This window comes from Methyloversatilis sp., assembly GCF_030698125.1.
Taxonomy (GTDB): Bacteria; Pseudomonadota; Gammaproteobacteria; order Burkholderiales; family Rhodocyclaceae; genus Methyloversatilis.
The window spans coordinates 1-56,540 of the sequence record NZ_JAUYNV010000029.1; the positions used below are offsets into that span (position 1 = coordinate 1).

Here is a 56,540-nt window from a genome sequence, read left to right on the forward strand (position 1 = left end):
GTCGATGAAGGCATCTTCGATCACGCGCAACAAGGTCGGCTGGTTGCCCTTGACCGCCAGCAGATAGTCGCCACCCTGCGCGACGATGCGCTCGGCGATTGCCTTCTGGCAGCCCATCGCGTCGATGCTGACCAGATACCCCCCAAGGTCCAGTGCCGCCAGCAATTCGGGGATCGCGGTGATTTCGTTGCTCTTGCCGGAAACCTTCTCCTGACCGAGCACCAGCGACAGATCGGTATGAAAGGCACTGACCATGTGCACCGGCCCGTGTTCCGAGTCGGCCGAGCCGCGCAGGGTCTTGCCATCGACGGCGATCTGACCACCCAGCGCGGTAACGATGCCGCCGACCCAGCGGCGAAAGGCCGCCTCGAACTGCCTCGGGTCGATCAACCGGAAGAGGCGCAGAAAGGTGTCCTGCGAGGGCACGCCGTTTTGCAGCACGAGAAAGCGGCGCAGCCACGATTCCTTGACCGCGGCCCACTCTGCGATGTCCTCGACCGTGTCGCAGTCGGACAGCACCGCACACACGGCGATCACCAGAATCTCCTGGAAGTCGTGCCGCGTACCGTTGCTGGGTCGGCGCGGGTCGGCCACCTGCTGCAACGCGCTCATCAGATCGAGTCCATTCGCTGTGCCCATTTCGTACGCCCAAAGGGCGAGAGTGGACGCGATTTTGGAAGGGTGCACAAGAGGTACGTGCAAGTTCATGAATGTGAACGACAATTCAGGGCGGCGGTGTCAATTGGCATATCTCGGTCAGACGATGACATCCGAGTGCGACGGCCCTGGCTGGCTTCCCTACCCAAGGAGTGGCTGTTCTGCGCCGCTCCATGCTTATGACTCGCCCCAATGAGCGCTGACTTATCCGCCGATATGGTTGTAGGCCTTCTGCATCGCACCTTACCTGCCCATCGATTGAGTTCACCGTACGTGGAAGGAAGGCAACTCAATCAGATAAGGAGAAAGAGAGAAAACGATGGCGCGTAGAAGAAAGACCAGTTCGGCCGAGGATCTGATAGATCTCGTAGCCATGTTGCCTTGGTGGGCCGGCGTCGCGCTGGCTGCGGTTCTCTGGCTTATCTTGCATGGAATGGCGAGCCAGGAAGTGGTCGCAGTCATCAAGCCAGGTGAGATGGGAGCCATGGTCACGCAGACGATCTGGAAGACGTTGGCGACATTCGGACAATACGTCCTGCCTTTGATCTGCCTTGCGGGTGCCGGTATCTCGGCGTGGCGCCGGCAAGCGCGCCGCAGGCTCATCGCGGATGTCAGCCAGAGCAACGCAGCCGACGCACTCGACGGCATGAGCTGGCGCGAGTTCGAGATGCGGGTGGGCGAGGCCTTCCGGTTACAAGGCTACGGCGTACTTGAAACGGGCGGCGGCGCCGATGGCGGTGTCGATCGGGTGCTCTCCAATTGCACCGAGAAGTACCTTGTTCACTGCAAGCAGTGGAAGGCTTTTAAGGTCGGCGTGGATGTGGTGCGAGAACTCCATGGCGTCATGGCCGCCAAGGGCGCGGCCGGTGGCTTCGTAGTAACCTCCGGGCAGTTCACCGAAGATGCAGTTGGCTTCGCGAGCGGGCGCAATCTGAAACTCATTGACAGGCCGTTGCTGCATGGGTTGATTCGTCAGGCTCGGAATTCGATAGGGCCGGCGCCTGCACAACAGAGCGGACCATCGTTAGTGTCGGCGGCTCCGGCGGATACGCCATCAGTACCAGGCTGCCCGAGCTGTACCAAGCCCATGGTGAAGCGAACGGCGAAGCGCGGAGCCAACGCGGGCGAGGAGTTTTGGGGCTGTTCGGCTTATCCGGTTTGTCGTGACACTATGCAAACAGTATGAAAGTTTCCCAACGACCGCGCGATGGGTTGGCTATGCCCGCTATCTGCGTCTTGCTGCCGGAGTAACACATGGCGCTCCCCATCAACATAAACGACCTCCTCGGCGGCAAGCCCGTCGAATGGGAACGCCTCGAATTCAAGGCTGGATGGAACCCCGAGGCCGTTCTGCACAGCCTCTGCGCCTTCGCCAATGACATTCACAACCTGGGCGGCGGCTACATCCTGATCGGCTTTGCGGAAAGCAATGGGCGTCCAGTTCTGCCGCCAGTGGGTATCGATCCCGAGCAAATCGACGCCATCCAGAAGGAACTGTTGAACCTCGGCTTCAGTGCCATCGCGCCGTACTACCATCCCATCGCCGTTCCGGTCGAAATCGAGGGACGGCATGTTCTCGTGCTCTGGGCTTTGGGTGGGCCGACGCGCCCCTACAAGGCAAAAACCAGTCTGAGCAAGGGTAGCAGGGACTATGCCTATTACATCCGCAAGGGTTCCAGCACCATCCGCGCCAAGGGGGCGGATGAAACGGAACTCATGTCGCTGGCGGCTACCATTCCCCATGACGACCGCGTCAACCAGCAGGCCAAGGTGGACAGTCTCTCCCGCGACCTGATGCAGGACTATCTGCAACAGGTGGACAGCGATCTGGCCAGGCAGGCGCCCAATCTTTCATTGATCGAACTCGGCCGTCAGATGGGAGTCATCGGCGGGCCGGACGAAGCGCCCTTCCCGCTCAATGTTGGCCTGATGATGTTCAATCCGGAGCCCTGGTGCTTCTTTCCGGCCATGCAGATTGACGTCGTCTGGTTTCCCAAGGAAGGGCCGGGCGGCAACAAATTTTCGGAAAAGATATTCAAAGGCCCGATACCCCGCATGACCCGCGACGCGCTCGATTACATCAAGCGCAACCTGATTACCGAAACCGTCATCAAGCATCACGGGCGAGCTGAGGCCACCCGGGTCGAAAACTTCCCTTACGACGCTATCGAAGAAGCCGTCGTCAATGCGGTCTATCACAGGGGCTACGACACGCGCGAGCCGATCGAGGTCCGGATCGAGCGCAACGAACTATTTGTCATCAGCTATCCGGGGCCGGATCGTTCAGTGCGGCTGGAGCAATTGCGCGCCGGTCGCGCCCGGCCACGACGTTATCGCAATCGCCGCATCGGCGAATTCCTGAAAGAACTGGAATTCACCGAAGGCCGCGCCACCGGCATCCCCAAGATCATGGAAGCCATGGAGAAGAATGGCTCGCCGCCGGCCGAGTTCGAGTTCGACGAAGATCACAGCTACTTCATGGTGCGGCTGCCGATCCACCCGGCGGCGCTGGAAGTGGCGGCCTCGGCCGCAGGGGAGGCCACGGCGCTGGCCGGGCCAGAGTCGAGGCCAGAGTCGAGGCCAGAGTCGGAGGGCGAATGGCGCTCCCAGCCACAGTGGCGGGCAGAGTGGGGGCCAGAGTCGATCCATCACAGAATCATGGCGGCTATCGCTCGCGCCCCCTTGAGCCGTTCGGAAGTTGCGCAGGCCCTGGGCCACAAATCTGTTTCAGGCGCAGCCAAGCAAGCCATCGCTGACCTCATGGAAGCGGGCCTGGTCGAATTTACCCTCCCGGAAAAACCCAATAGTCGCCTGCAAAAATATCGCAGCCGGAGACGCTGAGGAAATTGCTTGCCATGACTACAAACCCCGCCCTCGCCTGGCTTCGTATCGCCCTCGACAATCCCACCGTCAACTTCCGCGATGGCCAGCGGGAAGCCATCGATCAGTTGGTGAATCAGCGCGGGCGGGTACTGTGCGTGCAGCGCACCGGCTGGGGCAAGAGCATGGTCTATTTCGTGTCGGCCAAGCTGATGCGGGAGCAAGGCGCCGGGCCAACACTGATCATCTCGCCTCTGCTGGCACTGATGCGCAACCAGATTGAAGCGGCAAATCGGTTGAAGCTGCGCGCCGAGACCATCAACTCGACCAACTCAGACGACTGGCACGCTGTGCGTCAACGCTTGTTGAACGATGAGATCGACTTGCTGCTGATTTCCCCGGAGCGTTTGGCCAACGATGATTTCGTGGCCCACACTCTGTTGCCCATCGCAGCACGCATCGGATTGCTGGTGATCGACGAGGCACACTGCATTTCGGATTGGGGGCACGACTTCCGCCCCGACTATAGGCGTATTGGCCAGATCCTTCGTCTGCTGCCGCAGAACATCGCGGTGCTGGCAACCACAGCCACGGCGAATCGTCGTGTCGAGGCAGACGTAGGTGAGCAACTCGGCGGTGGGGTGCTGTTGCAGCGAGGGCCATTGATTCGCGAGAGCCTGGCATTGCAGGTGATGCGTTTGCGCAATCCCGCTGAGCGGCTGGCCTGGATGGCCGATTGGATTCCGGCGCTTCCCGGCAGTGGCATCGTTTACACACTGACCACGCGGGACGCCGACCGGGTTGCCCAGTCGCTGCGGGAGAACGATATCGAGGCGCATGCCTACCATGCAGGCAAGACGGACGACGAGCGTCAGGCCCTGGAAGCTGCACTGTTGGGGAACAAGATCAAGTGCCTGGTAGCGACCACAGCGCTGGGCATGGGTTACGACAAGCCTGATCTGGGTTTTGTCATCCACTATCAGACGCCGGGCTCGGTGGTGTTCTATTACCAGCAGGTCGGCCGGGCAGGGCGTGCCATCGATGAAGCCTTCGGGGTGTTGCTGTCCGGCGACGAGGAAGATGACATCAATGCTTACTTCCGCGATACGGCTTTCCCGCCGGAGTGGCAGATCGAGCGGATACTCACGGCCTTGGAGAACTGCGAAACCGATGGCATGACTGTGCGGGAGCTGGAGCGTGTCGCCAATCTGCGTCAGTCGCAGATCGAAAAGGTATTGAAGCTGCTGGTGGTGGAGAATGCCGCCCCGGTAGTGAAGATCGAGTCCAAATGGAGTCGAACTGCCCAGCCCTTTCGGCTGAACCGGGAGCGTATCGAGCATTTGATCCGGCAGCGCGAGCAGGAGTGGGCCGAGATGCAGGCCTACATCGAGGGGCGGCAGTGCTTGATGCAGTTCCTCGCGGCAGCGCTGGATGACCCGCTGGCGCAACCCTGCGGCAAGTGCGCGGTCTGTCGAGGCGCTCCAGTGATTTCTCCTGTCATTTCCGATGTGCGGCTGATCAAGGCGCAGCGCTTCGTCCGGCAGAGCGAGGTGATGCTGGAACTGAAGAAGCAATGGGATATTTCCGCGCTGCCCGCTTATGCCGCACAGTTTGCCTGGACCAAGTCGACAATCCCGCTGAACCTCCGTGGTGAGCTGGGCCGTATTCTTTCCCGATGGGGCGAGCCGGTATGGGGCGAACTGGTTGCCAGGGGCAAGGCCGAGGGACACTTTGCGGATGATCTGGTCGCCGCCTCAGCAGAATTGATTCAAACACGCTGGCCCATGGAGTCGCCCCCTTCATGGGTGACCTGTATTCCATCGACCCGCCACCCGGAGCTGGTGCCGAACTTTGCCATGCGCTTGGCAATTTCACTGGGCATTCCATTTCGCCCGGTGCTGATAAAGACCCGCCATACCGAGGAGCAGAAGGGCATGGAGAATCGCTACCACCAGTGTCACAACCTGGACGGGGCATTCACAGTTCAGGCTCCGGGGCCGGAATTTGCGGGACCTGCGTTGCTGGTGGACGATGTATTCGATTCCGGATGGACGCTGACCCTTGCGGTCGCTTTGCTCCGGCAGGCTGGAAGCGGACCGGTGTATCCCTACACGCTCGCGACAACGACTGCGAAATAGAGATGGTGTGTCGAAATATGAGTGAAAGATCGACAGCCAGTCTGTCACCGGATACCGAGGCGATTTTGTTGCTGTGCGGTCGCTTTGGCAGTGAGCGTGGCGAGCCGAGCTTGGCGAACCCGGCCCCCCTGACGCAAAAAGAGTACGAGCGGCTGACGAAATGGTTGCTCGAGTGCAAGTTACGCCCCAGCGATTTGCTCGGCGGCGAATTGGCTGGCCGTCTGGGGGAACTGGTTCATGCCGGCCTGGAACCGACGCGCGTAGAGTCGCTGATTGCGCGTGGAACCGCCTTGGCGCTAGCTTTGGAAAAATGGCAGCGCAGCGGCCTATGGGTGCTATCACGCAGCGATGCGGCATATCCTAAACGCTTGAAGAAGAAGCTTGGGCAGTCGGCGCCGCCGTTACTATATGGCGCCGGCGAGACATCATTGCTGGACGTGGGCGGCTTAGCGGTGGTCGGTTCCCGGAATGCCTCGGAAGCAGCGCTCGACTTCACACGCAATGTGGCCCGTGCTTGTGTGCGAGATGGCCTGGGCGTGATATCCGGCGGCGCCAAGGGTGTGGACGCTGCCGCACTGCAGGGCGCCGGGGAAGCCGGTGGGGTGGTGATCGGCGTATTGGCCGCCGATTTGCTGCGTGCCAGCGTGAATAGGCAGAACCGGATGGGCATTCAGTCCGGACAGCTTGTGTTGACCTCACCCTTTAATCCCGAGTCCGGCTTCAATGCTGGAAACGCGATGGCGCGCAATCGATATATTTATGCCCTGGCCGACTACGCTCTGGTGGTTGACTCCGCAGAGGGGGAGGGTGGAACTTGGGCCGGTGCCACTGAAGACTTGCGCCATGGCTGGACTCCGCTTTATGTGCGTACCCCCAGCGAGAGCCCGGGCAATGCGGCACTGATTGCAAGGGGAGCCGAAGGATTCACCTACGGGGTTTCCGAACGCGCATCGATACGCGAGTTTCTCGAGAAAACTTGTCAGTCCGACCCATCGCCATTGTTTCAACAGGTCGTTCTAGACAAGGGCGCCACGATGATTGAGCAACCAGCGCCCGCCCCAGTTGCAGTTGATGTGCTCGTCACGCCCGAGCCGGGGGCGGCGGCAGATGCAACGCCGTTCCCGGGATTCGATATGTTTCAGGATTTTCTTGCCAGACTGCCCTTGCTACTCGGCGAAGCGGCAAAAAGTGATGAAGAAATCCGGCTTGCACTGGGTTTGGAGAAAGGGCAGCTCAAGGTCTGGTTGGCCGCAGCCGTCGAGCAAGGATTCCTCGAAAAGCGGAAGAAACCGGTGAGCTATGCGTTACCTCGCCAAAAGGCGCTTTGCTAAGCCTACGTTGAGTCTTAGGCCATGAGCGAGTACCAGTACTACGAATTCGCCGCCATCGACCGGCCGCTCACCCGAGCCGAGATGGCCGAACTTCGCGCCGTTTCCACGCGCGCTGAGATTACTCCGGCGGGATTCGTCAACCACTACGAGTGGGGCAGCCTGAAAGCCGAACCGGCCGACTGGATGCGGCGTTACTTCGATGCCTTCATCTATTCGGCCAACTGGTGCAATTGCCGGCTGGCCTTGCGGGTGCCGCTGGCCACATTCCGCAAAGCCGAACTGAAGCCTTTCGAGACCAGATATGCGCTGACCATCGAGGCCAGCGATGAGTACTGGATTTTCGACTGGGCGCTTGATGAAAGCGAAGACTACGATCGCTTCGTCGAGGACGACGGCAGCGGCTGGATGCGACGCCTGGCGCCGCTGCGCGATGAATTGCTGCGCGGCGATTTACGGCCGCTCTACCTGGGCTGGCTGGCCGGGGCCAGCGGCGGCGAGCTGCGCGAGGATGCGCAGGAACCCGAGGTGCCGCCCGGATTGTCGGAGTTGTCCCCGCAGCAGCAGGCGCTGGTCGAATTCCTGGAAATCGATCCCGACATGCTGGCGGCCGCCATGGCCGGAAGTCCTCCAGTTTCGCCGGCGGGCGTCGCCGAGGCAGATCGCATCGATGCCTGGCTGGAGGAATGGCGGCGCGACGAGATGGTGGCCGTACTCAAGCTAATCGCACAGGGCAGAGCGCAGGAAGCGGAACGCCGCGTCAGGTCCAGCCATGCCGCCTGGCTGAAATCGCAACGCCCGGCCCTCGCCCCCGCCACGGTGAGACGCAGCGTAGCCGAACTGCGCGAGCTCGCAAAATCCGCTGCCACAGTGCGGCTGGAGCGTGAAGCGAAGGAGCGCGCAAAGCAGGAAGCCGAACGCCGCCAGCAGCGTGAAACCTACCTGCGACAGCTGATGGCCGAAGTGGACAAACACTGGGACGCCATCGACGTGCAGGCGAAGCGCGGTTCCGCATCGGGCTACGAGCAAGCGGTGCGGGCCCTCGTCGATCTGGCCGAAGGTTACGCGCTCACCTCCAGCCGCAACGAGTTCGAGCGGGCATTGCGGCGCTTCGTCGTGCGCCATGCGACACGCGGCGCTTTGTTGCGGCGGTTGACCGAGGCGGGTCTATGGTCGGGATGACAATGAGCATGGACGACGAACTCGCCCGGCTACGTGCCGAGAACACCCGGCTGATCGCTTTGCTGGACGCCCACAGTATCGCCTGGCGTCTGCCTGAACCCGAAAGCGTGCCGGCTGCGTCGGCATTGCTGACCACCGACGAAAAGGTCGCTCTCTTTCGCCGGCTGTTTCGGGGCCGTACCGATGTCTATCCGGCCCGCTGGGAAAGCAAAGCCGGCAAGGGCGGGTATTCGCCAGTCTGTGCCAACGAGTGGCGCACCGGTGTTTGCGAGAAACCCCGCATCAAGTGCGCAGACTGCGGCAACCGGCTGCTGGTGCCCCTGAGCGATCAGACGATCTACGATCACCTCGCCGGCCGCCACACTGTCGGCGTATATCCGCTGCTGGCGGATGACAGCTGCCATTTCCTCGCGGTGGATTTCGATGACGCCGATTGGCGCAGCGATGCGCAGGCCTTTGCCCAATCCTGTCGCGAACTGGATGTGCCCATCGCGCTGGAAATCTCTCGCTCGGGTAACGGCGCCCATGCATGGATATTCTTCTCGTCGAAGGTCGTGGCGCGGGATGCGCGGCGGCTCGGTACTGCGATCATTAGCCACACTTGCGCACGCACCCGGCAACTGAAGCTCACGTCCTACGACCGGCTGTTCCCGAACCAGGACACCATGCCTAAGGGCGGTTTCGGTAACTTGATCGCCCTGCCGCTGCAGAAGGTTCCGCGGGAGAACGGCGGCAGCGTGTTCGTGGACGATGCTCTGCGGCTGTATCCCGACCAATGGGCTTTCCTGGCGTCGGTGCAGCCCATGGCGCCGCACGATATCGAGCCGACGATCCTGCGCGCCACCGGCGGCTCGCATCCGCTGGATGTCACGTTCATCACCGAAGAGGATCAGCAAGAGCCGTGGAAGCATACGTCACCGGCCAAGTTGCGGCTCCCGGGCCCGATGCCGGCCTCGCTGACGGCGACCTTGGCCAATCTCCTCTACTTCGACAAGGCGCAGCTTCCGCAAGCGCTGGCGAACCGTCTGATCCGCTTGGCAGCCTTCCAGAACCCAGAGTTCTACAGGGCGCAGGCGATGCGTCTGCCAGTCTGGGACGAGCCGCGGGTGATCGGCTGTGCCGAGAACTACCCGAACCACATCGCCCTGCCGCGGGGCTGCCTTGATGCCGCCCAGGAGTTGCTACGCGAAAACAGTGTTCGTTGTGAGTTGCGAGACGAGCGCTTTGGCGGCAAGCCGCTGGACGTAAGCTTTGTCGGAACGCTGCGGTCAGATCAGGAGGCTGCAGTCGCTGCGATGCTTCGCCACGATGTCGGCATCCTGTGTGCGCCAACCGCCTTCGGCAAGACCGTGACGGCCGCAGCGCTGATCGCCCGGCGTGGTGTGAACACCCTGGTGCTGGTGCATCGCACCGAATTGCTCAAGCAGTGGCAGGAGCGGCTGCAGGCATTTCTAGGAGTCGGAAAGAACGTGATCGGCACCATCGGCGGCGGCAAAGCCAAGCCCACCGGCAAGATCGATATCGCGGTGATGCAGTCGCTCTCAAGGCAGGGCGAGACCAATGAAATCGTCGAGAACTACGGGCAGGTCATCGTCGACGAGTGCCACCACCTCTCGGCATTCTCCTTCGAGGCCATCCTGAAGCGTGCCCGGGCCAAGTATGTGCTCGGGCTCACCGCCACGCCGATCCGACGCGACGGGCGGCAGCCGATCATCTTCATGCAGTGCGGGCCGATCCGACACACCGCGGCGAAGCCGACTGGCGCGCCGCAAACCTTGGAGGTGATTCCCCGTTACCTGGCAGGGCGCATTGACCTCGCCGCCGACGCCGCCATCCAGGATGTATTCAGGCATGTCGCCAACGACGCCGGCCGTACGGCGGCCATAACGAACGAAATCGTGGGTGCCTTCGGGCAGGGGCACAAGGTGCTGGTGCTGACCGAGCGCACCGAACACCTTGACGCCATCGGTACGGTATTGGCGGGCCGCGTCCCGACGCTATTCACGCTGCACGGCCGCATGTCGAAGAAGCAGCGTGCCGCCTTGATCAGCGAACTGGACGCCCTGCCCACTGATGCGCCTCGGGTGCTCTTGTCTACCGGCAAGCTGGTCGGCGAAGGCTTCGACCACCCACCGCTCGACACCCTGGTGCTAGCCATGCCGATCTCGTGGAAGGGCACGCTGCAGCAGTACGCCGGCCGCCTGCATCGGGAGCATGCGAACAAGACCCATGTGCGCATCATCGACTTTGTCGATGCTGGCCACCCGGCCCTGCTGCGGATGTGGGGCAAGCGACAGCGGGGCTATCAGGCGATGGGCTACCGAATTCCCTCTGCCCCGGCCAGTTACAATCTGGACTTCAGGTTGGTCGCAGCGAACGAGCCGGATGTTGTCGTGACAGAATTGGGCGTGAAATGAAGACAAAAAGCCAATCTTCAATATCCGTACGGGCTGCCGTCTGTTTTTCAAAGAATGGCGCCGGGAACATGCCGTGTCTCTGTGCGTCAATGAACAACTGCCCTGACGCTGCGTTCGACTCAAGTGGTCGCAGACCGTCCATTTGGAGCCCGCACTTTGCGGGTAGCCAGACGGGTAGCTGGCGACAGACAAAAGAAATTGTTGAGCCGTATATTATTGATGTTGCAGAACAAAGCTGCACGCACCCTATCTATTCGACATCGTGCTGCTGTGGCGCGCCAGACGAGTCCGGCCCTGCCATCGCCCCATGCGTGACAGACGGTCACGGATTCCGCAGTGCAATGGCTGACGGCGGGGCGTGTTTTGTGGTTTGATCGGGTTCGTGCTCGAACGACTGACAGAACCTGGTTGCCATGGGACTCAAGGACCGCATCCGCGCCATCAAGCTCGAATTGATGGCGCTCGCAATTGCAGCGCAGGACACACGCACGCCGCGACGCGCAAAAATTCTCTTGCTGTTCCTGCTCGCCTACGCGGCCAGCCCGATCGATCTGATCCCCGATTTCATCCCGGTGCTCGGCCTGCTCGACGAGGTCATCCTGCTGCCGATCGGCGTCTGGATAGTGGTCGGCATGATTCCGCCGGACGTGATGGAGGCGGCGCGGGCGCGGGCGCGCGAGGGCAAGCTGCCGGCCAACTGGATTGCCGGCGTGATCGTGCTGCTGCTGTGGGCGGCCAGCATCGCGGCCATCGTGTGGTGGTGGATGAACTATCGGGACGCCGGTCAAGCCGGTAGCTGAGCGGCAGCCGATCGGCGCTGCCCTTCTTCTGTTGCCGCTGTGGCCCACCGACGGGCGACGGCCTTACTCCGCGGGTGTCAATCTTTTACAATCCGGCGTCGCCATGTCCGCAGGTCGAACGCGGGTGGGTGATGCGCGTACCGGGAACGCGCTGCAAACCACCCACACCTGACCGAAAGGCCTTGCGAAGATGGGACTCAGACTCAAGTTCAACCTGGTGCTGATCGGCGTGTTCGCGATCGGTCTGGCGGCCTGCGCCGCGTTGTCGCACCAGCTGCTGCACGACAACGCGCGCGCCGAGGTCGAGCGCAATGCGCGGCTGATGATGGAAACCGCGCTCGCCATTCGCGCCTATACGGTCAGCCAGATCAAGCCGCACCTCGATCCGCTGCTGTCGGAACAGTTCCTGCCGCAGACCGTGCCGGCCTATGCCGCGACCGAAACGATCAACGAGCTGCGCAAGAACCACCCGGAGTACGCCTACAAGGAGGCGACGCTGAACCCGACCAATCCGCGCGACCGCGCGTCGGACTGGGAAACGGACATCGTCACCAGCTTCCGCAACGCCGAGGATACGAAGGAGCTGACCGGCGTGCGCGAAACGCCGACCGGTCGCCACATGTACATCGCGCGGCCGATCCGCATCACCAATCCGGCCTGTCTGGCCTGCCACAACACGGCCGCCACGGCGCCGCCGACGATGGTGAAGGTGTATGGCGAGGCGAACGGCTTCGGCTGGAAGCTGAATGAAATCATCGGTGCGCAGGTGGTGTCGGTGCCGATGACGCTGCCGGTGACCAATGCCGACCGTGCCTTCAACACCTTCATGCTGTCGCTGCTCGGCGTGTTCGTGTTCGTCATGGTGGCGCTCAACCTGATGCTCGAATGGCTGATCATCCGCCCGGTGGCGCGGCTGTCGGCTGCGGCCGACCAGATCAGTACCGGCGACTTTTCGGTGCCCGAGTTCCGTGATTCCGGCAAGGACGAAGTGTCGGTGCTCGGCGCATCCTTCAACCGCATGCGGCGCAGCCTTGAAACGGCGATGCGCATGATAGACAGCTGACCGTGACGACCGGTCCGCAACCGCCGTCGGATACCGGGGACGACGAGCCGTTCACCGCAGACAGCGTGAACGCCGAAGTGCTGGCGGGCAGCGGCTTCCTGCCGACCGCCAACGCCAGCCCCGGCGCGCTGCCGGCCGGCTGGGCGCTGAACGAGTACCGCATCGAATCGCTGCTCGGCGGCGGCGGCTTCGGCCTGACCTATCTGGCGCACGACACGCTGCTCGACTGCAAGGTCGCCATCAAGGAGTTCCTGCCGACCGACATCGCGATCCGCGGCGACGGCCAGCGCGTGATGCCGCGCAGCGGTCCGGCGGTCGAAATGTTCGAACAGGGCCTGCGCCGCTTTCTCGACGAATCGCGCGCGCTGGCCAACTTCCGTCACCCGCACATCGTGCGCGTCAGCCGCTTCTTCGAGGCGAATGGCAGCGCCTACATGGTGATGGACTATGAGCGGGGCCGGCCGCTGAACCAGTGGGTGCGCGAGCGCGGCGCGCGCATCGACCGCGCCACATTGCTGGCCATCGTGCGGCCGCTGCTCGAAGGCCTGCAGGTGATCCACGATGGTGGCTTCCTGCATCGAGACATCAAGCCGCCCAATATCTGCATCCGCGACGACGGCGCACCGGTGCTGCTCGATTTCGGCGCCGCCCGCCGCTATCACGACACCGAACATACGCTGACCGCCATCGTCACGCCCGGCTTTGCGCCGTTCGAGCAGTACCACTCGCATGGCAATCAGGGGCCGTGGACCGACATCTATTCGCTGTCGGCGGTCATGTACTGGCTGGTCACCGGCCAGCGGCCGGTCGAATCGGCCGCGCGCATCCAGAACGACCCGCTGATTCCCGCGTCGCGGCTGGCCGACGCGTCCGTGTTCGGCGCCTCGCTGCTGCGCGCCATCGACTGGGGGCTGGAGCCGCACGATTCGAAGCGACCGCGCAGCATCGCGGACTTCCGCCGGGTATTCACCGCGGCGCCGGCCACGGCGCGCGGCCCGCTGGCGGCCGGCGCGGCATCGGCACCGGCACCGGTCGCCGCGCCGGTACGCGCGATCGGCGCGTCGGAAGAACGGCGCACCATCGTGTGCAGCGTGCTGTATGCGCAGATCGGCGACAGCCAGCGGCTGGACACCGCGCAGCGGCTGGCCTGCAAGTCGGAGCTCGACGACGCGCTGGCGCGTGCCGCGCGCTCGGTCGATGCCGACAGCCGGCTCATCCTCGACACGCCGGACGGCACCGCGCTGTGTCTGCTCGGCCAGCCGGAAGACGCCTGCGTCGTCGCCCAGCATCTGCGCAAGCTCGACTTCGCCGATGACAGCGGCCAGAACGGCCAGGGTTTGAAGCAGGGCATCAATCTGGGCCCGGTGCGCGTGTCGCGTTCCGGCAGCGGTGCGCTCGACCTGCATGGCGACGGGCTGGATGCCGCGCGTGCGCTGGCCGGACTGGCGCATGCCGGCCAGGTTCTGGTGTCGCGCGCCTATTACGAAACCGTATCGGCGCTGGGCAGTGGTGCGCCGGACGGCCTGCACATCACCGGCCAGCGGGTCGAAATCGCGTCGCGCAGCCAGGAGGTGTTCGAACTCGACAGCCGCAGCGGCATCACGCGGCGCAGTGAGGTCGCACAACCGGTGCTGGCGCCCGACGCGCTGACGCCGCTGCTCGAAGCGCTGCTGGCGCGCCACATCGGGCCGATGGCGCGCGTGCTGGTGACACGTATCGCGCCTCAGGCAACGTCGGCGCCGCACCTGATCGAACAACTCGCCGCGCACATTCCGAACGATGCGCAGCGCGCCGGTTTCCTGATCGAGGCCAAGCGCCACGTCGTGCAGACCGGCGCGACCACGTCGCGCTCATCGCAGTCGATGTCCGGTGCCGCGGCTTCGGGCGCGATATCGACGTCGCGCAGCAGCCTGCCGCCGACCGGCACATCTAGCCGCTACGTGTCGTCCGCGCCCCGGCCGCTCGACGACGCGGTGATTGCCGACATCGAGCGCCGTCTGGCGCGGCTGATCGGTCCGGTGGCGCGCATTCTGGTCGGTCGCGCGCTCAAGCGCACCGGCACCGAGCAGGGACTGCTGGAAGAGCTGGCGCGCGACATTCCCGACCCGGTGCAGCGCGCGGCTTTCGTCGCGGGCAAATAGCGGTGGCAAAACTTTCACGCTGTCCGCACTGCGGACAAGACACGATTGCGCGTCTGGTCAAGCTGATGGCGCGCGCCAAAGCCCCGGCGATCTGCCCGGCCTGCGGCGGACGCTCATGCACCGGCATCACGCCGCTGTCGCTGCTGTCGTTCTTCGTACTGATTCTGGTATGCGGCACGCTGTTGCGCGCCGCGGGCCGCCTGGGCAACCGGTGGACGCTGCTGGGCGTGCTGGCGCTGTTCATTGGCGGCTTCCTGTACATCAGCTTCCACACCGGGCTGGTGAAGCTGGAGCGCTATCCGATGCAGCGCAATATCGCCATCGGGGTCGTGGCGCTGCTGGCGATCGGCTTTTCGTGGTGGTGGTTCAGCCGCGGCACCGCAAGCTGATGACCGGTCGCGCGCGGCCGCACTACTCGAGCAAGGCATTCACCACGGCGATTTCCTCTTCGCCGAGCTGGCCGGCGGCGGCTTTCAGCCTGAGCTGCGCGAGCATCGTGTCGTACTGCGCCTTCGCCATGTCGCGCCGCGTGGCGAACAGCTGCTGCTGCGCATTGAGCACATCGATATTGATGCGCACGCCGACTTCATAGCCCAGTTTGTTCGAGTCCAGTGCGGACTGCGACGACACCTGCGCGGCGCGCAGGGCTGCTGACTGCGCGATGCCGTTGGCCACGCCCAGATAGGCCTGACGCGCCTGCAGCGCGGCATTGCGCCGCGCCAGATCGACCTCGGCGCGCGCCCGGTCGAGCAGATAGGCCGCTTCGCGCACGCGCGATTCCTGCCCGAAGCCCTGGAAGATCGGCACCGACACCTGCACGCCGACGGTGGCCGATTCAGTCTGGTTCGATATCGGGTTGCCCGCGAAGGTGACCACGTTCTTGTTCTGGCCGTAGGTCGCCACCAGATCGACGCTCGGATAGTGGCCGGCACGCTGGCGCTCGATTTCGCGCGCCGCGATTTCCTGATTTGCCAGCTGGGTCAGCACCGCCAGACCGTCGGTCTGCGCGCGCTCCACCCAGTCGTCCATGCGCGCCGGCTCCGGCATCGCGAATGCGACGTCGCGCCGCATGCGGCGCAGCTCGGCCGGTGCGCCGCCGGTGATCAGCGACAGCGCGTGGCGCTTCACTTCGATGTCGCTCGCCGCCGCGATGCCCTGTGCGTTCGCCAGATCGAAGCGCGACTGCGCTTCATGCACATCGGTGATGGTGACGGTGCCCACTTCGAAGCTCTTGCGCGCGAGCGCGAGCTGTTGCGATGCGGCGTCCTTCTGGGCCTCGATTGACGCCAGCACGTCGTGCGCGTACAGCAGATCGAAGTAGGCCTGGGCGGCGCGCAGCAGCACGTCCTGCCGCGCCTGCGCCAGCTGCGCCTCGGCGGCGGCGACCTGCAGCTTGCCCTGTTCGAACTGCACCCAGTTGGCCCAGCGGAACAGCGGCTGCGTCAGCTGGAAGTTGAAGTTGTGCGAGTTGTGCTGCGAGGCGGCATTGACCGGCTGCTTCACGGTCACGTCATTCCATTGCGTGGTGCCGCTGACGGTCAGGCTGGGCAGCAGGCCGGCGCGCGCCTGCGGCAGCTTTTCCGACGTCGCCAGGCTTTGCGCGCGCGCCGACTGGTACTGCGCATCGTTGGCCAGTGCCGCCCGTGCGACCGCAACCAGGTCGTCAGCGGCGAGCACCGCCGCATTCGCCGCGAAACCGGCCGACAACACGGCGCACAGCGACAAACGCCGCAGCAGGGTCGTCATTGCCTCAGTACCGCGCCATCGACGGATCGACCTGCAGCGCCCAGGCGTCGACGCCGCCGGCCAGGTTGTACACCTCGCCGAAACCATTGCGTTCGAGAAAGATCGCCACCTGCATCGAGCGTCCGCCGTGGTGGCAGATGCACACCAGCGGCCGCGCCGGATCGAGTGCGTCCAGGCGCGACGGAATGGTGCCCATGGGAATGTGCTGGCTGCCTTCGACCCGGCAGATCGCCCACTCGTGCGCTTCGCGCACATCGAGCAACTGCGGCTTTTCGCCCTGCGGTTCGGCCAGCCACGCAGCGAGCTCGGCCACCGTCATCTGCTTCATCGACGGTGTCTCAGAACACGAAACGCTGGGCGCCGCGTGCATTGCGCAGCGTCGGCAACAGCGTTTCGAAGAGGATTTCCTGCGTCTGGCTGCCGTCGGCGTTCAGCGTCACCAGCGTCGCGTTCATCAGCGGCGCTTCGCCGATGAAGGCAATCAGCCGGCCGCCCGGGCGCAGTTGCGCGACCAGTTCCTGCGGCAGCACCGGCAGGCCGCCGGACACCAGGATCACGTCGTACGGCGCATGCACCGGCCAGCCCTGCGCCGCATCGCCGACTTCGACGCGCACGTTCAGCGCACCGGAGGCGATCAGGTTTTCGCGCGCGCGCTCGGCCAGCGCAGGTTCGATTTCGACCGTCGTCACCTGGCTGGCGCGTGCGCCGAGCAGTGCGGCCATGTAGCCGGAGCCGGTGCCGATCTCGAGCGCCGTGTCGGTGCTGCGCACATGCAGTTCCTGCAGCACGCGGGCTTCGATCTTCGGCTCCAGCATTTCTGCGCCGTGGCCGAGCGGAATCGGCGTATCGACGAAGGCCAGGTCGCGCAACGCGGCCGGCACGAAGTTTTCACGTCTGACGACGAACAGCAGGTCAAGAATGTCCTGATCCAGCACGTCCCACGGCCGGATCTGCTGTTCCACCATATTGAAGCGAGCCTGCTCGATATCCATTGTTTCCATCCCCTCGGTCAAGCCGTGATTGTAGCCTGCGGCGCCGCGTCAGCGACCCGGCTGCAGCAGCACGCTGCGCCGCATGCACGCGATATACAGCGCCGGCATCACGAACAGCGTGAGCACCGTTGCCACGCCCAGTCCCCACACGATGGCACCGGCCACAGGGCCCCACAGCATCGAATAGCCACCGATGCCGGCAGCCAGCGAAAACAGACCGCCGATCGTCGTGCTGGTCGTGATGATGATGGGCACGACGCGCCGGCGCGCTGCGTAGATCGCCGCGTGCATCACGCTCATGCCGGCCTTCAGCCGCTCGTTGGCGGCGTCGATCAGCACGATGGCCGAATTGACGACGATGCCGGTCAGCGCGATCACGCCGTACAAGGTGTACAGCGACAGCGGCGACCCGCTGACCAGCAGGCCGACCGCCACGCCGGTGAACGCCAGCGGCACGGTGGCCAGAATCATCATCGGCTGCCAGTAGCTGCGGAACTGCGCGGCGAGGATCAGATAGATCAGACCGAGGCCGAGCAGGAACAGCACCTTCATCGCGTCCAGGCTTTCCTGCACGTCTTCCAGTTCGCCGGAAAAGTCGAGATCGGTGCGCGGGAAGCTCGTGCGCCGGGCTTCCCAGGCGGTGCGCACCGACTCGGCGACACCGATCGAATTGAGCTTTTCGGTATCGAGGTTGGCTTCCAGCGTGATGGTGCGGCGCAGGTTGTAATGCTTGATGACGCCGGGACCGCGCGTCGATTCGCTGCCGACCAGCGCGCGCAGCGTGGTGGCGCCACCATCGGGCAGTGCGATCGGTGCGTCGAGCACGCGCATCACGTCGTCGTCGGTCACGCCGGCGGCCGCCACGCGCACCTCCAGCTTGGCGCCCTGGTCCCGCGTGATGGCGACGATTTCACCCTCGACCTGCAGGCGCACCGCGCGCGCCACCTGCGATGCGCTGAGCCCTGCGTTGCGCAGCGCGTCGCGATCGAGTCTGAGCGCCAGTTGAGGGCGGCCGGGCGTGTCGTCGTCGGTGATGTCGCGCGTGCCATCCATCGATTCGAGGATGCGCCGCACCTCGGCGGTCGCCGCGCGCAACTCGGTCAGGTCGTCGCCGCGCACGCGGATCTTGACCGGCTTCTGCACCGGCGGCCCGCCCGACAGCTGGGTGAAGCTGATCATGCCGGGGCCGGGCAGGGCGGTGACGGCGGCGCGCATGCCTTCCACCATGTCGCCCACCTCGCGCCCGTCGTCGGCGCGCGGCAGCAGCGCGACCACCACCTGACCGTAGGAATCGCCGAACAGGGCTTCGGCATCGGTGAACTTGGCGCCGGCGATCGACGCGATGCGGCGCGCCTCGCCATCCTGCATCTGGCGGCGGACTTCGGATTCGAGCTGTTCGACCCGCGCCAATGTGGCGCTGATCGGGCTGCCGGCCGGCATGTCGATATTGACGTAGAAAATGCGCATCGGGTCGAAGGCGAAGAACTGCACCCGGATCAGGCCGGTCGCCGCGGCGCCGATGGCGCCGGCGATCAGCGACGCAACGATCAGACACAGCACGATCCAGTGGCGCACCGCCCAGGCCAGCGCCTGCGCGTAGCGGTGGCGCAGCACGCGGGTGAAGGCGATGCGCAAGCGTTGTTCGCGGCCTGGCGCCCGTGGCACCGGGCCGAGCGACAGCACGTGCGCCGGCAGCATCCAGAACGCCTCGACCAGACTGATCGCAAGCGCCAGGGTCACGACGAAAGGAATGACGAACATGAAGTCGCCGACGATGCCGGGCAGCAGCATCAGCGGCAAAAAGGCAGCCATCGTCGTGGCGACCGAGGCGACGACCGGCGTCCACACCTCGCGCACGCCATCGGCGACCGCCTCGATCGGCGAGGCGCCCCGCTGCAGCCGGTAGTAGATCGCTTCGACCACCACCACGGCGTCGTCCACCAGCATGCCGAGCGCGATGACCACGCCCAGCAGAACGGAAATGTTCAACGTGTCGCCGGTGGCCGACAGCACGGCGAAGGTGCCGGCGAGCGAGAACGGCACACCGAGGCCGACCAGCAGCGCGATGCGCGTACCGAGAAAGACCCAGCACAGGCCGATGACGCACATCAGGCCGAACAGCGCATTCCATTCCATGATGGAAATGGCTTCGCGCGTCGGCACGGTCTGGTCGTCCATCAGTTCGAGCTTCAGGCCCTGCTGCATCAGCACTTCGTTCTTGCGTTCGACGTAGTCGGTGATGCGCTCGACCATGGCGAGCGTGTTCACGCCGGCCTTCTTGCTGACCGAAAACAGCACGCTGGCCTGTCCGCCGGACGACACCATCTGGCTCGGCCGGGCGCGCGCGCGCGCCACGCGGGCCACCTCGTCGAGCTTCACCATGGCGCCGCCACGGGCCGACGCCGCAACGCCGACGTCGGCCAGCCAGGCGGGATCGGCGTCCTGGCCGACCACGCGCACCAGCCACTCCTGTTCGCCTGCGCGCTGCCGGCCGGCGAACACGTCGCGGAACCAGCCGGCCACGCCATCGGCGATGTCGGTCGGCAGCAGCCCGCGCGCCTGCGCCGCCTGTGGTGAATATTCGATGCGCAGTTCCGGGTCGTGCAGGCCGAGCGCGAACACGCGGTCGACGCCGCGCATGCGTTCCAGATCGGTGCGCAGTTCGCGTCCGATGGCGCGCAGCACCTCGTCGTCCGCCTGGCCGGTCAGCAGCACCTGCGCGGTCGGGAAGCCGTTCGAGCTGGTCACCTCGATGATCTGCGGCTCCTTCGCCTCGACCGGCAGTTCGGCCCGCGCCTTGTTCTGTATTTCGCGCCGCAGGTCGTTGATGCGCTTGTCGAACACCGCCGGTTCGATGTCGTCGAAACGCACCAGGATGCCGGCCAGCCCGTCGCGTGCGGCCGACGATATGAATCGGATGTCGGACACGTTCTTGATCGCGTCTTCCAGCGGCTCCAGCACCCGCTTTTCGACGTCTTCGGGCGAGGCGCCGGGCAGTGCGGCGGCGATCTGCACCCAGTTGAAATTGATTTCCGGGTCCTGTTCGCGCGGCAGCCCGAGGTAGCTGATCAGCCCGAGCAGCAGCACCACGATGAAGGTGATGTTGGCCAGCGGATGGTTGCTGATGAAACGCGCGTAGGCGCTCATGGCATTTTCTGTCCGTCGCGCAGGCTGTTGCGGCCGTCGGTCGCAATGCGTGCATCCAGCGGCAGGTCACTGGCTGCAGGGCGCCCTTCCTGCGCACCCGGCAGCTCGACGAAGCGGGCGACGCCGTCGCGCAGCACGAATACGCCGAGCAGGCTGCCGCTGCCGTCGCGCCGGATCACCAGTCCGGCCGGTACATGCGGTGCCGGGTCGGACCAGGCGAGCCGGCCTTCGGCACCGGCCGGTGCGCGTGTGCCGGTGAAGGCGGCGCGCACTTCGTGCGTGCGGCTGGCGTCGTCGATGGCTGGCGACACGCGGGCGATGCGCACCGCGATGCGTCCGGCCGGCGACACGAACTCGACCGACTTCGCGGCGCGCAGCGACACCAGGTCGCGCGGCGCCACGCGGGCGCTCACCTCGACCCGCGTCGCATCTTCGAGCGTCATCAGCACCATGCCGGCGCCGGCCAGCGAACCGGCCGACGCGTCGCGCGTGCGCACGATGGCGTCGTAGGGCGCGCGCAGCACGCACTTGTCCAGATTGCGCTGTGCCAGATCGACCGCGTTGGCGGCCACCGACACGTCGGCACGCACCACCTCGACATCGGTTTCGCGCTGGGTCAGCGCCTCGGGCGACACGAAGTTCTGGGCCTGCAGCGCGCGCGTGCGGCGCAGTTGCGCGTCGGCCTGCGCCAGACGCGCCTCGGCCGCCTTGCGCTGCGCCTGCGCGCGCTCCAGCGCGAGCTGGTAGTCACGCGGGTCGAGCCGCACCAGCACCTGCCCCTTGTTCACGCGCTCGCCCGGGTCGGCGTGCGTCGACGCCACGCGGGCACTCACTTCGGCCGCGAGCTGGGTTCGGTTCAGCGCCACCGCCTGCGCCGGCGCGTCGCGTCCGGGGTAGGTGGCAACCTCGGCAAAGGGCTTGAAGACGACGGTGGGCACGGTCGAGGGCTTGGCAACGCCAGAGGGCGCGGCCGTGGTCTGCGCGTGGCCGGCGCAGGCGGCAAACCCCAGGCAGAACGCGGCGACGCGCGCAGCGCGTGCGGCCTGCCGGTGAAAGTCAGTCATGTTCGAGCGCCCGGATGACGAATTCGATGGCAGCGGCGATGTCGGTCGATTCCGCCTGCGCGGCCGCCGACGGGTCATCCTCGGGCGCAGCGTGATCGACACAGCCGAAGGAATGTTTCATCAGCACGCGCAACAGCAGCGGTGCCATGACGGCCTGTACCGTGCAGGGGTCGCCGGCCACGCAAAACTCGCCGCGCGCATGGCCGTAATCGATGGCGCGCCCGATCAGCGCGCAGCCGCGCGCCATCACTTCGCGGTGATACAGCTCGGCGATGTCCGGGAAGTTGCGCGCCTCGGCCACCATCAGCTTGGGCAGGCCACCGAGCCGCGTGGCGCCGATCAGTCGCCACCAGCCCCACAGCAACTCGCGCATCAGATCGGCGCCGCTGCCGCGATGGCTGTCTACCAGCGCTTCGCCGCCCGCCAGTGCCGGCACCAGCCCCTGGCGCACGACCGCAGCGAACAGTGCGGCCTTGGAATCAAAATACAGATACAGCGTGCCCTTGGACACGCCGGCCGCGAGCGCCACGTCTTCAAGGCGGGTCGCTGCGTAGCCCTTCTCGACGAACAGGTCGAGCGCGCAGGCGGCAAGCGTCGCCGGGTCGACCAGTGCCGGCCGGCCGCGCCGGACCAGCGGGTGCGCGTCGGTAGCGAGCAATTCAGCGGATCGAGGAACGGGAAGCAGGGGCGAGTGCTCAGACATGGGGTGACGCGCTTTTAATGACTGAATGTTCAGTTAATAACCGGGTCGCGTCAATATGAGACGGCATGCGTTGCGTGCCGGCCGAGCGTGGCATCATCGCGCCCTCGCTGGCCTACCCGGCCGGCAGACCCGCGGACCGGTCACCTTCCGGCCCGCCACCGAGGAGATTCTGACGATGGCAATCCCGGATCAGGCCGCACTGCAGCGCACGCCTTTCCACGACCTTCACCTCGCCGCCGGCGCGAAGATGGTGCCGTTCGCCGGCTGGTCGATGCCGATCCAGTACGCGCCGGGCATCATCCAGGAACACCTGCACACGCGCAGCCAGGCCGGCTTGTTCGACGTGTCGCACATGGGCCAGATCGACGTCACCGGCAGCGGTGCCTGCGCCTGGCTGGAATCGCTGACCACCGCCGATCTGGCCGCATTGCCGCCCGGCCGGCAGACCTATTCGCTGCTGCCCAACACGGCCGGCGGCCTCATCGATGACCTGATGATCCAGCGGCTGGGCGACGGCTTTCACGTGGTGTGCAACGCTTCGCGCTGTGCCGACGTGCTGGCCTGGCTCGCCGCGCACCCGCCTGGCGCCGATTGCAGTTACGTGCTGCGCGAAGACCTTGCGCTGCTCGCGCTGCAGGGTCCGCTGGCCGAAAGCGTGCTGCAGCCGCTGGCCGACGTGGCCGGCATGCGCTTTCTGGATGTGCGAACCGCATCGGCCAGCGGCCTGCCGTTGCGCATCAGCCGCAGCGGCTATACCGGCGAAGACGGCTTCGAAATTTCGCTGCCCGCTGCGTCGGCCGCCTCGTTTGCGCAGCGCTTGCTCGACCACGAAAACGTGCGCTGGACCGGGCTGGGCGCGCGCGACACGCTGCGCCTCGAAGCCGGCATGTGCCTGTACGGCAATGACATCGACGACACGACGACGCCGGTATCGGCCTCCATCGGCTGGGCGGTCGGCGCCGCGCGCCGCGCTGGTGGCGCGCGCGCGGGCGGCTTTCCCGGTGCGGCGGTCGTCCTCGGCGAATTCCGGGAACCGCCGGCGCGCGTGCGCGTCGGACTGTTGCCGGACGGGCGTGCGCCGCAGCGCGCCGGCACGAAGCTGCTCGGCGCCGACGGGCGCGAAGTCGGCGTCATCACCAGCGGCAACCACAGCCCGACGCTGGGCCGGCCGGTTGCCATGGGCTATCTCGACCGGGCGGTGAAACTGTCCGGTGAAGCCCTGCACATCGATTCGCGCGGACAGTCCGTGTCCGTTTCCCTTACTTCCATGCCCTTCGTACCCACCCGCTACCAACGCTGAACGGCCACACTGCCCCGAATTTCCCACTCGACTCCGGTCAACGCCCTGCACGGGGGCGACGACCGGTACCTTCACACAGGGACTGCCCGAAGCGGCCCGGAAAGGACTGTTGAACATGAACAAACGCCCTACCCTCGAAGCGCTGGAAGACCGCGGTGATTTCATCCGCCGCCATATCGGTCCGGACGAACGCGACCTCGCCGTCATGCTGGCGGCCCTCGACGTCGCCAGCCTGGACGAACTGATCGGCCAGACCATCCCGGACGACATCCTGTCGGACACGCCGCTGAACCTGCCGCCGCCGCGCTCCGAGCGCGTCGTCGATGACGCGCTGCGTCGCATGTTCGCGCGCAACGAACTGCACACCAGCCTGATCGGCATGGGCTATCACGACACCATCACGCCCAATGTCATCAAGCGCAACGTGCTCGAAAACCCGGGCTGGTACACCGCCTACACGCCCTACCAGGCCGAGATTTCGCAGGGCCGGCTCGAGGCACTGCTGAACTTCCAGCAGATGGTGATCGACCTGACCGGCCTGCCGGTCGCCAATGCGTCGCTGCTCGACGAGGCGACCGCGGCGGCCGAGGCGATGACGATGGCGCATCGAATTTCGAAGGTGAAGTCGGCGCGCTTCATCGTCGATGCGGACACCCACCCGCAGACGCTGGCCGTGGTGCGCACACGCGCCGAGCCGCTGGGCATCGAGGTCGTCGTGTGCGATCCGTGGGCCGGCGTCGAGGGCGACTATTTCGGTGTGCTGGCGAGCTATCCCGGTTCGAGCGGCCGGCTGCGCGATCCGGAACCGGTGATTGCGGCCGCCCGCGCCGCCGGTGCGCTGTCGGCCATCGCGGCCGACCCGCTGGCACTGGTGCTGCTGAAAGAGCCGGGCGCGATGGGCGCCGCCGGCATCGGGGCGGACATCGTGCTGGGCAGCGCGCAGCGCTTCGGTGTGCCGATGGGATACGGCGGCCCGCATGCCGCCTTCTTCGCCTGCCGCGACGAACACAAGCGGCAGATGCCCGGCCGCATCATCGGCGTATCGACCGACGCCCTCGGCAAGCCGGCGCTGCGCATGGCGCTGCAGACGCGCGAGCAGCACATCCGGCGCGAAAAGGCGAACAGCAACATCTGCACCGCACAGGTGCTGCTGGCGGTGATCGCTGCGTTCTACGCGGTGTATCACGGCCCGAAAGGCCTGCGCACGATCGCCGACCGGGTGCACCGCATGGCGACGATTTTTGCGCTCGGCCTGCGCGAACTCGGCTTCGATGTGGTGCATGACTGCTTCTTCGACACGGTGCAGGTACGCGTGCCGGGTGTGGCTCGCCGCATCGCGGCGCGCGCCCGCGCCGCCGGCTTCAATCTGCACGTGATCGACGCCGACCACCTGTCGGCCACCTTCGACGAAACGTCGCGCCGCAGCGAGCTGAAGAACCTGCTGGCGGTGTTCGCGACGCGCGCCGATGCGCTCCTCGACCTGGCGCAGCTCGATGCCCGCGTGATCGACTGCATTCCGGCGGCACTGCAGCGCGACAGCGCCATCCTGAGTCACCCGGTGTTCAACCGCTATCACTCCGAAACGGAAATGATGCGTTACCTGCGCCGGCTGGCCACGCGCGACATCGCGCTCGACCGGGCGATGATTCCGCTTGGCTCGTGCACGATGAAGCTCAATTCCACCACCGAAATGACGCCGGTCACCTACCGGCTGTTCGCCGCACTGCATCCCTTCGTGCCGCTGGAACAGGCGCAGGGCTATCAGCAACTGTTCGAGGAACTGGAAGAGCGGCTGTGCGAAATCACCGGCTTCGCCGCGATGTCGTTCCAGCCGAACGCCGGTTCGCAGGGCGAATACGCCGGCCTGCTGGTGATCCGCAAATACCACCGCACGCGCGGCGACCTGCATCGCAACGTGTGCCTGATTCCGGCGTCGGCGCACGGCACCAATCCGGCCAGCGCAGTGCTGGCCGGCATGGAGGTGGTCGTGGTCGCCTGCGATGCGCTCGGCAATATCGACGCCGCCGACCTGAAGGCAAAGGCTGAACAGCATGCCGACCGTCTGGCCGCGCTGATGATGACCTACCCGTCCACGCACGGCGTTTTCGAGGAAGGCGTGCGCGACATCTGCGCGCTCATCCACACGCACGGCGGTCAGGTTTACATGGATGGCGCCAACATGAATGCCATGGTCGGTCTGGTGCGCCCGGGCGACATCGGCTTCGACGTGTGCCACCTGAACCTGCACAAGACCTTCTGCATTCCGCACGGCGGCGGCGGCCCCGGCATGGGGCCGATCGGCGTGGCACCGCACCTCGCGCCCTTCCTGCCCGACCACCCGGTGGTGCAGGGCGTCAATCCGGTGGCCGGCGCTGACGGCACCATCGGCACCGTGTCGGCCGCACCGTGGGGCTCGGCCAGCATCCTGCCCATCGTGTGGGCCTACATCGCCTTGATGGGAGCGGCCGGCCTGCGCCGCGCCACCCAGGTCGCCATCCTGAACGCCAACTACATCGCACACCGGCTGGCGCCGCACTTCCCCATCCTGTACAGCGGCAAGCACGGTCGTGTGGCGCACGAATGCATCATCGACCTGCGCGCCATCAAGGACGCGTGCGGCATCACGGTGGAAGACGTCGCCAAGCGGCTGATGGACTACGGCTTCCATGCGCCGACCGTGTCGTTCCCGGTGCCCGGCACGATGATGATCGAGCCGACCGAGAGCGAAAACCGCGCCGAAATCGACCGTTTCTGCGACGCGATGATCCGCATCCGCGCCGAAATCGCCGAAGTCGAAGCCGGTCGCGCCGACCGCGAGGACAATCTGCTCAAGCACGCGCCGCACACCCACGAGCTGCTGATCGCCGACCAGTGGAACCGCCCGTACGGCCGCCGTGAAGCCTTCTTCCCTCTCCCGTCGATCGACCGCGACAAGTACTGGCCGCCGGTCGCGCGCGTCGACAACGTCGCCGGCGACCGCAACCTCGTGTGCACCTGCCCGCCGATGTCGGAATATGAGGAGGCGAGCTGAGCGGTGAGCATTTGCGGGAGCGGCGGGCCGCTCCCGCGTGATCCGATCCGGTTCGCGCACGAACGATTGTAAATTTCAGTGACGTGACAGCGCTGTAACACGTCTGAAACCTCCTCCTGTTGTCGTGTCAGGTTCATGCGGCCGGACTGCCGGCCTGCTGACAACAGGAGAATCAATAATGGTCAGAAAGATTGCCGCCGCCGCGATTGCGGCACTGTTCGTACCGGTCGTGCAGGCGGCCGGCTGGGAAAAGTTGTGGACGTTTGAGCACGGCGCCGCAACCAGCGTCGCGGGCCAGACGTCGGAAATCCTTGCCTTCGACAGCCTGAACAATGAACTGTGGGTGGGCGGGCTCAAGGGTGTGGACATCCTGAATGCCGCCACCGGCAGCTTCGTGCAGCACATCGACACCACCGCCTTCGGCGAACTGAACAGCGTCGCCATCCGCAATGGTGTGGCCGCCTTCGCCATCGCCGCCCCGATCAAGACCGACGCCGGCTCGGTGCTGACCTATGACACCACCAGCCGCAGCTTCCAGCAGAGCTATCTGGTGGGCGCGCTGCCCGACATGGTCACCTTCACCGCCGACGGCCGCATCATGACCGCCAACGAAGGCGAGCCGCTGGCCCGCCCGGGTTTCGAAACCATCGAGCAACGCGGCTCGATCAGCATCATCGACACCACGAAGGATTCGGTCACCACGCTGGGCTTTGCCGGCTACGACGGCACGACCGGCCTCGGCCGCATCGTGACGCCGGGCGCGAAGCCGTCGATCGACTGGGAGCCGGAGTACATCGCGCTGTCGAAGGATGGTCAGTTCGCCATGGTGACGCTGCAGGAAGCCAATGCGGTCGCCAAGATCGACCTCATGTCGCAGCAGATCGTGTCGGTCACCTCGCTCGGCCTGAAGGATCACAGCCTGCCCGGCAATGAACTCGATACCTCGGACCGCGACGGCCCGGGCAACAGCCAGCTGGCCGGCAACTACCGCAACGCGCCGGTGTTCGGCATGTACATGCCGGACGCGATCGCCTCGTATGCGTCGGGCGGCAAGACCTACTACATCACTGCCAACGAAGGCGATTCGCGCAATCTGCAGGATTTCGTCCCCGGCGAATTCAACGAGGAAGTGCGTGTGGGTTCGAGCAGCTACAAGCTTGACCCGACGGTATTCCCGGATGCGGCCGCCCTGAAGGCGAACAGCAATTTTGGCCGCCTCGTCGTGTCCACCTCGAGTGGCGATATCGATGGCGACGGCGACTACGACGAGATCCACGTGTTCGGCGGCCGCTCGTTCTCCATCCTCGACGAGAACGGCAACCAGGTGTTCGACAGCGGCAACCAGCTCGAAGCACTGCTGTATGCCAACCCGGCCCTGCGCGCGCTGATCGACGACGGCCGCAGCGACAACAAGGGCGTCGAGCCCGAAGGTGTCACGGTGCTAGAACTGGGTGACCGCACGCTGGCCTTCATCGGCTTCGAACGCACGTTCGACAGCGTGATCGCGATCTATGACGTGACCAACCCGACGGCGGCTACTTTCGTCGACTTCATCGTCGATGCGGAATCGAACGCCGTTGAAGGCCTGACTGCGTACGAATTCGGAGGCCGCTATTTCCTGGCCACGGCCAACGAAGGTACCGGCACGACGTCGCTGTTCTCGATCACACCGGTGCCGGAACCCGAAACCTACGCCATGCTGCTGGCGGGGCTGGGCCTGATCGGCCTCGCCGCGCGCCGTCGTCGTGGCTGAAACACGGATGTAACACCTCGGCACCCGGGCTTGAGCAAGGTCAAGCCCGGGCGGCAGACGGACGGTTAAGGTGGCGCAGCCCATCTGCCGCCACCCGTCCCCTGCTTTGCCATGACAGAAACGCCGACTGCAACCCTCCCGCCGCCCGTAGCCGTTCCGGCTGCGCCGCAATCTTACGTATCCCCTGTCGACCGACTGCGCAACTGCGGTCTTGCGCCGCTGAAACTCGCCGGTCGCACCCTGCTGCCCATCGTGCAGGGCGGCATGGGCGTGGGCGTATCGGCGCACCGGCTGGCCGGCCATGTCGCCGCACTGGGTGCCGTCGGCACGCTTTCGTCCGTTGACCTGCGCCGGCTGCACCCGGATCTGATGGAACGCACGCGCGGCCTGTCGGGCGAGCGCGCGAAGACCGACATCAACGCCAGCAACCTCGAAGCGCTGGCGCGCGAAATCCGTGCGGCGCGACAGATCGCCGGCACGCGCGGCCTGCTGGCGGTGAACGTGATGCGTGCAGTGAGCGACTATGCGGCGCATGTGCGCTGCGCGCTCGAATGCGGCATCGACGCCGTGGTGGTGGGTGCCGGCCTGCCGCTCGACCTGCCCGACCTCGCGCGCGAACACCCCTCGGCGGCACTGATCCCCATCCTGTCGGATGCGCGCGGCGTGCAGCTGGTGGTACGCAAGTGGGAACGCAAGCAGCGCGTGCCGGACGCCATCGTGCTCGAACACCCGGGCTGGGCCGGCGGTCATCTCGGTGCGGCCAAGGTGGCCGACGTGTCGAACGAGCGCTTCGATTTCGAACGCGTGCTGCCGGAAACCCTGGCCTGGCTGCGCAGCGCCGGGCTGGAAGGGCGCGTGCCGCTGATCGTGGCCGGCGGCCTGCGCACGCATGACGACATCCGGCGCATGCAGTCGCTGGGCGCCGCGGCGGTGCAGTTCGGCACCGCCTTCGCGGTGACCGAAGAATGCGACGCCTCGGACGCCTTCAAACATGTTCTGGCCGACGCCGGCGACGACGATCTGGTCGAATTCACCAGCGTGGCCGGCCTGCCGGCGCGCGCCGTGCGCACGCCCTGGCTGCAGAAATATCTGGCGGTGCTGGAGCGCACGCAGGCCGTGGTGCATGAGCGCTCGCGCTGTGCCAAACACTTCGACTGCCTGGCGCAGTGCGGTCTGCGCGACGGCCTGGTCGGCTGGGGCCAGTTCTGCATCGACCATCAACTGGCCGCCGCCCTGCGCGGTGACCTGAAAACCGGCCTGTTCTTCCGCGGCCGCGGCGCGCTGCCTTTCGGCCAGCGCATCGTCAGCGTGCGCACGCTGATCGACTATCTGCTTACGCCTTTGGCCGCGTGAGCAGGGCGTGGGCCGCCATGCCGACCCCCATTGCAACGACGAACACGATGGCCGGCTGAGACGCCATGCCGAGCGACACCAGCGCCGGCCCCGGGCAGTACCCGGCCAGCCCCCAGCCGACACCGAAGGTCAGACTGCCGAGCACCAGCGGTGCGTCGATCTGGCGTGCAGTCGGCAGCTGCAGCCGGTCGCCTGACCAGGCCACGGTGCGCGACTTCGCCCATGTGAAGGCAGGGAAGGCCACCGCGATGGCACCGCCCATGACCAGCGCGAGTGACGGGTCCCATGGGCCGGCCAGGTCGAGGAAGGCGATCACCTTGGCCGGATTGGCCATGCCGGACAGCAGCAGGCCGATACCCAGCACGAGTCCGGCGAACAAAGCGACGAACGGGGCGACGAAGGTTTTCATGTCAGGCTCCGGCCAGGTGACGGACGATATAGACGGTGACGAAACCGGCGCCCATGAAGGCCAGCGTGGCCACCAGCGAACGCGGCGACAGGCGCGCCAGGCCGCACACGCCATGACCGCTGGTGCAGCCTGCGCCGTAGCGGGTGCCGACGCCGACCAGCAGGCCGGCGATGACCAGCGTCGCGGTGCCGGCGTCGGACTGCACGGCGGGCAGGGCGGCGAACAGCCCCCACACCAGCGGCGCCGCGAGCAGACCGACGACGAAGGCGATGCGCCAGCCTGTGTCACCCGAAGCCGGTCTGAACAGTCCGCCGACAATGCCGCTGATGCCGGCGATGCGGCCGCTGCCCAGAATCAGCAGCGCGGCCGCGAGCCCGATCAGCGCGCCGCCGGCCAGCGAGGTCCAGGGGGTGAAGGCGTCCCAGGCAATGTTCATGTTCGATCTCCATGTGGGTCTGCGCAGAAACGCGCGTGCAGGGTGTGCATCAGCGCCAGTGCGTCGTCGCTGGCAATGCGGTAATGGATGTGCTTGCCGTCGCGCCGCGTGCTGACCAGTCCTTCGCGCCGCAACACGCCGAGCTGCTGCGACAGCGTCGGTTGCGCAATGCCGAGCCGTGTTTCGAGCTCGCCCACCGAGTGTTCGCCCTGCGCCAGCTGGCACAGCAGGATCAGCCGGTCATCATGCGCCAGCACGCGCAGCAGCGCGCAGGCACGGCCGGCAGCAGCGCGCAGCGTGTCGAGATCGATGGTCGTATCGGATGGTCTGTCCATTCATACAATATATCAGTTAATAAAATATATAGAAGTAGATTAAGGGAATGCACGAAGGTCGCGCAAGCGGCCGTTCAGCGCGATGATGCGCATTGCGGCCTCCTCACGAACCGATGAACCGACTCCAATGACATCCGATCTCCCTGTTTCGCCCAATACCGCGCACAGCAGCGACCCGCATCTGAACCTGATCACCACGCCAGTGCGCAGCCTGATCCGGCGCGCGCCGATCACCGTGTCGCCCGCGACCACCATCCGCGATGCGGCCACGCAGATGAGTGCGCAGCGCGTGTCGTCGGTGCTGGTGGTCGAGGCGGGCCGTCTGATCGGCATGGTGACCGATCGCGACCTGCGCAACCGCGTCGTCGCGCAGGGGCTGGACAGCGCGCGGCCGGTGCTCGACATCGCCACACTCGATCCGCTGACGATGGATGTGCGCAAGCCGGCGTTCGACGCCCTGCTGCTGATGGCGCGCCACAACATCCACCACGTGCCGGTGATGGACGGCGACAGCGTGGTCGGCATGATCACGGCGACCGACGTCAGCGCGCAGCAGAACCTGTCGGCGGTGCATCTGGCGGGCGACATCTACAAGCAGATCAGTGTCGAAGGGCTGGCTGCGGCCGCCCTGCAGGTGCGCGCACTGCAGCAGAGTCTCGCCGGCGCCGGCGCCACGGCCTACAGCACCGGCCACATCATCACCGCCATCACCGATGCGCTCACCTCCCGCCTGCTGCAGCTGGCCGAGGCGCAATTCGGCCCGCCACCGGTCGGCTACGTGTGGGTGGCCGCCGGTTCGCAGGCACGCAACGAACAGACGGCGAAGTCCGACCAGGACAACTGTCTGGTCATCGACGACGCCTACGATCCAGGCGCGCACGGCGACTATTTCCGCGCGCTGGCCACCTTCGTGTGCGACGGCCTCGACGCCTGTGGCTACATCCACTGCCCGGGCGAAATGATGGCCATGACCGACCCGTGGCGGCAGCCGAAGGCGCGCTGGGCGCAGTACTTCCGCAAGTGGACGGCGGAGCCGGAACCCAAGGCGCTGATGCTCACCTGCGTGTTCTTCGACCTGCGCGCCATTCACGGGCAGACGGCGCTGCTCGACGCGCTGCGCGAGGACGTGCTGGCGCGCACGCGTGGCAACCGCATCTTCCTCGCCTACATGGTGGGCAATGCGCTGAAGCACCAGCCGCCGCTCGGCCTGTTCAACCGCATGTCGACGCTGCGCTCGGGCGAACACCGGGGCACGCTGGATCTGAAGCACAGCGGCATCGTGCCCATCGTCGATCTGGCGCGTGTCTATGCGCTGGCCGGCGGCCACGCCGCGGTGAATACGCATGACCGGCTGGCGGTCGCCGCGGCCAGCGGCGAAATCAGCGAACAGAGCGCGCACGACCTGCGCGACGCGCTCGAATACATCGCCACGCTGCGCATCCAGCACCAGGCGCGCCAGATGGCCGGCGGTTCCGGCGCCGACAACTTCCTGAAGCCGGACGAGCTTTCGAACTTCGAGCGTGGCCAGCTGAAGAACGCGTTCAGCGTCGTGCAGACGCTGCAGAGCGTGCTCGGCCAGCGCTATCAGGCCGGGCGGTTCTGAACTTCGGCGTCACCTCCGGCAAACGACTTATTGCCGCCGTGGCACGCCGGACCGAGCATCCAGCCAATCTTTCAAGCTGGAGTTGCCATGAGAACCGTTCGTCAGTTGTACCGGTATCCGGTCAAGGGCCTGTCGGCCGAACCGCTCGGCGAGATCGCGCTGCGTACCGGCGAGGGCGTGCCGCTCGACCGCCAGTGGGCGCTCACCAACGGCGGCTGGACCTTCGACGCCGGCAGCTACACGCCGCGCCCGAAGACCGATTTCATCGCCCTGATGGATCACGCTGCGCTGGCTTCGCTGGCCACCCGCTACGACGACGCCGGCAACTGCCTGCACGTCAGCGCAGCCGACGGACGCCATCTGCGCATCGACGTTGGCGACCCAGCCGCCTGCAGCGGACTGGCGCGCTTCATCGCACAGCACATCAACGCGCGGCTGGAAGGCCCGCCGGCCTTCGTCAGCGGCGAGGGCTTCCGCTTCACCGACGTCAGCGTGCTGTCGCACGGCATGATGAATGCGGTGTCGCTGATCAATCTGGCCACGGTGCGCGAAGTCGGTGCAGCGCTCGGCGCAGACATTGATCCGATGCGCTTTCGCGCCAATATCTATATGGATGGCGGCGAGCCGTGGGAGGAATCCGGCTGGCTCGATCGCGAGGTGCACGTGGGTGAAGTGCGCGCGCGGGTCGTCATGCGCACGCCGCGCTGCAGTGCGACCAACGTGAATCCGGTCACCGCCGAACGTGACATGACACTGCCGGCGACGATGATGGAGCGCTACGGTCACCGCGAACTGGGCGTCTATCTGCAGGTGCTCGACGGTGGAACGATCGCGCCGGGCGCCGTCGTGACGCCGCTGTCGTAACATCTTCGGACAGTGGATCCGGAACGCCAGCCGGTCTTTACCGGGCCGCTGTAACGCGGGCGCACGGTGCGCCCGCGTTTCGCCGACGAAAGACACGATGCTCCGTACCCTGAAAGACCTGTTCGACAGCTTTGCCGCGCCGGCGCCGCTTGACGCCGCCGCCACCGAACACCAGCTGCAGCTGGCCACCGCCGTGCTGCTGGTCGAGGTGATGCGCGCCGATCCGGATATCGGCGACGCCGAGCGCGCCGCGGCCATGACCGCGCTGCGCGGCAAGTTCGCACTGACCGACGACGAAATCGAGCGCCTGCTCGAACTGGCGACCTCCGCGGCGCGCGAGGCCTATGACTATCAGCGCTTTACGGCGCTGATCAACCGGGCCTTCGACGCCGAGCGCAAGGCGCACATCATCGAGCTGATGTGGCAGGTCGCCTACGCCGACGGCCATCTGCACGCGCATGAATCGCATGTGATGCGCAAGGTGGCCGATCTGCTCTACATCCCGCACGCCGACTACATCACCGCCAAGCTGCGCGCGCGCGACGCGGCCGCTCCTGCCTGATCGCCACGCCACGGTCATTGCACCGGGCTGCGCTGCACCGCAGAATTGCGGTTCTTCCCGACGCCCTCGGTCATGCCCGCACCCGCTGCGCACCTGAAACTGCCTGCCGACCTGGTCGCCTGCCACGAGTGCGACCTGCTGCAGACCGAGCCGGCACTGCTGCCCGGGCAGACCGCGCGCTGCGTGCGCTGCGACGCCTTTCTCGCACGCAACCCGCCGGACAGCCTCGACCGCACGCTGGCGCTCACGCTGACTGCGCTGGTGCTGTACGTGATTGCCAACGTCAATCCGCTGGTCGGCCTCGACATGCAGGGCCGTGTGGTCGCGGTGACGCTGTTCGAAGCAGTGCAGGTGCTGTGGCGCGACGGCATGATGCCGGTTGCCGCCCTCGTGTTCGGCACCGCCATCCTGTTTCCGCTGCTCGAACTGATGATGATCCTGCTCGTGCTGGTGCCGCTGCGGCTGGGCCGCGTGACACCGCGCATGGCCCCGTTCTTCCGGCTCGTGCGTTCGCTCAAGCCCTGGGGCATGGTCGAAGTGTTCCTGCTCGGCATGCTGGTGTCGCTGGTCAAGCTGTCGCATCTGGCGACGGTCATCCTCGGCACTGCGTTCTGGGCCACGGCTGCACTCATTCTCGCGCTCACCTTCGCCGGCCGGGCCTTCGACACGCGTTTGCTGTGGCAGACCCCGCTGCCCGACGAAGCGGAAGACGCCCGGGTGACGAGCCGGTGAGCCGGCGCGCGCTGACCGCCCGCGAGGCCGGGCTGCTGAGCTGCCATGTGTGCGGTCAGCTGGCGCGCCCGCCCGTGGATGGCGCGCACAACCTGCGCTGTCCGCGCTGCCGCGCGCCGATGCACCTGCGCAAGCCGGCCAGCGTGTCGACCACCTGGGCGCTGCTGATCGCATCGATCGTCATGTTCCTGCCGGCCAACCTGCTGCCGGTCATGACCACCACCTCGCTGCTCGGCAGCCAGCAGGACACGATCATGAGCGGCGTCGTCTTCCTGTGGCAGTCGGGTTCATGGCCGCTGGCGGCGGTGGTGTTCTTCGCCAGCGTGATGGTGCCGCTGCTGAAGATCATCGCGCTGGTGTATCTGACGCTGTCGGTGCAGCGCCGCTCGACGCAGAACCTGCTGCAGCGCACCCGGCTGTACCGGCTGGTCGAATTCGTCGGCCGCTGGTCGATGCTCGACATCTACGTGATCACGATGCTGGTCGCGCTGGTGAGCTTCCGCGGACTGGCGACGATAGAAGCCGGCCCGGGTGCCATCGCCTTCGGCGCCGTCGTGGTGCTCACGATGTTCGCCGCCATGAGCTTCGATCCGCGGCTGATCTGGGACCCGCTGGCCGGCAGGTCTGCCGACCCCCACACTGCACATCATGACTGAACCCGAACTGCCGACCGCCACGGTCGACGCACCGCGCCGCTTCCGCATCCCGCTGGTCTGGATCATTCCGCTGGTGGCGCTGCTGATCGGCGTGTTCCTCGCGGCGCGCACGTCATCGCAACGGCCCAGCTGGTGCGCGAAGCGAACCGGCTGCTGGTGGCCGACACGCGCTTCTGGGTGGTCAGCGCGCGCGTGTCCGGCAGTGCGGTGACCGGTCTGGGCACCTTGCTGTCGGGCGCCCATGTCGGCATGGACGTCGGCCAGTCGACCGAACCCGGTCGCGCGTTCATCGCACTGGAACAGGCGCCGGTCATCACGCTGGACGTGCCCGGCCGTGCCTTTGCGCTGCATGCCGACACGCTGGGTTCGATCGATGTCGGCACGCCTATCTACTTCCGGCGCATCCCGGCCGGTCAGGTCACGGGCTTCAAGCTCGACGACACCGGTCAGCACCTCGACATCCAGGTGTTCATCAAGTCGCCATACGACCGCTACGTGACCACCGACAGCCGCTTCTGGAACGCCAGCGGCATCGACGTGAAGCTCGGCGCAGAGGGGTTGCAGATCAACACCGAATCGGCCACCGCTATCCTGGCCGGCGGGCTGGCGTTCGAAACGCCGGACGGCGGCGATGCAGAGCCGGCGCCTGCCGGGCTCGATTTCAAGCTGTTCGGCACGCGCGCCGAAGCGCTCAAACAACCCGGATCGGATGCCCAGATCGTGCAGTTGCGCTTCACTGAAAGCGTGCGCGGTCTGTCGGTCGGCGCCCCGGTCGATTTCCGCGGCACGCAGATCGGTGAAGTGATTGCGCTCGAACCCGATGTCGATCTCGACACCGTCGACGTCGGCCTGCTGGTCGATATCGCGGTGTTTCCCGGCCGCATGCGTCCACGCGCGGGCGGCAAGCCGGAAGACGATTTCGACGAAGCCGCCTTCCGCACCTTCGTCGACCGGCTGGTGGCGCGCGGCATGCGCGCGCAGTTGCGCAACGGCAATCTGGTGACCGGCCAGCTTTATGTGGCGATGGATTTCTTTCCGCCGGCCGGCAAGCAGAAGGTCGACTGGGCCGCCCGACCGCCGCAGCTGCCGACCCAGCGCGGCAGCCTGGACGAACTGCAGGCCACGCTGTCGCGCATCGCCGGCAAGTTCGACCGCCTGCCGCTGGACGACATCGCGCAGGAGACCCGTGCCGCGATCGCCGGGCTGGCGCGCGCGGTCGAGCGCACCGATCAGCTGATGCAGCGGCTCGACGGCCTTGCGTCGAACGAAGTGAGCGCCGCCGTGACCGAAACGCAGCGCACGATGGCCGAGGCGCGCGCGGCGATCGCCGATACGCGCCATCTGCTGTCGAGCGACGCGCCGCTGCAGCAGGACCTGCGCGACAGCCTGCAGGAACTGTCGCGCGCCGCCCAGTCGCTGCGTCACCTGACCGACACGCTGGAACGCCACCCCGGAGCGCTGCTGCGCGGCAAGCCGGAGGAGAAGCCGTGATCCATCTTCGCTCCCTGTGCTGGATCGCCGCCGCGCTGGCGCTGGCTGGCTGCGGCAGTTCGCCGCCGGTGCGCTACTACACGCTGGGCGCCGTGGCCGCGCTGGCGTCGGTGCAAGCCGACGCGCCGAGCATCGTCGTCGGCCCCATCGGCCTGCCCGAAGCGATTGACCGGCTGCAGATCGTGCGACGGGTCGATGGCACGCGCAGCGAACCCGCCGACGGCCACCGCTGGGCCGGCTCGCTGAAGGCGGAAATGGGCCGCCGGCTGGCCGCCGCGCTGGCCAGCGAACGCGGTCTTGCGCGCGTCGTCGCCGTACCGCAGTCAAGCATCGCCCGACCCGACTACACGCTGCCGATCGACGTGCTGCGCTTCGATGCCGAAGGTTTCGAGCGCGTGACGCTGGACGCCGTATGGACCCTGCGCCGCGACGGCCGCGACATCGCGAGCCGCCGCTTCACCGCCAGCGAAACGATCGGTGCCGCCACCTACGAAGCCCTCGCCGCCACCCACGGCCGCCTCATCGACGCGCTCGCCCGCGACGTCGCACAGTCCGTCCCCGCGGCCACGCCGGCACGTTGATCGAGCGGATTCCTGCGCGGGCCTGTTCGTTGGGCATCGCTGCGCTCACCCCAACCTACGCTCTCGACCCGGCACGTCGTAGGTTGGGGTGAGCGCAGCGATGCCCAACAAGCCCCGCGACAAGCCGACTCCGTAGGTCGGGGTGAGCGCAGCGATGCCCAACAGGCCCCGCGACAAGCCGACTCCGTAGGTCGGGGTGAGCGCAGCGATGCCCAACAAGCCCCGCGACAAGCCACCCGTAGGTTGGGGTGAGCGCAGCGATGCCCAACAGGCCCCGCGACAAGCCGACTCCGTAGGTTGGGGTGAGCGCAGCGATGCCCAACAAGCCCCGCGACAAGCGGCCCCGGTAGGTTGGGGTGAGCGCAGCGATGCCCAACAGGCCCCGCGACAAGCCGACCCCGTAGGTCGGGGTGAGCGCAGCGATGCCCAACAGGCCCCGCGACAAGCCGACCCCGTAGGTTGGGGTGAGCGCAGCGATGCCCAACAGGCCCCGCGACAAGCCGACCGCAGCCTGCGTGAGCGCCGCGATGCCCGCCGCCCCCCCCCCGCTCTGCCCGCGCGCCGCCCATTCCCGCGCCGTCGGGCTTCGGTTACCCTGCGCCGGCGCCGTCTGTTGCGGCGCCCATCGACCATGACTGCCACGCATTCCCCCGACTTCACCCGCCCGCGCGTGCTGTCCGTCATTCCGCCGATGACGCAGCTCAACACGCCCTATCCGTCGACCGCCTATCTGACGGGTTTTCTGCGCGCGCAGGGCATCGATGCGGTACAGGAGGACCTGGCGCTTGCGCTGGTGCTCGATCTGCTGTCGGCCGACGGCCTGCGCGCCGTACGCGACGCCGTCGCCGACCTGCCGGAACATGAGCGACCGCCCAGCCTGACGAGTTTTGCCGTGCAGTTCGATCGCTACGCCGCGACGATGGCCGCCACCCTCGGTTTCCTGCAGGGGCGCGACCCCACGCTGGCGCATCGCATCGCGTCGCGCGGCTTCCTGCCCGAGGGGCCGCGTTTCGAATCGCTCGACATCTATATCGACGAAGACGGCGGCGACCCGCTCGGCTGGGCATTCGGTGCGCTCGGCGTGCAGGACCGCGCCCGCCACTTCGCCACGCTCTACCTGAACGATGTCGCCGACGCGATCCGGCTGGCGGTCGACCACCGGTTCGAATTCGTGCGCTACGCCGAATCGCTGGCACAGAGCCAGCCCACCTTCGATCCGCTTGCGCAGGCGCTGGCCGCGCCGCCAACCCTGATCGACGGTGCGCTGCAGCGGCTCGCACTCGCCGCGATCGAGCGCCACGCACCGCGCATCGTGCTGCTGTCGGTGCCTTTCCCGGGCGCGGTGTATGCCGCCTTCCGCATCGCGCAGGCGATCAAGGCGCATGACGCGTCCATCGTCACCGTGCTGGGCGGCGGCTACGTGAATACCGAACTGCGCGAGCTGTCCGAGCCGCGCGTGTTCGACTTTTTCGACTACGTGACGCTGGACGCCGGCGAGCGTCCGCTGCTCGCGCTGCTCGACCATCTGGCCGGCCGGCGTTCCGCGCAGCGGCTGGTGCGCACCTTCGTGCGCAACGATGCCTGCGCGGTGCAGTACGTCAATTTCGTCGAACCCGACATCGCCTTCGACGATGTCGGTACGCCGACCTGGGACGGCCTGCCGCTCGACCGCTACCTGTCGCTGCTGGACATGCTCAATCCGATGCACCGGCTGTGGTCGGACGGACGCTGGAACAAGCTCACCGTGGCGCACGGCTGCTACTGGAAGAAGTGCAGCTTCTGCGACGTGAGCCTCGATTACATTTCGCGCTACGACGCCGCCAGTGCGACCACGCTGGTCGACCGCGTGCAGGCCATCGTCGCCGAAACCGGCCAGACCGGCTTCCATCTGGTCGATGAAGCCGCACCGCCGAAATCGCTGCGTGCCTTCGCCGCCGAACTGAAGCGGCGCGACGTCAGCATTTCATGGTGGGGCAATATCCGCTTCGAGAAGTCTTTCACGCCCGAGCTCTGCCTGGAGCTGGCCGACAGCGGCTGCATCGCGATTTCCGGCGGGCTGGAAGTGGCCAGCGACCGGCTGCTGAAGCTGATGAAGAAGGGCGTGTCGGTCGATCAGGTGGCGCGCGTCACCAAGGGCTTCGCCGATGCCGGCATCCTGGTGCATGCCTATCTGATGTACGGCTTTCCGACCCAGACCGTGCAGGACACGGTGGATGCGCTCGAGTACGTGCGCCAGCTGTTCGCCGCCGGCTGCATCCAGTCCGGCTTCTTCCACCGCTTCGTGTGCACCGTGCATTCGCCGGTCGGTCTCAATCCGGAGGAATACGGCGTCACGCTGCTGCCATTGCCGCCGGTGACCTTTGCGAAGAACGACGTCGGCTTCGTCGACCCGGTCGGTACAGACCACGACGCGCTGGGCATCGCACTCAACAAGGCGCTTTACAACTACATGCACGGCATCGGGCTGGACGAGGACGTGCGCAGCTGGTTCCCCGACCGTACGCCCAAGGCGCGTGTGCCGCGACACTTCATCGAGCGGGCGCTCGGCTAGCGTCATGCCGGCCAACTCGTGGAATGACGTGCATCACACCGATGGCGCGTCCCGCGCTACGCTTGAGGAATCATGAAACGCCCGGTTCTGCTCATCGCCTCCCACGCCGCCATGCTCGGCATCGGCTTCGCGCTGGGCATCTACGCCCTGCCCATCCTCACGGCACCCCCGTCACCGACCGCGGCCGAAGCCGCGTCTGCCGCGGGAGGTGCGATGTTCACCGGCCAGTTCCGGCGCGACCTGAAGGACAGCGATCTGCTGCACTGGGGCGAAGGTACGGTGTCGATCGGGCGCGAGCGCATTGCGTTGACCGGCCGGCTGGCACCCGGGCCGGACTACAAGCTTTACCTGTCGCCGGAATTCGTCGAGACGGAAGCCGATTTCGCGCGCCTGAAATCGGCCATGGTGCGCGTCGGCGACGTGCGCACCTTCGACAATTTCGTCGTCGAGGTGCCGCCGTCGATCGATGTCGCGCGCTACACGACGGTCATCGTGTGGTGCGAAACCTTCGGCCAGTTCATCACTGCGGCCCGCTATCGATAGACGGCTGTGCGACAGCGGGGTCGCCGACGACCGTCCCCGACAGGATCAGGCCGGGAGGGACCATGCTCGGCGGTGCGCTGCTCCAGCATCGGGTTAGCCGGCACTTCTTCGCGGGTGCGCCCGGCACCGGTGCGCGCGGACTGCGCATGCGGCCCGTTGCATCCGGCTTGATGCAGATCGTTCACGCGTCGAGCCATTCGCTTGCCGGTACCGGCCGGCCTTTGAGCCAGCCCGGCAGCGCACCACATCCGCGGTCAGGCTCCGCCATCCGCGATTCGCCATTCGCCGCAGGGCGCTGTACGACCTCTCCCGCATGCCAGCGGACGCCGGGCGTCCGACGGATCGGTGCGCTGACACACAGACGGCGTCCTTCATGGCTGCAAGGATCGCATGCAACGTTGGCGTTCTTCGCCTCGATCGTCCGGAGTCTTCGGATGGCCGGGGTGGCACGTGCAGGTCGGTGCGCGACGCATGGCAGGGCGGCCGGCGCGCGCCCTCCATCTTCGATCGGCAGCCGGAGTGAAGCATCGACATGACAGCCATCCGCAAGGGGCAGGCGCCTGCAGCCTTGACGCGCGAACAGTTCCACGACCGTTTCGAAGTACGTTTCTACGACCCGGCGTTCGCCGGTGAGCGCGCAGCCATCGCACGCCTCGAGGAGATCGCCTGGCAGGCACTGCGAGATGGGCGCAAGGCACCCGTCACGACGCCTGCAGGCAGTGACTTTGCCGATCCGGCCTACGAACTGTCCGTGCAATGGCTCGATACACGCCAGCGCTTGCAGGACGCACAGGTGCGCTGGCAGGACAGCGCCACCCGGTCGCGCGTACTGCTGGTCTGCGGCAGCGCACGCAACGACGGCACCTGTCCGGGAGAGGTGTCGAAAACCTGGCGACTGACCGGCATCGCGCAGCAGGTGCTCAACGCGGCCGGTGTCGACACCGATGTGCTCGACCTGAGTCTGGTCACGTCGGAGTACGGACGCAACATCTACCCCTGCAAGGGCTGCGTGTCGAGCGCGATGCCTTTGTGTCACTGGCCCTGCACGTGTTACCCGAACCATGCGCTGGCCCAGGCCGACGACTGGATGGCCGATATCTATGAGAAATGGGTCGCGGCGCACGGTGTGATTCTGCTGGCTCCGACCTATTGGTATCAGGCGCCGAGCCCGCTGAAACTGATGATGGACCGCATGGTGTGCGCGGACGGCGGCAATGCGGACCCGACCACGACGCATGGCAAGCATCTGGACGAAGCCAGGCAACTCGAGCAGTCAGGTTGGGCGTATCCCAAACACCTGGCGGGGCGTGCGTTCGGCGTGGTGGTCCATGGTGACGTCGCGGGCGTCGAAGTCCATCGTCGCAATCTGACCGACTGGCTCGAATGGATGGGCCTCATCGACGCCGGCTCGACAGCAAAGCTCGACCGCTACATCGGTTACTACGGGTTGTACTGCGAAAGCCACGCTGCGCTCGACGAGGATCTGGCGGTGCAGGAAGAAGTGCGCAACGTTGCAAGGTCGGTCGCGGCCGCTGTAACGGAACTGCGCGCCGGACGCCTGAGTCAGCCCGACAAATCCCTGCACGCGCCGCGTCCGAAGTGACAAGGCCGCAGCGATCACCCCGATCACCCCCCACCGAAAGGAATCACCATGGACGAAAAGACTGCGCACATTCACTGGGAAGGCCGGGGCAAGCAGGGCAAGGGCCAGGTCAGCACGCAAACAGGCGCGCTCAAGGCGTATCCATACGGATTCGCGAGCCGCTTCGAGGACGACCGCCAGGGTACGAATCCGGAAGAGCTGCTCGGCGCCGCGCACGCAGCCTGCTTCACGATGGCCTTCTCGTTTGCCTGCGACAAGGCCGGCTTCGCTACCACCCTGCTCGACACCCGTGCAAGCGTGCGCCTGAGCGTCGACGGAGAGGGTTTCGTGATCGACCGCATCGCCCTGACGCTGGAAGCTTCCGTGCCCGGCCTCGACGAGGCCCGGTTCCAGGAGATCGCACAGGCGGCAAAACGGGACTGCCCGTTGTCGAAGGCACTCGGCAGCGTGCCCGAAATCACCTTGCTGGCCAGCTTGCGGGCAAGCGGCTGAACGCTGCTCGATCGGCGAAGGGCGCAGACTTCGTCGTCGCGCCACCTTCGCCGATCACTGTCGCTTCGGCATGCGGAAGTCATCGCGTGAAGCGGATCCTCCGGCCGCTTGGTCACGGCATGAATGTCAGCCCGAGGCCGATCACCACGCCCGACATGAACAGCGTGATGAGGCAGTAGCCCATGATGTCCTTCGCGCGCAGTCCGGCGATGGCCAGCGCGGGCAGGGCCCAGAAGGGCTGTATCAGGTTGGTCCATGCGTCGCCCCAGGCCACCGCCATCGCCACGCGAGGCAGATCTGCGCCCATGCTGGCGGCAGCCTCGACCATGATCGGTCCCTGCACCGCCCACTGCCCCCCGCCGGACGGCACGAAGATATTCACCAGTCCGGCACCGAGAAAGGCAAACAGCGGCAGTGTGGCATCGGTCGACACGGCAACAAACACATTCGAGATGCTGACCGCGAGCCCGGAGCCGACGATCATGCCCATCAGGCCGGCATAGAAAGGAAACTGCACGATGATGCCGCCGGCGCCGCGCGCTGCGTCGCCGATCGCCGCCAAAAATCGACTCGGCCTCCCGTGCAGCATGATGCCGAGGAACAGGAACATGAAATTGACGATGTTCAGGTTCAGGGTACCGGCGCTGACCAGGAAGTAGTAGCCGGAGAACACCAGACCCATGATGCCGACCGACTGCGCCAGAAGGATGCTGTTGTCAAGCCGCGCAGCCGGCGTACCGGTGGTGGTGTCGGGCACGAATTCGACCTCGACCAGCAGCGCCGGATCGACCGTCACCGTGTCTTCGGGTCGCGGCATCATCAGCCGGTTCAGTATCGGCACGCAGATGAACAGCGCCAGCACGATGACCAGGTTGAAGGTCGAGAAGATCGTGTCGCCGGTGGCGATGACACCGGTGCGGGCGGCGAGGAAGTGGTCGGCGGTGGCGAGCGTCAGCGGCACCGAGCCCGACAGGCCGCCATGCCAGATGACGAAGCCGCTGTAGGCGCTGGCGATCAGCAGACGGTAGTCGACGCCCGTCACGCCACGCGCCAGCTGGCGCGCGAACATCGCGCCGATGACCAGGCCGAAACCCCAGTTGAGCCAGCTTGCCACCAGCGACACCACGCTCACCAGCAGGATGGCCTGCCCCGGCGTATGCGCCAGTTTTGCGATGGCTTCGAGAATGCGGCGGAAGAACAGCGTCGTCGCCAGTACCCAGCCGGTCACGAGTATCAGCACCATCTGCATCGAAAACTGCAGCAGGTTCCAGAAGCCCTTGCCCCAGTGCTCGAGCATCGCCACCGGCGACTGGCCCTCGACGCCTATGCCGGCTGCGAATACCAGCAGCGTCAGCAGCAGCACCAGCACGAACGGATCGGGCAGCCATCTTTCGACCAGCCGGACGGACAGCGACGTGACACGTTGCAGCATGGGAGTCTCCTGTTTATATTTTTGAACGGCGTGCGCGGACGTGCCGCGCAGCGTGAGGATAGCCCAGCCGTCACCCGCGTGACGTCGGGGCCAACGCTACCGGAGAGGAGCACGATGCATGGACCGCATCACCTGGTCGAACACCGGGAAGAAAATCGCGCGACAGGCTTTCGACACTGCGCTGTCGCGCGAAGAGGCATCGCTGCTGGCGGATTTCAAGGCGCGCGCCGCGGCCGCTGCGACGCAGGATGACATGTGGGCGGTCTACCGGTTTCTGGCCGAGCGGGACGGCGTCATGGGCAGGAAGTACGGATTCCGTTACCCGGAACTGATTTCCCTGTTTGTGCTGCTGCGCGCGCTGGCGGCATGATTTCGAGCGCGACGACCGATCGCCGCGCCACGCGGGGATCAGGTGCGCGCCATCAGGCCTTTGCAGTGTCGAGCCACACCTCGAGGCCCTGCGCGTTGAGTTCGATGTCCAGCCCCCACACGGCCATCGCCTCGTCACGCGTGAGCGGGCTGCCGTGGGCGCGCAGTTCGTCCATCAGATATGCGGTCAACGCGGCCAGCAGTGCCTGCTTGCGGCCGTCACCGGCACTGGCGGCCGCCCGGGCGATCGCCACGTGGGCGTCGATGCGCGACAGCAGCGCGCGGCCCAGCGTCGGTACGCCGGTCACCTTGCCGTAGTGGGTCAGGAACATCGCGTCCGGCTGCCGCGACAACAGACGTTCGACCGACGTGCGCATCGCGACCGGATCGAACTGCACCGGCGATGTGGTCGGGAAGATGAAGGCGCGGTCATCGACCGTGCATTCCGGATAGGCCAGGCCGAAGGTGTCGCCGGTGAACCAGCTTCGCGAGCGCGCGTCCCAGATGCAGTGGTGATGTTTCGCGTGGCCCGGCGTGTCGATGAATTCGAGTGTGCGGCCGTTGAAGTCGAGCACGTAACCGTCATGCGTTTCGATCACGCGCGCCGCGTCGACCGGCAGGATGTCGCCATACATGTCGTCCATCGCCTGCGTGCCGTAGACCTCGGTGGCGCCGGCAATCAGTTTCGACGGATCGATCATGTGGCGTGCGCCGCGCGGATGCACCACCAGTTGCGCATCCGGAAAAGCGCGCATCGCGGCACCGGCGCCGCTGGCGTGGTCCAGATGCACGTGGGTCAGGATGACATAGCGCAGCTGTTCGGCGGCGATGCCCTTGTGCGCCAGCGCGGCCATCACATTGGGCAGCGAATGGCCGGTGCCGCAGTCGACCAGCGCTGCCTGGTCACCGGCGCGCAGCAGGTGGATGGACGCCATGCCGTGCCGGATCAGCGCTGCGTCGATGGCGGATATGTCGTGCTCGTAATCGATCATTCGTTCACCTCGCCGGCTTTCGCCTGTTCGGCCTGCATCAGTTCATGGAAGCGCTGGTCGAATTCCAGCCGCATCTGCCGGCGCACCTTGGCGGCGGTCTGGCGCCGTCGCTGGTCCGGCGTGGCCGGCTCGAGCTGCGGCACGCGGCACGGGCGGCGCGCCTCATCCATCGCCACCATGGTCAGGTAGCAGGTGTTGGTGTGACGCGTCGTGTGTTCGCGGATGTTCTCCGTCATCACCTTGACGCCGACTTCCATCGACGTCGTACCGGTGAAGTTGACCGACGCGAGGAAGGTGACCAGTTCGCCGACGTGGATCGGGCTGCGGAAGATGACCTGATCGACCGACAGCGTCACCACATAGCTCTGTGCAAAACGCGCGGCACAGGCGTAGGCCACCTGATCGAGCAGCTTGAGCAGCGATCCACCGTGCACATTGCCGGAGAAGTTCGCCATGTCGGGTGTCATCAGCACCGTCATGGTCAGTTCGTGTTTCGGAAGTTCGGTCATCGGAGGAGGGCGCTGGCTGCGCGGCCAGCGTGTCTTGAGGTTGAAGGAATCACCGCCGGGCGGGGCGGCTGCGGATCAGCGGTCCTGTTCGATGCGCCAGCCGGGCTGACGGTAGTCGCGCACATTGCCGTATGGCGCGGTGGGATACACGCTGGTGCCGTAGGCATCTTCCTCGATGCGCACACCGGGTCGCGAATAGTCGCGGATCTGCGTGCCACGCAGTGTCGGATAGATATTGGTCGTGCGGCTGCGCGCATTCGGCCGGATCAGGTCGCGCGGATGCTGGCCTATCATGCCGCCCGGTCCGGCACCGCCGATACCGGCGCCCGATCCGTACGGGTCGCCGCCGATCGGCGTGACGGGTACGTGGCCCATGCCGCCAGCCAGCGCGGCGGACGACGCGAGCAGCACCGACACGGCGCACAAGGTGGTCAGTTTCATGAAGGTCTCCCGGAGGGGCGCGGCGCGACAGACCCGCTGCAGCGTCGCCGAACACTTCTGAAGTCTAGTGGAACATGCGCCGCGCGCCCGTTACAAGCGCGTGCATCGTGTGAGGTCCTGCCGGCGCAGCGCGTCGGTTGTGGACGGCACGCGACAGCCGGCGCACGACATCGCGCGCGGATGTGGAATCATGCAGCTTATGAACAGCTCAGGCCACAACCCCTTCGAGCCGGCGCCGCAGCCGGTCGTCGTACCGGACGTCACGGCGCCTCAGTCGCACGGCCTGCCGGCCGGCCGCGGTCTGGAATGGCTGCGCCAGGGCTGGCAGTGTTTCCTGGCCGCGCCCGGCTTGTGGATCGTCATCACCGTCATCTGGACGGTGGTGCTGGTGGCGCTCAATGTGGTGCCGCTGTTCGGCACCATCGCAGCGACCTTGCTGGCGATGGTGACGCTGGGCGGCATCATGCACGGTTGCCGCGCGTTGTCGCGCGGCGAACCGCTCGAGCTGGCGCATCTGTGGGCCGGCTTCGGAGAACGGGTCAATCCGCTGCTCGCGCTGGGTGGCTGGTATCTGGGCGCGATGCTCGCGGTGACACTGTTCGTGCTGTTGATGTCGGCCATCGTCGCCGGTCTGGCCGGGCTCGCTGCATTCGCCGCGCTGCTGGTCGTGTCGGCCGCAACCTCGCTGCTGCTGGTGATTGCCGTGATGCTGATGGCGCCGGTGCTGATGGCCGTGTGGTTCGCGCCCGCGCTGGTGATGTTCCACCGCATGACTGCCATCGAGTCGATGCGCGTCAGCTTCTACGCCTGCCTGCGCAACGCGCCGGCCTTTCTGGTGTTCGCGCTGATCTACATCGTGCTCGTCGTGCTGGCGTCGATCCCCGCCATGCTGGGCTGGCTGGTACTGCTGCCGGTCACCTTCGGCGCGATCTACGCGAGCTATCGCGACGTGTTCCGGCAGGACTGAGGCGTCGTTTCCGGCTTTCGATTGGACAGCGGGCTGGCAGTCGGCGACGAGCCCGCGAGAGGTTTCGGTATCGGGAGGGGGTGTTGGGCATCGCTGCGCTCACCCCAACCTACGGAGTGTGGCAAGTAGGTTGGGGTGAGCGCAGCGATGCCCAACAAGCCCCCGCGCAAGTCGCCCGTAGGTTGGGGTGAGCGCAGCGATGCCCAACAGGCACCCGCGCAAGTCTCCCGTAGGTTGGGGTGAGCGCAGCGATGCCCAACAAGCCCCCGCGCAAGTCGCCCGTAGGTTGGGGTGAGCGCAGCGATGCCCAACAGGCACCCGCGCAAGTCGCCCGTAGGTTGGGGTGAGCGCAGCGATGCCCAACAAGCACCCGCAAAAAGTCGCCCGTAGGTTGGGGTGAGCGCAGCGATGCCCAACAGGCACCCGCAACAAGTCACCCGCAGGTTGGGGTGAGCGCAGCGATGCCCAACAAGCCCCCGCGCAAGTCGCCCGTAGGTTGGGGTGAGCGCAGCGATGCCCAACAAGCACCCGCGACCAGCCGACCCGTAGTTCGCGGTGAGCGCCGCGCCGCCCAACAAGCCCCCGCGACCAGCGGACCCCGTAGGTTGGGGTGAGCGCAGCGATGCCCAACGCCGCCGCCGCTACGCCACGCCCCCCTTCACCGCCTTGAACCGTTCCAGCGTCGCCTCGCGCGCCGCCGCGTGATCCACCACCGGCGCCGGATAATCGCGGCCGATCACGCAGCCGGCCATCTGCTGTTCCAGCGGCGTCGCCAGCCAGGGCGCGTGGATGCGCTTGCGGTCGAATTTCGCGAGTTCCGGGCAGTAGCGGCGGATGAACTGGCCGTCGGCGTCGAATTTTTCCGACTGCGTGACCGGGTTGAAGATGCGGAACCAGGGCTGGGCGTCGCAGCCGGTCGATGCCGCCCACTGCCAGCCGCCGTTGTTGGCCGCCAGATCGAAGTCGTTCAGCGTGCGCGCGAACCAGTGCTCGCCGCGCCGCCAGGAAATGCCCAGATCCTTGGTCAGGAAGGACGCGCTGACCATGCGCAGCCGGTTGTGCATGTAGCCGGTCTGCGCCAGCTGGCGCTGCGCCGCATCGACCAGCGGATATCCGGTGCGGCCTTCGCACCACGCGGCGAAGCGCACCTCGTCGTCCACCCAGCGCACGGCGTCGAACTCGGGCCGGAAGCTGCCGTTGAGCACGTGCGGGTTGTGCCACAGGATCTGGAAGTAGAAATCGCGCCAGATCAGTTCGTTCAGCCAGCCTTCGGCACCCGCGCCACCGCGCGCATGCGCTTCGCGTGCCAGTCTGCGCACCGATATCGTGCCGAAGCGCAGATGCACCGACAGGTAACTCGGCCCCTTTGCTGCCGGAAAGTCGCGCGTCTGCTTGTAGCGGTCGATCCGGTCGAGAAATTCGTCGAACAGCGTTTCGGCGCCGGACGCCCCGGTGGGCAGTTTCAGCGTTGCCAGATTGGTCGGCTCGAACCCCATGTCCGCCAGCGACGGAATGTCTGCGGGCGGCCGTGCCGCAAGTGCGGCCGCGTAACGGCGCACCGGATAGGCCTGAAGCTGATAGGGCGTGAGCTTCTTCAGCCAGGCGTTCCTGTACGGGGTGAATACCGAGAACGGCTTGTGCGCCAGCGTCAGCACTTCGTCGCACTCGAAAATGACCTGATCCTTGTACTGTTCGAAACCGATGCCGTGCCGCGCCAGTTCGACGCTGACCTCGGCGTCGCGCAGCTGTGCCGCCGGTTCGTAGTCGCGGTTGCAGACCACGGTGTCCACGCCCAGCTCGCGCGCCAGCGCGGGCACGAGATCGCGCGCGCGGCCGTGGCGCACAATGAGGCCGGCACCGAGGTCGCGCAGGGCCGCGTCCAGCTCCACGATGGCGGCGTGGATGAACTCGACCCGCCGGTCGGCGTGCCAGCCTTCGCGCAGCAGTTCGTCCAGTATTTCGGTGTCGAACACGAATGCGCACCATATCGGGCCGCCTTCGCGCAGCGCGTGGTACAGCGCGGCGTGGTCATCCACCCGCAGGTCGCGACGGAACCACACCAGCCGGGACGAACTCTTTGCCACTTCCACTTCCACCTCCATGATCCGATCGCGTTTTCGAGTCGCGAAGGTCGCACAGGTTCTGCGACAAACGCACAACACGGATAAAATCCCGCCATGCACGCGCACGCACTGACTTCCACGGTCAATCTCACCGGCCATTTCCTGATCGCCATGCCCGCCATGGCCGACAAGAATTTCGCCCGCACGCTCACGCTGGTGTGCGAACACAACGATCAGGGCGCGCTCGGCGTCATCGTCAACCGGCCGATCGACATGTCGCTCGAAGACCTGTTCGAGCGCATCGAACTCACGCTCGAATCGCCGCGCTTCCAGGGCCAGCCGGTCTACTTCGGCGGCCCGGTGCAGACCGACCGCGGCTTCGTGCTGCACCGCCCGGTCGGCGAATGGCAATCCACCATCGATGTCGGCAACGGCCTCGGCCTGACCTCGTCGCGCGATGTGCTGCAGGCGCTGGGCAGCGAAATCGAGCCGAACGACGTGCTGGTCACGCTCGGTTATGCCGGCTGGCAGGCGGGCCAGATCGAATGGGAAATGGCGCAGAACGCGTGGCTCACCGTGCCTGCCGACAGCGGCATCATTTTCGACCTGCCGCCGGAAGAACGCCTGGTCGCCGCAATGCAGCTGCTCGGCGTCGATTTCGCGTCGCTGTCCGACGTGGCCGGGCATGCCTGAACCGGGTGGTCTTCCTGCGCGCGGTACCGTGCTGGCGTTCGACTTCGGCGAAAAACGCATCGGCGTTGCCGTGGGCGAATGCGAACTGCGCAGCGCCAGTCCGCTGCTCACCTTCGATGCCGAAACCAACGACGCCCGCTGGTCGGCCGTCGGTCGACTGCTCGACGAATGGAAGCCGGTCACGCTGGTGGTCGGTCTGCCACTGTCGCCCGATGGCGTGCCGCACGACATGACGGCGCGCGCCGAACGCTTTGCGCGCCAGCTCGAAGGGCGCTACCGCCTGCCGGTCGTGCTGCAGGACGAGCGCTACACCTCGGCCGAAGCGGACAGCCAGCTGCGCGACGAAGGCGGCGTGCGCGACTGGCGCAGCCGCAAGCAGAAACTGGACGCACACGCGGCCCAGCTCATCCTCAAGGACTATTTCGATGTCACTGCCTGACGCAGAACACCTGCTGGTCGTGCTGGCCGACCAGATTCGCCCGCGGGTCGGCGCCGACACGGCGCTGGTCGGCCTGCACACCGGCGGCGTGTGGCTGGCGCAACGACTGCACGCCCTGCTCGGTCTGATGCAGCCGGCTGGCTCGCTCGACGTGAGCTTCTACCGCGACGACTACGCCAAGCGCGGCCTGGCGCGCGACACGCGTTCGTCGTCGCTGCCCTTCGAGGTGGAAGGGCGGCACCTGATACTGGTCGACGACGTGCTGCACACCGGCCGCACGGTGCGCGCCGCGCTGAACGAACTGTTCGACTACGGCCGTCCGCTGCGGGTCGAACTGGCCGTGCTGGTCGATCGCGGCGGGCGCGAACTGCCGGTCGCGCCGACCTACTGCGCGGCGACGCTCGACTTGCCGCCCGGGCAGCGCGTGAAACTGGCGCAGGACGGCGACACCCTCTCGCTGCGGCTGACCGGGAGCTGACCATGGCGCGCAACCCGCAACTGAACCGGCACGGTGAACTGCAGCACCTGCTGACCACCGAAGGCCTGCCGCGCGACGTCATCACGCGCATCCTCGACACCGCCGAGCCGTTCACGGTGGTGGCCGAACGCGAGGTGAAGAAGCTGCCGCTGCTGCGCGGCAAAAGCGTGTTCAACCTGTTCTTCGAAAACAGCACGCGCACCCGCACCACCTTCGAAATCGCCGCCAAGCGCCTGTCGGCCGACGTGATCAACCTGAACATTTCGACCAGTTCGACCAACAAGGGCGAAACGCTGCTCGACACGGTGGACAACCTCGCCGCGATGCAGGCCGACATGTTCGTCGTGCGCCACGCCTCCAGCGGCGCGCCCTACCTGATCGCCCAGCACCTCGAAGCGACCGGCCGCGACCACATCCACGTCATCAACGCCGGCGACGGGCGGCACGCGCACCCGACGCAGGGCCTGCTCGACATGTACACCATCCGCCACTACAAGCGCGACTTCACGCAGCTGTCGGTGGCCGTCGTCGGCGACATCCTGCATTCGCGCGTGGCGCGCAGCCAGATCCACGCACTGACCACGCTGGGCGTGCCCGACCTGCGCGCCATCGCGCCGAAAACGCTGCTGCCGGCCGACATCGACCGGCTGGGCTGTCGCGTCTTCCACGACATGGCAGAAGGTCTGCGCGGCGTCGATGTCGTGATGATGCTGCGGCTGCAGAACGAACGCATGCAGGGCTCGCTGCTGCCCAGCCCGCAGGAATATTTCAAGTTCTTCGGCCTGACGCAGGAAAAGCTGGCGCTGGCCAAGCCGGACGCCATCGTGCTGCACCCGGGGCCGATGAACCGCGGCGTCGAAATCGACTCGGCGGTGGCCGACGGTCGGCAGGCCGTCATCCTGCCGCAGGTCACTTTCGGCATCGCCGTGCGGATGGCTGTCATGGCGATGCTGGGGTCTGTTGAAGCGTGATGGCACCCCTCGACTCATTTCGACAGACCTCCGCCGGAGTCAACGCATGAAGATCCACATCAAGGGCGGTCACCTGATCGACCCGGCGCAGGACATCGATGCGCCGACCGACCTGTACATCGCCGCCGGCAAGGTGGTCGCGCTGGGCGACGCACCGGACGGCTTTCACGCCAACCGCGTCCTCGACGCCACCGGACGCATCGTCGCGCCGGGCCTGATCGACCTGTGCGCGCGGCTGCGCGAGCCGGGGCTGGAGTACCGTGCCACGCTGGAATCCGAAATGGCCGCCGCGGTCGCCGGCGGCATCACCAGTCTGGCCTGCCCGCCGGACACCGACCCGGTGCTGGATGAGCCGGGGCTGGTGGAAATGCTGAAGCACCGCGCACGCATGCTCAACCTCGCGCATGTGTATCCGCACGGCGCGCTGACCATGGGCCTGAAAGGTCAGCGGCTCACCGAAATGGGCGAACTGTTCGACGCCGGCTGCATTGCGTTCAGCCAGGCCAATGTGCCGGTGGCCGACACGCAGGTGCTGTTCCGCGCCATGCAGTACGCCGCCACGTTCGGCTACACCGTATGGCTGCAGCCGACCGATCTGCACCTGTCGTCCGATGGCGTGGCGCACGAAGGCGAAGTGGCCGCGCGGCTCGGTCTGACCGGCATACCGATACTCGCCGAAACGCTGGCCATCGGCCAGATGCTGCAACTGGCCCGCGCCACCGGCTGTCGCCTGCATCTGGCGCGCATTTCCAGCCGGGCCGGGCTGATGCTGATCGATCAGGCACGGCTCGACGGGCTGAAGGTGAGCTGCGACGTCGCCATCCACTCGCTGCACCTGTGCGATGTCGACATCGGCTACTTCGACCCGCAGTGCCGCACCATTCCGCCGCTGCGCGCGCAGTTCGACCGCGAGGCACTGCGCGCCGCGCTGGCCGACGGCCGCATCGACGCGCTGTGTTCCGATCACACGCCGGTGGATGACGACGCCAAGCAGGTGCCGTTCGCCGAAGCCGAACCGGGCACCACCGGGCTGGAACTGCTGCTGCCGCTGACGCTGTCATGGGCGCGCGAAATGCATCTGCCGCTGCCGCTGGCGCTCGCCCGCATCACGTCGGACGCGGCACGCGTGCTCGGACTGGACGCCGGTCACCTGCGCATCGGCAGTGCCGCCGACGTGTGCATCTTCGACCCCGACGCACCCGTCATGATCAGTCGCGCGACCTTGCGCAGTCAGGGCCGCAACACGCCGTTCATCGGTCGGGAGCTGCTGGGCAAGGTGTGCGCGACGCTGGTGTCGGGTCAGGTGGTGTACGAGACGCCCGCGAACGACAAGACCGCCCGGTAGAGGCGGCCAGGCGCCGCCCGAAGTGCATGATCGAAGCTTGTTGTTGGGCATCGCTGCGCGCACCCCAACCAACGGGGCAGCAAGTTGGCAGCGTTGAGCGCAGCGATGTCAGCCGGGCAGCCTCGACACGTCAACCGTAGGTTGGGGTGAGCGCAGCGATGCCCAACGCAGCCCGCTGTGCCCGCGTCACATGACCAGTGCGAAGATCTGCCGCGACGCCGCATCGATCAGGTAGAGCACGATCTGCAGCAGCAGGATGAGTACCAGCGGTGACAGGTCGACGTTGGCGATCGGTGGCATGACGCGCTGGATCGGCTGCAGGAAGGGCCGCGTCACGGCACCCAGGATGCCGCCCAGCGGATTGCCGGGCGACACCCAGCTCAGCACCGCCGAAATGAGCAGCGCGATGATCAGGAACCACACCGACAGGCGCGCCACTTCGAACAGCCCGCGCAGGAAGATCAGCGGAATCAGGTTGTCTGCACCGAGGCCGCCTTGCAGCGTGGCCGCCAGCAGCAGCAGCGCGACCTGCAGCAGCCAGGCCACGACGAAGGTCGCCATGTCGAGGCCGAACACAGCGGGAATCACCTTGCGCGCCGGCAGCACCGCCCAGTCGGTGGTCTGGATGACGAACTGGCCCAGCTGGTTGCGGAAGCTGACACGCGCCCACTGCATGTAGAAACGGGCGAGCAGCAATGTGGTGACGAAGCCGGCGACGGCATTCAGGACGAGCAGGATCAGGTCGGTCAGCATGGATTCGTGGTGAGGTGATTCAGCAAGGAAAGAGGATCGGGCCGCGGTCGGCGCCTATTGCGCACCCAGCTGGTCACCCAGCTCGGCGCCGCGTGCCGCCGCCGCGGCGAGTGCGCGCACGATCGAGTCTGCCACACCGTCGGCGGCCATCGACTTCAGCGCCGCTTCGGTCGTGCCGCCCTTGGACGTGACGCGTTCGCGCAGGGTGCCGGGCGATTCCGGGCTTTGCGCCGCCAGCGCGGCGGCGCCGGTGAAGGTGGCGACCGCGAGCCGGTGCGCCTGATCAGCGCTCAGGCCGAGCGCCTCGCCGCCGCGCACCATGGCTTCGATGAAGTGGAATACATAGGCCGGACCGCTGCCCGACAGGGCGGTCACGGCGTCGATCAGCCGTTCTTCCGCCACCCACACCGTGGTGCCGACGGCGGCCAGCACTTGTTCCGCCTGCGCGCGCTCGCTGTCGCTGACCGCGGCGTCGGCGTAAAGGCCGGTCACGCCCTGACCGATCAGTGCCGGCGTGTTCGGCATGGCGCGCACGATGCGCGTGTAGCCGCCGAGCCAGCGCGACAGGTCGGCCGCGCGCAGGCCTGCCGCGATGCTCAGTACGGTCTGGTGGTCGAGCCCTGGCGCGAGTGCGGCGCACACCTCGCGCATCTGCTGCGGCTTGACCGCCAGCACGATCAGGTCGCAGCGCAGCGCAGCCGCGTCCGGCGCTTCAACCGCCCGTACGCCGAAGTCGCGTGCCAGCCGGGCGCGCGCCTCGGCGTGCGGCTCGACCACGCTGATGCCCGCCGCGTCGCCACCGCGCCTGATCCAGCCGCCAATCAGCGCACTGGCCATGTTGCCGCCGCCGATGAAAGTAATCTGCATTGCCCGTCCCGTGAGTGAAGGCGGCCCGCCGGGCCACCTTGCCCCGTGCCGCCGCGCGCTATGGTAACCGGCGGCGGCAAAGCGGCGAAACGTCCTCGCGGCGCGTGCGTTCGCGGAAGGTTCGCACCGGGCCGTAGCGCCAATCATGAAGTGCCCCGCACGTTGCCGGGTGTAATTTGATTGCTGCTACGATTGGGCAATGCCACAGAAAACCGATGCCCTTCCCGAAGCGATGGATCTCACGCCGGTAACGGCTCAGCTGTGCTTCACGCTGTACTCGTCATCGCTGACGATGACCAAGGCCTTCAAGCCGCTGCTCAACGGGATCGGCCTGACCTACCCGCAATACCTCGTGTTGCTGGCACTCGGCGACGCCGGCCGGGCGCTCACCGTGTCGGCACTGGGCGAACAGCTGTTCCTCGACTCCGGTACCTTGACGCCGCTGCTCAAGCGCATGGAAACCGCAGGGCTGATCACCCGCCGCCGGTCGACGGCCGACGAACGTCTGGTCGAACTGAGCCTCACCGAAGCTGGGCACGACACGTGCCGGCGCGCCCGGGCGATTCCGGTGACGCTCGGTCCGGCCACCGGCTGTTCGGCGCGCGAACTGTCCGAACTGGTAGCTGCATTGCAGGGCGTGCGCTCTGCGCTGACGCGCCACCTCGATGCCGTGGCCGGAAACTGAACGCGGCAGGGGCCCATGAATGAAAGGGGCCGCATTCTCGGCCCCTTTCAATGCAGCGGCTGATTCAGTCGCGCCGGACGCGCCGCGCCGCGAAACCGGTCAGCGCCAGTCCCGCCAGCAGCATTGCGTACGACGAAGGCTCGGGCACTGCGAGCACCGCCACACCGCGCATCTGCGACGGGCTGAACGGCAGGTTGGGATCGAAATCCTGCTGCGCCCGGACGACTTCCACGACACCGCTGCCGTCCAGCGCCATGCTGACGATACGTCCGGCACCCAGCGTGGTGTTGCCGGCGGGCGTTGTGAACAGCGCCTGCAGCGCCGAAACGTAAATCGTGTCGTCGGTGACGTCGATGCCATTGAGGAAGCCCAGCCCGCTGGCCAGCGTGGTGAGGTCGCTGCCGTCGAGGTTGCTGCGCTTCACGAAGCCATCGGTCGTCGTCAGGTAGATGTGGCTGGCGGTGACTTCGAAGTCATACGAGGTCAGGCCGGTCAGCAGCGTCTGCACGTTCGAGCCGTCCAGGTTCGAGCGCATCAGGCGGTTCGACGTGCCGACCTGACTCCAGAACACGCTGTCGGCCGTCACGTCGATCGCAAACGGTGACGTCAGCCCGCTCTTGAACACATCGGCGGGCGGGAATTGCAGCGACGGGTCGAGCGTCAGGATGTCGCCCGAGTTCTGCCGCGTGACATACAGCAGTCCGCCCTGCACATCGATGTCGTAGGCGCCGGAAACGTTGTACGACTTCAGATCCGAACCGTCGGGCAGCGCGGACACGACGCGGTTCAGTTGCTGGTCGGGCCACCAGATGCGTCCGCCGACGAACTCGACGCCATTCGGCCCCTTGACGCGAGTCGGGTCGGTCACCAGCGCGCTGGACGTGCCGCCGGGTACGGATGCCGTATTGATCGAACCGACAGTGGCGAACGTCGGCGTGAACCGCTGGAAGGTTTCTGACCACACCAGCTGGTCAGCCGCCATGGCGGTAAAGCTGCTACAGGACAGCGCAAGCGCGAGGAACTGACGACCCCGTTTTTTCATT

General features: G+C 66.3%; 52 protein-coding genes. 34 read left to right on the top strand and 18 right to left on the bottom strand.

The window, feature by feature from the left end:
* A partial coding sequence (locus Q8Q80_RS12170; protein WP_305633214.1) for an ISAs1 family transposase occupies positions 1-612 on the bottom strand: 612 nt, incomplete at its 3' end.
* 364 nt (positions 613-976) lie between these two features.
* On the opposite strand from Q8Q80_RS12170, the gene Q8Q80_RS12175 reads away from it, so the two are divergent.
* The 10 genes from Q8Q80_RS12175 (at position 977) to Q8Q80_RS12220 (ending at position 14,935) form a co-directional block, all read left to right on the top strand.
* Positions 977-1,843: a restriction endonuclease gene (locus Q8Q80_RS12175; protein ID WP_305633166.1), complete on the top strand. Its 867-nt coding sequence runs from the start codon at positions 977-979 to the stop codon at positions 1,841-1,843.
* A 68-nt stretch (positions 1,844-1,911) separates the two neighbouring features.
* Complete coding sequence (locus Q8Q80_RS12180) at positions 1,912-3,498, top strand: RNA-binding domain-containing protein (RefSeq protein ID WP_305633167.1); 1,587 nt, start codon at positions 1,912-1,914, stop codon at positions 3,496-3,498.
* 14 nt (positions 3,499-3,512) lie between these two features.
* Complete coding sequence (locus Q8Q80_RS12185) at positions 3,513-5,615, top strand: RecQ family ATP-dependent DNA helicase (protein WP_305633168.1); 2,103 nt, start codon at positions 3,513-3,515, stop codon at positions 5,613-5,615.
* A gap of 17 nt (positions 5,616-5,632) precedes the next feature.
* Positions 5,633-6,946 carry a DNA-processing protein DprA gene (locus tag Q8Q80_RS12190; RefSeq protein WP_305633169.1) on the top strand — a complete coding sequence of 438 codons (1,314 nt, stop codon included), beginning with the start codon at positions 5,633-5,635 and terminating at the stop codon, positions 6,944-6,946.
* A gap of 21 nt (positions 6,947-6,967) precedes the next feature.
* Positions 6,968-8,125 (top strand): hypothetical protein, encoded by a 1,158-nt coding sequence (locus Q8Q80_RS12195; RefSeq protein ID WP_305633170.1) that lies wholly within the window; start codon positions 6,968-6,970, stop codon positions 8,123-8,125.
* Between the two features lie 8 nt (positions 8,126-8,133).
* Positions 8,134-10,542, top strand: a complete 2,409-nt coding sequence (locus Q8Q80_RS12200; RefSeq protein ID WP_305633171.1) for a DEAD/DEAH box helicase family protein — start codon at positions 8,134-8,136, stop codon at positions 10,540-10,542.
* Between the two features lie 413 nt (positions 10,543-10,955).
* On the top strand, positions 10,956-11,342 hold the full coding sequence (locus Q8Q80_RS12205; RefSeq protein WP_305633172.1) for a YkvA family protein: 387 nt from the start codon (positions 10,956-10,958) through the stop codon (positions 11,340-11,342).
* Positions 11,343-11,532: 190 nt separating this feature from the next.
* On the top strand, positions 11,533-12,405 hold the full coding sequence (locus Q8Q80_RS12210; protein WP_305633173.1) for a DUF3365 domain-containing protein: 873 nt from the start codon (positions 11,533-11,535) through the stop codon (positions 12,403-12,405).
* A 2-nt stretch (positions 12,406-12,407) separates the two neighbouring features.
* On the top strand, positions 12,408-14,546 hold the full coding sequence (locus Q8Q80_RS12215; RefSeq protein WP_305633174.1) for a protein kinase: 2,139 nt from the start codon (positions 12,408-12,410) through the stop codon (positions 14,544-14,546).
* Positions 14,547-14,548: 2 nt separating this feature from the next.
* The gene (locus tag Q8Q80_RS12220; RefSeq protein WP_305633175.1) at positions 14,549-14,935 is read left to right on the top strand and encodes a hypothetical protein; all 387 of its coding nucleotides are present in this window, start codon (positions 14,549-14,551) and stop codon (positions 14,933-14,935) included.
* Positions 14,936-14,957: 22 nt separating this feature from the next.
* Here the strand turns inward: Q8Q80_RS12220 and Q8Q80_RS12225 are convergent, their stop codons facing one another.
* From Q8Q80_RS12225 to Q8Q80_RS12250, 6 genes are read right to left on the bottom strand one after another with little or no spacing between them, the layout of a single operon-like run.
* Positions 14,958-16,292, bottom strand: coding sequence for a TolC family outer membrane protein (locus Q8Q80_RS12225; RefSeq protein WP_305633176.1), 1,335 nt, complete (start codon positions 16,290-16,292; stop codon positions 14,958-14,960).
* 4 nt (positions 16,293-16,296) lie between these two features.
* Positions 16,297-16,620 carry a rhodanese-like domain-containing protein gene (locus tag Q8Q80_RS12230; protein WP_069039138.1) on the bottom strand — a complete coding sequence of 108 codons (324 nt, stop codon included), beginning with the start codon at positions 16,618-16,620 and terminating at the stop codon, positions 16,297-16,299.
* A gap of 10 nt (positions 16,621-16,630) precedes the next feature.
* The gene (locus Q8Q80_RS12235; protein ID WP_257079889.1) at positions 16,631-17,284 is read right to left on the bottom strand and encodes a protein-L-isoaspartate O-methyltransferase; all 654 of its coding nucleotides are present in this window, start codon (positions 17,282-17,284) and stop codon (positions 16,631-16,633) included.
* 48 nt (positions 17,285-17,332) lie between these two features.
* Positions 17,333-20,431: an efflux RND transporter permease subunit gene (locus tag Q8Q80_RS12240; RefSeq protein WP_305633177.1), complete on the bottom strand. Its 3,099-nt coding sequence runs from the start codon at positions 20,429-20,431 to the stop codon at positions 17,333-17,335.
* Positions 20,428-21,495, bottom strand: a complete 1,068-nt coding sequence (locus tag Q8Q80_RS12245) for an efflux RND transporter periplasmic adaptor subunit (RefSeq protein ID WP_305633178.1) — start codon at positions 21,493-21,495, stop codon at positions 20,428-20,430. Before Q8Q80_RS12245 ends, Q8Q80_RS12240 begins: the two co-directional genes overlap by 4 nt.
* Positions 21,488-22,153, bottom strand: a complete 666-nt coding sequence (locus tag Q8Q80_RS12250; protein WP_305633179.1) for a TetR/AcrR family transcriptional regulator — start codon at positions 22,151-22,153, stop codon at positions 21,488-21,490. The genes Q8Q80_RS12245 and Q8Q80_RS12250 overlap by 8 nt, the downstream gene beginning before the upstream one ends.
* Positions 22,154-22,373: 220 nt before the next feature.
* On the opposite strand from Q8Q80_RS12250, the gene gcvT reads away from it, so the two are divergent.
* The 4 genes from gcvT (at position 22,374) to Q8Q80_RS12270 (ending at position 29,635) form a co-directional block, all read left to right on the top strand.
* Positions 22,374-23,498 (top strand): glycine cleavage system aminomethyltransferase GcvT, encoded by a 1,125-nt coding sequence (gcvT, locus tag Q8Q80_RS12255; RefSeq protein ID WP_305633180.1) that lies wholly within the window; start codon positions 22,374-22,376, stop codon positions 23,496-23,498.
* Between the two features lie 115 nt (positions 23,499-23,613).
* Positions 23,614-26,529 carry an aminomethyl-transferring glycine dehydrogenase gene (gene gcvP, locus Q8Q80_RS12260; RefSeq protein ID WP_305633181.1) on the top strand — a complete coding sequence of 972 codons (2,916 nt, stop codon included), beginning with the start codon at positions 23,614-23,616 and terminating at the stop codon, positions 26,527-26,529.
* Positions 26,530-26,707: 178 nt separating this feature from the next.
* Complete coding sequence (locus Q8Q80_RS12265) at positions 26,708-28,282, top strand: choice-of-anchor I family protein (protein WP_305633182.1); 1,575 nt, start codon at positions 26,708-26,710, stop codon at positions 28,280-28,282.
* Positions 28,283-28,393: 111 nt separating this feature from the next.
* Positions 28,394-29,635: a nitronate monooxygenase family protein gene (locus Q8Q80_RS12270; RefSeq protein WP_305633183.1), complete on the top strand. Its 1,242-nt coding sequence runs from the start codon at positions 28,394-28,396 to the stop codon at positions 29,633-29,635.
* On the opposite strand, the gene Q8Q80_RS12275 is transcribed toward Q8Q80_RS12270, so the two are convergent.
* The 3 genes from Q8Q80_RS12275 to Q8Q80_RS12285 are packed head-to-tail and all read right to left on the bottom strand — an operon-like array spanning position 29,616 to position 30,815.
* Positions 29,616-30,044, bottom strand: a complete 429-nt coding sequence (locus Q8Q80_RS12275) for a DUF6691 family protein (RefSeq protein ID WP_305633184.1) — start codon at positions 30,042-30,044, stop codon at positions 29,616-29,618. The genes Q8Q80_RS12270 and Q8Q80_RS12275 overlap by 20 nt on opposite strands.
* 1 nt (position 30,045) lies before the next feature.
* Positions 30,046-30,480, bottom strand: a complete 435-nt coding sequence (locus Q8Q80_RS12280) for a YeeE/YedE family protein (protein WP_305633185.1) — start codon at positions 30,478-30,480, stop codon at positions 30,046-30,048.
* Positions 30,477-30,815: a helix-turn-helix transcriptional regulator gene (locus tag Q8Q80_RS12285; RefSeq protein WP_305633186.1), complete on the bottom strand. Its 339-nt coding sequence runs from the start codon at positions 30,813-30,815 to the stop codon at positions 30,477-30,479. The genes Q8Q80_RS12280 and Q8Q80_RS12285 overlap by 4 nt, the downstream gene beginning before the upstream one ends.
* Before the next feature lie 127 nt (positions 30,816-30,942).
* On the opposite strand from Q8Q80_RS12285, the gene Q8Q80_RS12290 reads away from it, so the two are divergent.
* The 12 genes from Q8Q80_RS12290 (at position 30,943) to Q8Q80_RS12345 (ending at position 42,493) form a co-directional block, all read left to right on the top strand.
* Positions 30,943-32,418 carry a putative nucleotidyltransferase substrate binding domain-containing protein gene (locus Q8Q80_RS12290; protein WP_305633187.1) on the top strand — a complete coding sequence of 492 codons (1,476 nt, stop codon included), beginning with the start codon at positions 30,943-30,945 and terminating at the stop codon, positions 32,416-32,418.
* Positions 32,419-32,505: 87 nt separating this feature from the next.
* Complete coding sequence (locus tag Q8Q80_RS12295) at positions 32,506-33,282, top strand: MOSC domain-containing protein (RefSeq protein ID WP_305633188.1); 777 nt, start codon at positions 32,506-32,508, stop codon at positions 33,280-33,282.
* A gap of 97 nt (positions 33,283-33,379) precedes the next feature.
* Positions 33,380-33,844 (top strand): TerB family tellurite resistance protein, encoded by a 465-nt coding sequence (locus Q8Q80_RS12300; protein ID WP_305633189.1) that lies wholly within the window; start codon positions 33,380-33,382, stop codon positions 33,842-33,844.
* A 72-nt stretch (positions 33,845-33,916) separates the two neighbouring features.
* Positions 33,917-34,576, top strand: coding sequence for a paraquat-inducible protein A (locus tag Q8Q80_RS12305; protein WP_305633190.1), 660 nt, complete (start codon positions 33,917-33,919; stop codon positions 34,574-34,576).
* Between the two features lie 11 nt (positions 34,577-34,587).
* Positions 34,588-35,232: a paraquat-inducible protein A gene (locus Q8Q80_RS12310; RefSeq protein WP_371132761.1), complete on the top strand. Its 645-nt coding sequence runs from the start codon at positions 34,588-34,590 to the stop codon at positions 35,230-35,232.
* Positions 35,225-35,443, top strand: coding sequence for a hypothetical protein (locus Q8Q80_RS12315; protein ID WP_305633192.1), 219 nt, complete (start codon positions 35,225-35,227; stop codon positions 35,441-35,443). The genes Q8Q80_RS12310 and Q8Q80_RS12315 overlap by 8 nt, the downstream gene beginning before the upstream one ends.
* On the top strand, positions 35,365-36,723 hold the full coding sequence (locus tag Q8Q80_RS12320; protein WP_305633193.1) for an intermembrane transport protein PqiB: 1,359 nt from the start codon (positions 35,365-35,367) through the stop codon (positions 36,721-36,723). Before Q8Q80_RS12315 ends, Q8Q80_RS12320 begins: the two co-directional genes overlap by 79 nt.
* The gene (locus tag Q8Q80_RS12325) at positions 36,720-37,304 is read left to right on the top strand and encodes a membrane integrity-associated transporter subunit PqiC (RefSeq protein WP_305633194.1); all 585 of its coding nucleotides are present in this window, start codon (positions 36,720-36,722) and stop codon (positions 37,302-37,304) included. The genes Q8Q80_RS12320 and Q8Q80_RS12325 overlap by 4 nt, the downstream gene beginning before the upstream one ends.
* A gap of 631 nt (positions 37,305-37,935) precedes the next feature.
* The gene (locus tag Q8Q80_RS12330) at positions 37,936-39,855 is read left to right on the top strand and encodes a radical SAM protein (RefSeq protein WP_305633195.1); all 1,920 of its coding nucleotides are present in this window, start codon (positions 37,936-37,938) and stop codon (positions 39,853-39,855) included.
* Between the two features lie 72 nt (positions 39,856-39,927).
* Positions 39,928-40,398: a DM13 domain-containing protein gene (locus Q8Q80_RS12335; protein WP_305633196.1), complete on the top strand. Its 471-nt coding sequence runs from the start codon at positions 39,928-39,930 to the stop codon at positions 40,396-40,398.
* 532 nt (positions 40,399-40,930) lie between these two features.
* Entirely contained in the window at positions 40,931-42,001 is a 1,071-nt protein-coding gene (locus Q8Q80_RS12340) for a flavodoxin family protein (RefSeq protein WP_305633197.1), read from the top strand.
* A gap of 48 nt (positions 42,002-42,049) precedes the next feature.
* Positions 42,050-42,493 (top strand): OsmC family protein, encoded by a 444-nt coding sequence (locus Q8Q80_RS12345; RefSeq protein WP_305633198.1) that lies wholly within the window; start codon positions 42,050-42,052, stop codon positions 42,491-42,493.
* Positions 42,494-42,605: 112 nt separating this feature from the next.
* On the opposite strand, the gene Q8Q80_RS12350 is transcribed toward Q8Q80_RS12345, so the two are convergent.
* On the bottom strand, positions 42,606-43,925 hold the full coding sequence (locus tag Q8Q80_RS12350; protein WP_305633199.1) for a short-chain fatty acid transporter: 1,320 nt from the start codon (positions 43,923-43,925) through the stop codon (positions 42,606-42,608).
* A gap of 118 nt (positions 43,926-44,043) precedes the next feature.
* Between Q8Q80_RS12350 and Q8Q80_RS12355 the strand changes: the two genes are divergently transcribed.
* A complete protein-coding gene (locus Q8Q80_RS12355; protein WP_305633200.1) occupies positions 44,044-44,295 on the top strand; it encodes a hypothetical protein in 252 nt (83 codons plus the stop codon).
* A gap of 52 nt (positions 44,296-44,347) precedes the next feature.
* Here the strand turns inward: Q8Q80_RS12355 and Q8Q80_RS12360 are convergent, their stop codons facing one another.
* From Q8Q80_RS12360 to Q8Q80_RS12370, 3 genes are all read right to left on the bottom strand, one after another.
* A complete protein-coding gene (locus Q8Q80_RS12360; RefSeq protein WP_305633201.1) occupies positions 44,348-45,286 on the bottom strand; it encodes an MBL fold metallo-hydrolase in 939 nt (312 codons plus the stop codon).
* On the bottom strand, positions 45,283-45,795 hold the full coding sequence (locus Q8Q80_RS12365) for an acyl-CoA thioesterase (protein WP_305633202.1): 513 nt from the start codon (positions 45,793-45,795) through the stop codon (positions 45,283-45,285). The genes Q8Q80_RS12360 and Q8Q80_RS12365 overlap by 4 nt, the downstream gene beginning before the upstream one ends.
* A 75-nt stretch (positions 45,796-45,870) precedes the next feature.
* The gene (locus tag Q8Q80_RS12370; protein ID WP_305633203.1) at positions 45,871-46,236 is read right to left on the bottom strand and encodes a hypothetical protein; all 366 of its coding nucleotides are present in this window, start codon (positions 46,234-46,236) and stop codon (positions 45,871-45,873) included.
* Positions 46,237-46,426: 190 nt separating this feature from the next.
* Here Q8Q80_RS12370 and Q8Q80_RS12375 point away from each other — a divergent pair, with 190 nt between their 5' ends.
* Positions 46,427-47,203, top strand: a complete 777-nt coding sequence (locus tag Q8Q80_RS12375) for a BPSS1780 family membrane protein (protein WP_305633204.1) — start codon at positions 46,427-46,429, stop codon at positions 47,201-47,203.
* A 641-nt stretch (positions 47,204-47,844) separates the two neighbouring features.
* On the opposite strand, the gene Q8Q80_RS12380 is transcribed toward Q8Q80_RS12375, so the two are convergent.
* A complete protein-coding gene (locus Q8Q80_RS12380; protein ID WP_305633205.1) occupies positions 47,845-49,305 on the bottom strand; it encodes a deoxyribodipyrimidine photo-lyase in 1,461 nt (486 codons plus the stop codon).
* Between the two features lie 75 nt (positions 49,306-49,380).
* Here Q8Q80_RS12380 and Q8Q80_RS12385 point away from each other — a divergent pair, with 75 nt between their 5' ends.
* Genes Q8Q80_RS12385 through Q8Q80_RS12405 form a run of 5 tightly spaced genes read left to right on the top strand, consistent with a single transcriptional unit; the run spans position 49,381 to position 53,192 of the window.
* Positions 49,381-49,959 (top strand): YqgE/AlgH family protein, encoded by a 579-nt coding sequence (locus Q8Q80_RS12385; protein ID WP_305633206.1) that lies wholly within the window; start codon positions 49,381-49,383, stop codon positions 49,957-49,959.
* Complete coding sequence (ruvX, locus tag Q8Q80_RS12390) at positions 49,952-50,398, top strand: Holliday junction resolvase RuvX (protein ID WP_305633207.1); 447 nt, start codon at positions 49,952-49,954, stop codon at positions 50,396-50,398. The genes Q8Q80_RS12385 and ruvX overlap by 8 nt, the downstream gene beginning before the upstream one ends.
* Positions 50,385-50,876, top strand: coding sequence for a bifunctional pyr operon transcriptional regulator/uracil phosphoribosyltransferase PyrR (gene pyrR / locus Q8Q80_RS12395; RefSeq protein WP_305626002.1), 492 nt, complete (start codon positions 50,385-50,387; stop codon positions 50,874-50,876). The genes ruvX and pyrR overlap by 14 nt, the downstream gene beginning before the upstream one ends.
* A 2-nt stretch (positions 50,877-50,878) precedes the next feature.
* Positions 50,879-51,847 carry an aspartate carbamoyltransferase catalytic subunit gene (locus Q8Q80_RS12400; RefSeq protein WP_257082451.1) on the top strand — a complete coding sequence of 323 codons (969 nt, stop codon included), beginning with the start codon at positions 50,879-50,881 and terminating at the stop codon, positions 51,845-51,847.
* 46 nt (positions 51,848-51,893) lie between these two features.
* Complete coding sequence (locus Q8Q80_RS12405; protein ID WP_305633208.1) at positions 51,894-53,192, top strand: dihydroorotase; 1,299 nt, start codon at positions 51,894-51,896, stop codon at positions 53,190-53,192.
* 186 nt (positions 53,193-53,378) lie between these two features.
* Here the strand turns inward: Q8Q80_RS12405 and Q8Q80_RS12410 are convergent, their stop codons facing one another.
* Together Q8Q80_RS12410 and proC are read right to left on the bottom strand one after the other, a co-directional pair.
* The gene (locus Q8Q80_RS12410) at positions 53,379-53,945 is read right to left on the bottom strand and encodes a YggT family protein (RefSeq protein WP_305633209.1); all 567 of its coding nucleotides are present in this window, start codon (positions 53,943-53,945) and stop codon (positions 53,379-53,381) included.
* 54 nt (positions 53,946-53,999) lie between these two features.
* A complete protein-coding gene (gene proC, locus Q8Q80_RS12415; protein WP_305633210.1) occupies positions 54,000-54,812 on the bottom strand; it encodes a pyrroline-5-carboxylate reductase in 813 nt (270 codons plus the stop codon).
* 199 nt (positions 54,813-55,011) lie between these two features.
* Between proC and Q8Q80_RS12420 the strand changes: the two genes are divergently transcribed.
* Entirely contained in the window at positions 55,012-55,497 is a 486-nt protein-coding gene (locus tag Q8Q80_RS12420; protein WP_305633211.1) for a MarR family winged helix-turn-helix transcriptional regulator, read from the top strand.
* Between the two features lie 64 nt (positions 55,498-55,561).
* Here the strand turns inward: Q8Q80_RS12420 and Q8Q80_RS12425 are convergent, their stop codons facing one another.
* Positions 55,562-56,539 carry a PEP-CTERM sorting domain-containing protein gene (locus Q8Q80_RS12425; RefSeq protein WP_305633212.1) on the bottom strand — a complete coding sequence of 326 codons (978 nt, stop codon included), beginning with the start codon at positions 56,537-56,539 and terminating at the stop codon, positions 55,562-55,564.
* Between the last annotated feature and the right edge of the window lies 1 nt (position 56,540).

Excerpts from the sequence above, each read along its gene's own strand:
- Q8Q80_RS12270 (WP_305633183.1), top strand. The coding sequence starts at position 28,394 with ATGACAGAAACGCCGACTGCAACCCTCCCGCCGCCCGTAGCCGTTCCG.
- pyrR (WP_305626002.1), top strand. The coding sequence starts at position 50,385 with ATGTCACTGCCTGACGCAGAACACCTGCTGGTCGTGCTGGCCGACCAG.
- Q8Q80_RS12410 (WP_305633209.1), bottom strand. The coding sequence starts at position 53,945 with ATGCTGACCGACCTGATCCTGCTCGTCCTGAATGCCGTCGCCGGCTTC.
- Q8Q80_RS12245 (WP_305633178.1), bottom strand. The coding sequence starts at position 21,495 with ATGACTGACTTTCACCGGCAGGCCGCACGCGCTGCGCGCGTCGCCGCG.
- Q8Q80_RS12365 (WP_305633202.1), bottom strand. The coding sequence starts at position 45,795 with ATGACCGAACTTCCGAAACACGAACTGACCATGACGGTGCTGATGACA.
- Q8Q80_RS12235 (WP_257079889.1), bottom strand. The coding sequence starts at position 17,284 with ATGGATATCGAGCAGGCTCGCTTCAATATGGTGGAACAGCAGATCCGG.
- Q8Q80_RS12240 (WP_305633177.1), bottom strand. The coding sequence starts at position 20,431 with ATGAGCGCCTACGCGCGTTTCATCAGCAACCATCCGCTGGCCAACATC.
- Q8Q80_RS12380 (WP_305633205.1), bottom strand. The coding sequence starts at position 49,305 with ATGGAGGTGGAAGTGGAAGTGGCAAAGAGTTCGTCCCGGCTGGTGTGG.
- Q8Q80_RS12200 (WP_305633171.1), top strand. The coding sequence starts at position 8,134 with ATGGACGACGAACTCGCCCGGCTACGTGCCGAGAACACCCGGCTGATC.
- Q8Q80_RS12185 (WP_305633168.1), top strand. The coding sequence starts at position 3,513 with ATGACTACAAACCCCGCCCTCGCCTGGCTTCGTATCGCCCTCGACAAT.
- Q8Q80_RS12230 (WP_069039138.1), bottom strand. The coding sequence starts at position 16,620 with ATGAAGCAGATGACGGTGGCCGAGCTCGCTGCGTGGCTGGCCGAACCG.
- Q8Q80_RS12225 (WP_305633176.1), bottom strand. The coding sequence starts at position 16,292 with ATGACGACCCTGCTGCGGCGTTTGTCGCTGTGCGCCGTGTTGTCGGCC.
- Q8Q80_RS12280 (WP_305633185.1), bottom strand. The coding sequence starts at position 30,480 with ATGAACATTGCCTGGGACGCCTTCACCCCCTGGACCTCGCTGGCCGGC.
- Q8Q80_RS12340 (WP_305633197.1), top strand. The coding sequence starts at position 40,931 with ATGACAGCCATCCGCAAGGGGCAGGCGCCTGCAGCCTTGACGCGCGAA.
- Q8Q80_RS12275 (WP_305633184.1), bottom strand. The coding sequence starts at position 30,044 with ATGAAAACCTTCGTCGCCCCGTTCGTCGCTTTGTTCGCCGGACTCGTG.
- Q8Q80_RS12210 (WP_305633173.1), top strand. The coding sequence starts at position 11,533 with ATGGGACTCAGACTCAAGTTCAACCTGGTGCTGATCGGCGTGTTCGCG.
- Q8Q80_RS12315 (WP_305633192.1), top strand. The coding sequence starts at position 35,225 with ATGACTGAACCCGAACTGCCGACCGCCACGGTCGACGCACCGCGCCGC.
- proC (WP_305633210.1), bottom strand. The coding sequence starts at position 54,812 with ATGCAGATTACTTTCATCGGCGGCGGCAACATGGCCAGTGCGCTGATT.
- Q8Q80_RS12420 (WP_305633211.1), top strand. The coding sequence starts at position 55,012 with ATGCCACAGAAAACCGATGCCCTTCCCGAAGCGATGGATCTCACGCCG.
- Q8Q80_RS12375 (WP_305633204.1), top strand. The coding sequence starts at position 46,427 with ATGCAGCTTATGAACAGCTCAGGCCACAACCCCTTCGAGCCGGCGCCG.
- Q8Q80_RS12350 (WP_305633199.1), bottom strand. The coding sequence starts at position 43,925 with ATGCTGCAACGTGTCACGTCGCTGTCCGTCCGGCTGGTCGAAAGATGG.
- Q8Q80_RS12405 (WP_305633208.1), top strand. The coding sequence starts at position 51,894 with ATGAAGATCCACATCAAGGGCGGTCACCTGATCGACCCGGCGCAGGAC.
- gcvT (WP_305633180.1), top strand. The coding sequence starts at position 22,374 with ATGGCAATCCCGGATCAGGCCGCACTGCAGCGCACGCCTTTCCACGAC.
- Q8Q80_RS12290 (WP_305633187.1), top strand. The coding sequence starts at position 30,943 with ATGACATCCGATCTCCCTGTTTCGCCCAATACCGCGCACAGCAGCGAC.
- Q8Q80_RS12175 (WP_305633166.1), top strand. The coding sequence starts at position 977 with ATGGCGCGTAGAAGAAAGACCAGTTCGGCCGAGGATCTGATAGATCTC.
- Q8Q80_RS12180 (WP_305633167.1), top strand. The coding sequence starts at position 1,912 with ATGGCGCTCCCCATCAACATAAACGACCTCCTCGGCGGCAAGCCCGTC.
- Q8Q80_RS12370 (WP_305633203.1), bottom strand. The coding sequence starts at position 46,236 with ATGAAACTGACCACCTTGTGCGCCGTGTCGGTGCTGCTCGCGTCGTCC.
- Q8Q80_RS12285 (WP_305633186.1), bottom strand. The coding sequence starts at position 30,815 with ATGGACAGACCATCCGATACGACCATCGATCTCGACACGCTGCGCGCT.
- Q8Q80_RS12205 (WP_305633172.1), top strand. The coding sequence starts at position 10,956 with ATGGGACTCAAGGACCGCATCCGCGCCATCAAGCTCGAATTGATGGCG.
- Q8Q80_RS12330 (WP_305633195.1), top strand. The coding sequence starts at position 37,936 with ATGACTGCCACGCATTCCCCCGACTTCACCCGCCCGCGCGTGCTGTCC.
- Q8Q80_RS12305 (WP_305633190.1), top strand. The coding sequence starts at position 33,917 with ATGCCCGCACCCGCTGCGCACCTGAAACTGCCTGCCGACCTGGTCGCC.
- ruvX (WP_305633207.1), top strand. The coding sequence starts at position 49,952 with ATGCCTGAACCGGGTGGTCTTCCTGCGCGCGGTACCGTGCTGGCGTTC.
- Q8Q80_RS12360 (WP_305633201.1), bottom strand. The coding sequence starts at position 45,286 with ATGATCGATTACGAGCACGACATATCCGCCATCGACGCAGCGCTGATC.
- Q8Q80_RS12300 (WP_305633189.1), top strand. The coding sequence starts at position 33,380 with ATGCTCCGTACCCTGAAAGACCTGTTCGACAGCTTTGCCGCGCCGGCG.
- Q8Q80_RS12400 (WP_257082451.1), top strand. The coding sequence starts at position 50,879 with ATGGCGCGCAACCCGCAACTGAACCGGCACGGTGAACTGCAGCACCTG.
- Q8Q80_RS12355 (WP_305633200.1), top strand. The coding sequence starts at position 44,044 with ATGGACCGCATCACCTGGTCGAACACCGGGAAGAAAATCGCGCGACAG.
- Q8Q80_RS12345 (WP_305633198.1), top strand. The coding sequence starts at position 42,050 with ATGGACGAAAAGACTGCGCACATTCACTGGGAAGGCCGGGGCAAGCAG.
- Q8Q80_RS12195 (WP_305633170.1), top strand. The coding sequence starts at position 6,968 with ATGAGCGAGTACCAGTACTACGAATTCGCCGCCATCGACCGGCCGCTC.
- Q8Q80_RS12425 (WP_305633212.1), bottom strand. The coding sequence starts at position 56,539 with ATGAAAAAACGGGGTCGTCAGTTCCTCGCGCTTGCGCTGTCCTGTAGC.
- Q8Q80_RS12190 (WP_305633169.1), top strand. The coding sequence starts at position 5,633 with ATGAGTGAAAGATCGACAGCCAGTCTGTCACCGGATACCGAGGCGATT.
- Q8Q80_RS12335 (WP_305633196.1), top strand. The coding sequence starts at position 39,928 with ATGAAACGCCCGGTTCTGCTCATCGCCTCCCACGCCGCCATGCTCGGC.
- Q8Q80_RS12385 (WP_305633206.1), top strand. The coding sequence starts at position 49,381 with ATGCACGCGCACGCACTGACTTCCACGGTCAATCTCACCGGCCATTTC.
- Q8Q80_RS12295 (WP_305633188.1), top strand. The coding sequence starts at position 32,506 with ATGAGAACCGTTCGTCAGTTGTACCGGTATCCGGTCAAGGGCCTGTCG.
- gcvP (WP_305633181.1), top strand. The coding sequence starts at position 23,614 with ATGAACAAACGCCCTACCCTCGAAGCGCTGGAAGACCGCGGTGATTTC.
- Q8Q80_RS12265 (WP_305633182.1), top strand. The coding sequence starts at position 26,708 with ATGGTCAGAAAGATTGCCGCCGCCGCGATTGCGGCACTGTTCGTACCG.